The sequence below is a fragment of the Pseudomonas sp. 11/12A genome (genome assembly GCF_000800055.1).
Classification (GTDB): Bacteria; Pseudomonadota; Gammaproteobacteria; order Pseudomonadales; family Pseudomonadaceae; genus Aquipseudomonas; species Aquipseudomonas mohnii.
Genome location: NZ_JUGV01000001.1, coordinates 5597501 through 5655171, shown reverse-complemented (window position 1 = coordinate 5655171; position 57671 = coordinate 5597501). Strand labels below are relative to the sequence as shown.

46 protein-coding genes, 1 tRNA gene, 3 rRNA genes and 2 pseudogenes (2 of these 52 running past the window's edge) are annotated in these 57671 nt (G+C 59.3%); 24 read left to right on the top strand and 28 right to left on the bottom strand.

The features are described 5' to 3' along the window. Positions 1-123, top strand: partial view of a delta-9 fatty acid desaturase DesA gene (gene desA, locus GQ39_RS25995; RefSeq protein ID WP_047536069.1) — the final stretch only. It extends 1062 nt beyond the left edge of the window; the window shows 123 of its 1185 coding nt (coding positions 1063-1185); its start codon lies off the left edge, out of view; the stop codon is at positions 121-123. 216 nt (positions 124-339) lie between these two features. After that, on the top strand, positions 340-1329 hold the full coding sequence (locus GQ39_RS25990) for a GGDEF domain-containing protein (RefSeq protein WP_047536067.1): 990 nt from the start codon (positions 340-342) through the stop codon (positions 1327-1329). Between the two features lie 51 nt (positions 1330-1380). Here GQ39_RS25990 and GQ39_RS25985 read toward each other — a convergent pair whose 3' ends face one another. From GQ39_RS25985 to gabD, 3 genes are all read right to left on the bottom strand, one after another. Further along, positions 1381-2595 (bottom strand): response regulator, encoded by a 1215-nt coding sequence (locus GQ39_RS25985; RefSeq protein WP_047536064.1) that lies wholly within the window; start codon positions 2593-2595, stop codon positions 1381-1383. Positions 2596-2731: 136 nt separating this feature from the next. After that, entirely contained in the window at positions 2732-4012 is a 1281-nt protein-coding gene (gene gabT / locus GQ39_RS25980; protein ID WP_047536061.1) for a 4-aminobutyrate--2-oxoglutarate transaminase, read from the bottom strand. 197 nt (positions 4013-4209) lie between these two features. Further along, on the bottom strand, positions 4210-5652 hold the full coding sequence (gene gabD / locus GQ39_RS25975) for an NADP-dependent succinate-semialdehyde dehydrogenase (protein ID WP_047536058.1): 1443 nt from the start codon (positions 5650-5652) through the stop codon (positions 4210-4212). Between the two features lie 350 nt (positions 5653-6002). On the opposite strand from gabD, the gene GQ39_RS25970 reads away from it, so the two are divergent. Beyond that, positions 6003-6079, top strand: a tRNA-Arg gene (locus GQ39_RS25970). An 82-nt stretch (positions 6080-6161) separates the two neighbouring features. On the opposite strand, the gene GQ39_RS25965 is transcribed toward GQ39_RS25970, so the two are convergent. From GQ39_RS25965 to GQ39_RS25925, 9 genes are all read right to left on the bottom strand, one after another. Next, a complete protein-coding gene (locus tag GQ39_RS25965) occupies positions 6162-6446 on the bottom strand; it encodes a hypothetical protein (protein WP_081997981.1) in 285 nt (94 codons plus the stop codon). Between the two features lie 58 nt (positions 6447-6504). Beyond that, on the bottom strand, positions 6505-7086 hold the full coding sequence (locus tag GQ39_RS25960; RefSeq protein ID WP_047536052.1) for a YbhB/YbcL family Raf kinase inhibitor-like protein: 582 nt from the start codon (positions 7084-7086) through the stop codon (positions 6505-6507). Positions 7087-7344: 258 nt separating this feature from the next. Continuing rightward, the gene (locus GQ39_RS25955; protein WP_047536049.1) at positions 7345-8850 is read right to left on the bottom strand and encodes a YdgA family protein; all 1506 of its coding nucleotides are present in this window, start codon (positions 8848-8850) and stop codon (positions 7345-7347) included. A gap of 260 nt (positions 8851-9110) precedes the next feature. Further along, positions 9111-9746 (bottom strand): hypothetical protein, encoded by a 636-nt coding sequence (locus GQ39_RS25950; RefSeq protein ID WP_047536045.1) that lies wholly within the window; start codon positions 9744-9746, stop codon positions 9111-9113. 90 nt (positions 9747-9836) lie between these two features. Continuing rightward, entirely contained in the window at positions 9837-11285 is a 1449-nt protein-coding gene (locus GQ39_RS25945) for an efflux transporter outer membrane subunit (protein WP_047536042.1), read from the bottom strand. After that, positions 11282-12169 carry an efflux RND transporter periplasmic adaptor subunit gene (locus GQ39_RS25940; RefSeq protein ID WP_047536037.1) on the bottom strand — a complete coding sequence of 296 codons (888 nt, stop codon included), beginning with the start codon at positions 12167-12169 and terminating at the stop codon, positions 11282-11284. Before GQ39_RS25940 ends, GQ39_RS25945 begins: the two co-directional genes overlap by 4 nt. Then, a complete protein-coding gene (locus tag GQ39_RS25935; RefSeq protein WP_047536034.1) occupies positions 12166-12375 on the bottom strand; it encodes a DUF1656 domain-containing protein in 210 nt (69 codons plus the stop codon). The genes GQ39_RS25940 and GQ39_RS25935 overlap by 4 nt, the downstream gene beginning before the upstream one ends. Beyond that, positions 12372-14444, bottom strand: a complete 2073-nt coding sequence (locus GQ39_RS25930) for an FUSC family protein (RefSeq protein ID WP_047536032.1) — start codon at positions 14442-14444, stop codon at positions 12372-12374. The genes GQ39_RS25935 and GQ39_RS25930 overlap by 4 nt, the downstream gene beginning before the upstream one ends. Continuing rightward, positions 14441-14869, bottom strand: a complete 429-nt coding sequence (locus tag GQ39_RS25925; protein ID WP_047536030.1) for a MarR family winged helix-turn-helix transcriptional regulator — start codon at positions 14867-14869, stop codon at positions 14441-14443. The genes GQ39_RS25930 and GQ39_RS25925 overlap by 4 nt, the downstream gene beginning before the upstream one ends. A gap of 197 nt (positions 14870-15066) precedes the next feature. On the opposite strand from GQ39_RS25925, the gene GQ39_RS25920 reads away from it, so the two are divergent. Then, on the top strand, positions 15067-15345 hold the full coding sequence (locus GQ39_RS25920) for a hypothetical protein (protein ID WP_047536028.1): 279 nt from the start codon (positions 15067-15069) through the stop codon (positions 15343-15345). Next, the gene (locus GQ39_RS25915; RefSeq protein ID WP_047536025.1) at positions 15342-15623 is read left to right on the top strand and encodes a type II toxin-antitoxin system RelE/ParE family toxin; all 282 of its coding nucleotides are present in this window, start codon (positions 15342-15344) and stop codon (positions 15621-15623) included. Before GQ39_RS25920 ends, GQ39_RS25915 begins: the two co-directional genes overlap by 4 nt. Before the next feature lie 4 nt (positions 15624-15627). On the opposite strand, the gene GQ39_RS25910 is transcribed toward GQ39_RS25915, so the two are convergent. Continuing rightward, positions 15628-15873 (bottom strand): DUF2789 domain-containing protein, encoded by a 246-nt coding sequence (locus GQ39_RS25910; protein WP_047536022.1) that lies wholly within the window; start codon positions 15871-15873, stop codon positions 15628-15630. A gap of 162 nt (positions 15874-16035) precedes the next feature. Continuing rightward, positions 16036-16497: an aminoacyl-tRNA deacylase gene (locus GQ39_RS25905; RefSeq protein ID WP_047536019.1), complete on the bottom strand. Its 462-nt coding sequence runs from the start codon at positions 16495-16497 to the stop codon at positions 16036-16038. Positions 16498-16693: 196 nt separating this feature from the next. Here GQ39_RS25905 and GQ39_RS25900 point away from each other — a divergent pair, with 196 nt between their 5' ends. Beyond that, positions 16694-17227: an NfeD family protein gene (locus tag GQ39_RS25900; RefSeq protein ID WP_047536016.1), complete on the top strand. Its 534-nt coding sequence runs from the start codon at positions 16694-16696 to the stop codon at positions 17225-17227. Between the two features lie 2 nt (positions 17228-17229). After that, positions 17230-17988: a slipin family protein gene (locus tag GQ39_RS25895; protein WP_047536013.1), complete on the top strand. Its 759-nt coding sequence runs from the start codon at positions 17230-17232 to the stop codon at positions 17986-17988. A gap of 6 nt (positions 17989-17994) precedes the next feature. On the opposite strand, the gene GQ39_RS25890 is transcribed toward GQ39_RS25895, so the two are convergent. Beyond that, positions 17995-19491, bottom strand: a complete 1497-nt coding sequence (locus GQ39_RS25890; RefSeq protein ID WP_081997980.1) for a glycosyltransferase family 39 protein — start codon at positions 19489-19491, stop codon at positions 17995-17997. A 378-nt stretch (positions 19492-19869) separates the two neighbouring features. Here GQ39_RS25890 and GQ39_RS31940 point away from each other — a divergent pair, with 378 nt between their 5' ends. Further along, positions 19870-20853 carry an RHS repeat-associated core domain-containing protein gene (locus GQ39_RS31940; RefSeq protein WP_081997979.1) on the top strand — a complete coding sequence of 328 codons (984 nt, stop codon included), beginning with the start codon at positions 19870-19872 and terminating at the stop codon, positions 20851-20853. 25 nt (positions 20854-20878) lie between these two features. Here GQ39_RS31940 and GQ39_RS25885 read toward each other — a convergent pair. From GQ39_RS25885 to GQ39_RS25855, 7 genes and pseudogenes are all read right to left on the bottom strand, one after another. Further along, positions 20879-21277, bottom strand: a pseudogene (locus GQ39_RS25885) (ABC transporter permease); the annotation flags it as partial. Positions 21278-21417: 140 nt separating this feature from the next. After that, positions 21418-22962 (bottom strand): efflux transporter outer membrane subunit, encoded by a 1545-nt coding sequence (locus tag GQ39_RS25880; protein WP_047536008.1) that lies wholly within the window; start codon positions 22960-22962, stop codon positions 21418-21420. Continuing rightward, positions 22959-24023: an HlyD family secretion protein gene (locus GQ39_RS25875; protein WP_047536006.1), complete on the bottom strand. Its 1065-nt coding sequence runs from the start codon at positions 24021-24023 to the stop codon at positions 22959-22961. Before GQ39_RS25875 ends, GQ39_RS25880 begins: the two co-directional genes overlap by 4 nt. A 26-nt stretch (positions 24024-24049) precedes the next feature. Beyond that, a complete protein-coding gene (locus tag GQ39_RS25870; protein ID WP_047536002.1) occupies positions 24050-25585 on the bottom strand; it encodes an MFS transporter in 1536 nt (511 codons plus the stop codon). A gap of 125 nt (positions 25586-25710) precedes the next feature. After that, positions 25711-26631, bottom strand: a complete 921-nt coding sequence (locus GQ39_RS25865; protein ID WP_047536000.1) for a LysR family transcriptional regulator — start codon at positions 26629-26631, stop codon at positions 25711-25713. 73 nt (positions 26632-26704) lie between these two features. Continuing rightward, positions 26705-29254 carry an EAL domain-containing protein gene (locus GQ39_RS25860; RefSeq protein WP_047535998.1) on the bottom strand — a complete coding sequence of 850 codons (2550 nt, stop codon included), beginning with the start codon at positions 29252-29254 and terminating at the stop codon, positions 26705-26707. 95 nt (positions 29255-29349) lie between these two features. Continuing rightward, on the bottom strand, positions 29350-30978 hold the full coding sequence (locus tag GQ39_RS25855; RefSeq protein WP_047535996.1) for a methyl-accepting chemotaxis protein: 1629 nt from the start codon (positions 30976-30978) through the stop codon (positions 29350-29352). Positions 30979-31184: 206 nt separating this feature from the next. On the opposite strand from GQ39_RS25855, the gene GQ39_RS25850 reads away from it, so the two are divergent. After that, a complete protein-coding gene (locus GQ39_RS25850) occupies positions 31185-31541 on the top strand; it encodes a helix-turn-helix domain-containing protein (protein ID WP_047535994.1) in 357 nt (118 codons plus the stop codon). 43 nt (positions 31542-31584) lie between these two features. Here GQ39_RS25850 and GQ39_RS32685 read toward each other — a convergent pair. Then, positions 31585-31680: pseudogene (locus GQ39_RS32685) on the bottom strand (ABC transporter permease); the annotation flags it as partial. Between the two features lie 375 nt (positions 31681-32055). Between GQ39_RS32685 and bcsE the strand changes: the two are divergent. The 10 genes from bcsE (at position 32056) to GQ39_RS25800 (ending at position 46524) form a co-directional block, all read left to right on the top strand. After that, positions 32056-33600, top strand: a complete 1545-nt coding sequence (gene bcsE / locus GQ39_RS25845) for a cellulose biosynthesis protein BcsE (RefSeq protein ID WP_047535993.1) — start codon at positions 32056-32058, stop codon at positions 33598-33600. Further along, positions 33597-33791 (top strand): cellulose biosynthesis protein BcsF, encoded by a 195-nt coding sequence (gene bcsF / locus GQ39_RS25840; protein ID WP_047535991.1) that lies wholly within the window; start codon positions 33597-33599, stop codon positions 33789-33791. The genes bcsE and bcsF overlap by 4 nt, the downstream gene beginning before the upstream one ends. Then, positions 33784-35427, top strand: coding sequence for a cellulose biosynthesis protein BcsG (gene bcsG / locus GQ39_RS25835; protein ID WP_047535989.1), 1644 nt, complete (start codon positions 33784-33786; stop codon positions 35425-35427). The genes bcsF and bcsG overlap by 8 nt, the downstream gene beginning before the upstream one ends. After that, positions 35397-35651: a cellulose biosynthesis protein BcsR gene (bcsR, locus tag GQ39_RS25830; RefSeq protein WP_047535986.1), complete on the top strand. Its 255-nt coding sequence runs from the start codon at positions 35397-35399 to the stop codon at positions 35649-35651. Before bcsG ends, bcsR begins: the two co-directional genes overlap by 31 nt. After that, positions 35648-36367: a cellulose biosynthesis protein BcsQ gene (gene bcsQ, locus GQ39_RS25825; RefSeq protein ID WP_047535984.1), complete on the top strand. Its 720-nt coding sequence runs from the start codon at positions 35648-35650 to the stop codon at positions 36365-36367. The genes bcsR and bcsQ overlap by 4 nt, the downstream gene beginning before the upstream one ends. Further along, entirely contained in the window at positions 36364-38958 is a 2595-nt protein-coding gene (gene bcsA, locus GQ39_RS25820; protein WP_047535982.1) for a UDP-forming cellulose synthase catalytic subunit, read from the top strand. The genes bcsQ and bcsA overlap by 4 nt, the downstream gene beginning before the upstream one ends. Beyond that, entirely contained in the window at positions 38955-41261 is a 2307-nt protein-coding gene (gene bcsB, locus GQ39_RS25815; RefSeq protein WP_047535979.1) for a cellulose biosynthesis cyclic di-GMP-binding regulatory protein BcsB, read from the top strand. Before bcsA ends, bcsB begins: the two co-directional genes overlap by 4 nt. Next, on the top strand, positions 41251-42384 hold the full coding sequence (bcsZ, locus tag GQ39_RS25810; RefSeq protein WP_081997978.1) for a cellulose synthase complex periplasmic endoglucanase BcsZ: 1134 nt from the start codon (positions 41251-41253) through the stop codon (positions 42382-42384). The genes bcsB and bcsZ overlap by 11 nt, the downstream gene beginning before the upstream one ends. 38 nt (positions 42385-42422) lie before the next feature. Next, complete coding sequence (bcsC, locus tag GQ39_RS25805; RefSeq protein ID WP_330218072.1) at positions 42423-45974, top strand: cellulose synthase complex outer membrane protein BcsC; 3552 nt, start codon at positions 42423-42425, stop codon at positions 45972-45974. 184 nt (positions 45975-46158) lie between these two features. Next, positions 46159-46524: a hypothetical protein gene (locus GQ39_RS25800; protein WP_047535976.1), complete on the top strand. Its 366-nt coding sequence runs from the start codon at positions 46159-46161 to the stop codon at positions 46522-46524. 141 nt (positions 46525-46665) lie between these two features. Here the strand turns inward: GQ39_RS25800 and lapD are convergent, their stop codons facing one another. Next, positions 46666-48612, bottom strand: coding sequence for a cyclic di-GMP receptor LapD (gene lapD, locus GQ39_RS25795; protein WP_047535974.1), 1947 nt, complete (start codon positions 48610-48612; stop codon positions 46666-46668). Positions 48613-48626: 14 nt separating this feature from the next. Then, entirely contained in the window at positions 48627-49319 is a 693-nt protein-coding gene (gene lapG / locus GQ39_RS25790; protein ID WP_047535970.1) for a cysteine protease LapG, read from the bottom strand. 196 nt (positions 49320-49515) lie between these two features. On the opposite strand from lapG, the gene GQ39_RS25785 reads away from it, so the two are divergent. The 5 genes from GQ39_RS25785 (at position 49516) to GQ39_RS25765 (ending at position 56536) form a co-directional block, all read left to right on the top strand. Next, the gene (locus GQ39_RS25785; protein WP_047535967.1) at positions 49516-50226 is read left to right on the top strand and encodes a GntR family transcriptional regulator; all 711 of its coding nucleotides are present in this window, start codon (positions 49516-49518) and stop codon (positions 50224-50226) included. 681 nt (positions 50227-50907) lie between these two features. Next, a complete protein-coding gene (locus tag GQ39_RS25780; RefSeq protein WP_047535964.1) occupies positions 50908-51684 on the top strand; it encodes a DUF3050 domain-containing protein in 777 nt (258 codons plus the stop codon). Then, positions 51681-52610, top strand: coding sequence for a diiron oxygenase (locus GQ39_RS25775; RefSeq protein ID WP_047535961.1), 930 nt, complete (start codon positions 51681-51683; stop codon positions 52608-52610). The genes GQ39_RS25780 and GQ39_RS25775 overlap by 4 nt, the downstream gene beginning before the upstream one ends. 12 nt (positions 52611-52622) lie before the next feature. Next, complete coding sequence (locus tag GQ39_RS25770) at positions 52623-56039, top strand: non-ribosomal peptide synthetase (protein WP_047535959.1); 3417 nt, start codon at positions 52623-52625, stop codon at positions 56037-56039. Positions 56040-56068: 29 nt separating this feature from the next. Further along, positions 56069-56536: an SRPBCC family protein gene (locus GQ39_RS25765; protein WP_047535957.1), complete on the top strand. Its 468-nt coding sequence runs from the start codon at positions 56069-56071 to the stop codon at positions 56534-56536. Between the two features lie 157 nt (positions 56537-56693). Here GQ39_RS25765 and rrf (GQ39_RS25760) read toward each other — a convergent pair. The 3 genes from rrf (GQ39_RS25760) to GQ39_RS25750 form a co-directional block, all read right to left on the bottom strand. Next, positions 56694-56809 (bottom strand): 5S ribosomal RNA (gene rrf / locus GQ39_RS25760). A 111-nt stretch (positions 56810-56920) separates the two neighbouring features. After that, a 5S ribosomal RNA gene (rrf, locus tag GQ39_RS25755) occupies positions 56921-57036 on the bottom strand. Positions 57037-57191: 155 nt separating this feature from the next. Further along, a 23S ribosomal RNA gene (locus GQ39_RS25750) occupies positions 57192-57671 on the bottom strand (it continues 2412 nt past the right edge of the window).

Sequence of the window (57671 nt, the reverse complement as noted above, 5' to 3'; positions counted from 1 at the left end):
GGTCACGACATGCTGGCCGCCATCAAGGATTGGGTACACGAAGCCGAAGCCAGCGGGATTCAATCCCTGCGTGACTTCGCCGGCCAACTCAAAACCTACTCCCTGCGCCCGACCGCTGCCTGACGGTGGCGGCGGCGCAGCAGACGCAAAATCGGCGACGCGTTTTAATCGAATAAAAAGCGTCGCCAATACCGCCCAGCGGGAGCAAGCTCCCTCGCCACAAAAATGTGGGAACTTCGCTTCAAATCGTCCCTCTCAAAGACACTTCGCCACCCAGGCGGGCTTCGTTGTGGCCGCTTTCGAATCCAAAGCGGCGCACGCCCTTTGAGATGTGTACCCATGGTCATTAAAAACCAAGAAGACCCATCCCCTTCGCAATGGCCCGAGGCCGCGCAAACCCTGCTGGCGCTGATGCATGCCCAAGGTGAAGTGGCGCGACTGAGCGAACGCGAACAGCTGTTCAGCACCCTGCTGGTGAGTGTCAATGCCGTGCTCTGGGCATTCAACTGGGAAACCCGCCAGGTGCTGTATGTCAGCCCGGCCTATGAGCGGATTTTCGGGCGCTCCGCCGACCTGCTGCTGTCCGACTACAACCAGTGGCGTGACAGCATCTACCCCGACGATCTGGAATATGCCGAGCGCAGCCTGGCGGACGTGCTGGAAAAAGGCGCGATCGAAGACCGCGAATACCGGATCATTGCCGCCGACGGCCAAGTGCGCTGGCTCAGCGACAAATGCTTCATGAACCGCCAGGCCGAGCCAGGGCAGCCGGTCATCATCGTTGGCATCGCTGAAGACATCACCGACAAGAAGCAAATGGAAACCGAGCTGCAACGCCTGGCCACCACCGACGCCCTGACCCAGAGCAGCAATCGTCGCCACTTCTTCGAAGGCGCTCATCAGGAATTCGAAATGGCACGTCAACAAGAGACGCCGTTGTCCTTCCTGATGCTGGACATCGATGACTTCAAAATGATCAACGACACCTATGGTCACCAGGAAGGCGATAACGTCCTGCAGCGTATCGCCGAGAGCGGTCGAGCGGCGTTGCGCCGTGGCGATCTGTTCGGGCGCATTGGTGGTGAGGAGTTCGCGGCGGTGTTCCCGGGCTGCACGCCGGACATGGCCCTGCAAGTGGCTGAACGACTGCAGAGGGAGATCCAGCGTTTGAGCTTCAAGCATGACGGCCAGACGTTTGGCATCACCGTCAGTCAGGGGCTGACCAGCCTTGTCGCCGGGGACGAAAATGTGGATAGCCTGTTTGCCCGCGCGGACGCAGCGATGTATCAGGCCAAGCGTGAGGGCAAGAACCGGATAGTGACGGCCTGAATGCCCTTCCAGGAACTGCCTTGCCAGCTCCTGCAGGGTTTGGGTGAAGCCTTATTTTTTGCGCAGGCGCACCAACTCCGGCAAACCGATCTTGAGCAGGCGCGCCGTACGGCTCTTGGCCAGGTCCTCAAGCCCCTCATACTCGCTCAAGCGCGCCAGCTGCGCCGCCATGTTCATCACCAGCGCTTCACGGGAGTAGACCCCGCCACCGAGCTGGTAGGTCGCCGCAATCAGCTCTCGTAGCTCCAGCGGCAATCGCCAGCGTGTACGCAGCGCCGAACCGTAGGCCGCGCTGAATTCGGCCAACGCCTCGCCAACCGCCTCTTGCTCGTCCAGCTCGCCACCGGCCTGCTTCCATTCCTGCAAACAACGCAACAACGCCAGATCGCCGAGCCGATGCAACATGCCCGCGCAATAGCATCGGGCCTGATCCAGATCGAGCAAGCGCGCCAGCGTTCGCGCGTATTCGGCGGTGTGCAGCGACAAGTCCCAATAGCGCTCGGCGTAGTCCGACAGAGACGGATCACTGAGCCGTGCACTGCGCTTGAGGGCCAGGCCGAGAATCAGGTTCATGCTTTGCCCGGTACCCAGTCGGTGCAGCGCCTGCGACAGGGTTTGTACAGGTGCGCCGTGATGCTGGGCCGCGCTGTTGGCGGCGGCGATCAGAACCGCCGTGACCTGCGGGTCTGTGCGGATCTCGTCTTCCAGCGCCGTCAAGTCCAGACCGTCAGGATTGAGGCTACGCTTGACCGCCAACTGCACGTCGGTCATGAGCGGCGCGCCCTCAGACAGTTCGCGACGACGCTCCAGGAATACAGACAGGGTCATGCCCGGCGCCAGCGCCGGCACTTCGCACGACACCTCTTCCCCCGCATCGAGCAGCAAACCCTGCAAGCGCTGAGTCAGGCTTTCCATGTTCAACGGTTTGGTCAGGTAGGCGGCAGGCGCCAGCGGCAAGACCTCGCGTACGCTGGCGCTGTCGTTGCGACTGCTCATCAGGATGAAGGGCAACGGTGGGTTGCGTTTGCGCTGGCGAACACTGCGCAACACACTCAGGCCGTCGACACCGGGCAATTCCCAGTCGACGATCACCAGATCGTAAGGGTGGGCCGCCAGCAGCTCCAACGCCTGCTGGCCGTCGGCGCACAGATCCAGTCGTGCGTCACAGCGAACGTTCAACAACACTTCCTTGAGCAGATCACGGGACCAAGGGTCAGCCTCAGCGATCAGTACTCTCGGAACCGCGGGTAAAATGACAGCTGTCATACAGCTCTCCCTGACAATGCTCGAACCTTATCCAATGCCGCTCCTTCGAAATAGTATCAATACGGGGTATCTGTTCTGGCAGATATAAAAAAACCCGCCGAAGCGGGTTTTTTGTCGATCAAGTCACACTTGGCGATCAGAGCTCAGCGAAGCATTCTTCGATGATCGCCAGACCTTTGTCCAGTTGTTCGTCCGGAGCAGTCAGCGGTACCAGGACGCGCAGAACGTTGCCGTAGGTGCCGCAGGACAGCAGGATCAGGCCTTTGTCGCGAGCCTTGGCCACAACGGATGCCACAGCGGCAGCATTCGGCTTGTGGCTGTCGCCGTTTTCGAACAGTTCAACAGCGATCATTGCGCCCAGGGCACGGACTTCACCGATCACCGACGGGTATTTGGCCTGGATGGCTTTGAGGCCAGTGACCAGACGCTCGCCGACGGACTTGCAGCGGTCCAGCAGGTGCTCTTCTTCGAACACTTCCATCACGGCCAGGGCCGCGGCGCAAGCGATCGGGCTACCGGCGTAGGTGCCGCCCAGGCCGCCTGGAGCGATAGCGTCCATGTATTCGGCCTTGCCGCACACACCGGCCAGCGGGAAGCCGCCAGCGATGGATTTGGCGAAAGTGGTCAGGTCGGCAGCAACGCCCATCTGTTCCATGGCGAAGAACGTACCGGTACGGCCCGCGCCGGTCTGTACTTCGTCAGCGATCATCAGGATGCCGTGCTGGTCGCACAGGGCACGCAGACGCTTCATGAATTCTTTCGGCGCGACGTAGAAACCACCTTCACCCTGTACAGGCTCGATGATGATCGCGGCGATGTCTTTCGGCTCGGCGTCGTTCTTGAAGATGCGCTCGATGGAAGCGATCGAATCGTCGATGCTCACGCCATGCAGTTCGTTCGGGTACAGCGCGCGGAAGATACCGCCTGGCATCAGACCCATGCCAGCCGAGTAAGGCACGACTTTACCGGTCAGGCCCAGGGTCATCATGGTGCGACCGTGGTAGGCGCCGGTGAAGGCGATCACGCCGGCACGGCCAGTGGCGGCACGAGCGATTTTCACGGCGTTTTCCACGGCTTCGGAACCGGTGGTGACCAGCAGGGTTTTCTTGGCGAAATCACCTGGCACCTTGGCGTTGATTTTTTCGCACACTTCCACGTACGGCTCGTAGGCCAGTACCTGGAAGCAGGTGTGGGTCAGCTTGTTCAGTTGCTCGGTCACGGCGGCGATGACTTTCGGGTGCACGTGACCGGTGTTCAGCACAGCGATACCGCCGGCGAAGTCGATGAACTCGCGACCTTCAACGTCAGTCACGGTAGCGTTCTTCGCGGACTCGGCGAAGATCGGGTGAATCTGGCCTACGCCACGTGGAACAGCAGCGGTACGGCGGGCCATCAAAGAAGCGTTAGTCTTGCTCATACATTCCTCATTCGCCGCTCATCGGTCGGCGTGGTTCAAGGATTAGGCAGCGAGGAGGCAACTTCGGCAGCATGCGATGATCGACTGCCACAGCTTTCCCCGCCACAGAGAAAATTCCGTTTGAAGCACGCAAAGGAACAGCGCTCTCGTGCCCTTTGCGTTTGAAGCAATGCCTTGCCGGGCTTATGCCCTCGAGCTTAGATGCCCAGGCAGAGGTATTTGATTTCCAGGTAATCTTCGATGCCGTACTTGGAGCCTTCACGGCCCAGGCCCGAGGCCTTGATGCCGCCGAATGGCGCGACTTCGTTGGAGATCAGCCCGGTGTTGACGCCGACCATGCCGTATTCCAGGGCTTCAGCCACACGGAACACACGACCCAGGTCACGCGCATAGAAGTACGAGGCCAGACCGAACTCGGTGTCGTTGGACATCGCGATGACATCGGCTTCGTCTTTGAAGCGGAACAGTGGAGCCAATGGACCGAAGGTTTCTTCCTTGGCCACGGCCGCGTTGTTCGGCACGTTGGTCAGGATGGTCGGCTCGAAGAAGTTGCCTTCGATAGACTTGCCGCCGGACAGCACGGTAGCGCCTTTGGCAACGGCGTCAGCGATGTGCTCTTGCACCTTGGCCACGGCTTTTTCATCGATCAGCGGGCCAGTGGTGGTGCCTGCTTCCAGACCGTTGCCGATCTTCAGCTTGGCCACGGCCACTTTCAGCTTCTCGGCGAAGGCGTCGTAGACCGAATCCTGGATGTACAGGCGGTTGGCACAGACGCAGGTCTGACCGTTGTTACGGTACTTGGAAATGATCGCGCCTTCGACGGCCTTATCCAGGTCCGCGTCGTCGAACACGATGAACGGTGCGTTGCCGCCCAGTTCCAGGGACACTTTCTTGATGTCCTTGGCGCATTCGGCCATCAGTTGACGACCGATTTCGGTCGAACCGGTGAAGGACAGTTTGCGCACGATCGGGTTGCTGGTCAGCTCGGTGCCGATGTCGCCGGCGCTGCCGGAAACCACGCTGAACACACCAGCCGGGATGCCGGCACGCTGGGCCAATTCAGCCAGGGCGAACGCGGAGAACGGCGTTTGCGAAGCAGGCTTGAGCACCATGGTGCAACCGGCGGCCAGGGCCGGGCCGGCTTTACGGGTGATCATCGCGGCCGGGAAGTTCCACGGGGTGATGGCAGCGGTCACGCCGATTGGCTGCTTGATCACGATCAGGCGCTTGTCTGGCTGGTGGCCCGGAATCACATCACCGTAGATGCGCTTGGCTTCTTCGGCGAACCACTCGATAAAGGAAGCGGCGTAAACGATTTCGCCCTTGGCTTCGGCCAGTGGCTTGCCTTGTTCCAGGGTCATCAGGCGAGCCAGGTCGTCCTGGTTCTCGATGATCAGCTCGAACCAGCGACGCAACTTGTTCGCACGCTCTTTGGCGGTCAGTGCACGCCAGGCCGGCAGCGCTTTGTCAGCAGCTTCGATTGCACGGCGGGTTTCGGCAGCGCCCATTTTCGGCACAGTACCCAGAATTTCGCCCGTTGCCGGGTTGTTGACCTTGATCGTCTGACCATTGTCCGCATCAACCCAAGCGCCATCGATGAAGGCTTGCTGGCGGAACAACTGGGTGTCTTTAAGCTGCATGTCGGCTTTCCTTAACAGCACCGCGCGATACGCGGAGCAAATTATGATTGTAGAAAGGCGCCTCAGTAGGCTGCCGTCAGGGAAATCATTCACCGGGCTGAAGCACATAAATAGCGCACGTATTGAATTCGTGCGGTTCAGCACCCAGACAAGAGCGTTTGAAATCTCAAACGAATCCTAGGATCAAAGGGGTTAAAGGACAATAGGGCGTTCGAAAAAAAGAACGAAAACGTCTTTTTTGCTGTGATTTTCTGATCAACGTAACAAAGACAGGTTACGCTTTGGAAAAACGCAGGCGATTCAGCAGCATGGACGCCCGCAGTGCATATGAGTATCATGGCGCCCGCGCTGCACCAGTAGCTCAGCTGGATAGAGTACTGCCCTCCGAAGGCAGGGGTCGTGGGTTCGAATCCCGCCTGGTGCACCATCTATAGAAACGAGAAAGCCTCAGGCCGTAAGGTCTGGGGCTTTTTTGTGGGCGCACAAAAAAACCGCCTGAGCGGTTTTTTTCATTCCGTCGTCCAATCAAACTCGTCGTATTCATCATCGTCCTCGTCATCCTCGAAGACGTCATCTTCGAGCACGTCGTCTTCGAGCACGTCGTCTTCAACGATGTCTTCGTCCGGCTGATTCAGCAGAAAATCCTTACGACTTTCGGTAATCGCTCGCCGTAGTTCCTCACCCTTTTCCGGGCAGTTGAGCATTTGGGCGATGCGGTCGATTTTTTTTGTCACGGCATCCTCCAACGCATCGACTACAGGCTGATAGTGCGCGCTTTCGGGGAGGGATGCCAAATCCCCGGAAGGCCGCGCACTTCAGTTTTTTCTGCAAAGCCGCTGAAGTGATCAGGCTTCAGCGGTGGTAACGCCGGACCACGCTGCTGTTTTTCAGCACATGACCGTTGATTCGTTCCAGCAGCTGCGCACGGGTCAGGCCTGCCGGCAACACATCCGGTGCGAGGTCCAGGGCGTAGATCTGGATGATGTAATGGTGCGCACTGTCGCCAGCCGGCGGGCAGGGGCCGACGTAACCGGCGGTGCCTTTGCTGTTGATGCCGGACACGCCTTCAAGTGTGGACTTTGCGCCGACACCGGACGCGATCTGGTGGGTGCTGGCTTTGATGCCGTAATGAACCCAGTGATCGACACCCTGTCCTTTCTGGCCGTCAGGGTCGTGCATGACGATGGCGTAACTGAGCGTTCCGGCCGGGCCGGCGCTCCAGCTCAGCGCCGGTGAAACATTATGCCCGCCGCAGCCCGGCGCATCGCTGGCAGCGGCAGAAGTGAACAACCGGTCATCCGACACGCCTGGGATGTTCAGGGTGAAACGCTCCTGGGTCGCTTGTGCCGCCTGCGCCGCATGCGCCGGCAATTGCACGCAAAGGGCGACCGCTATGGCCGCTAGCCAAGGGTTCAGAGAGGTCAATCGGGTCATGCCGGAGTACCTTGTGCGGGTGGGGCCGTCGTCGGCGTGCAAACTATAGCTGGAGCTTTCATTTGGTGGCACCAGGATTTGGCGCAACCTCCAACAATTGCGCCGTTTTTTTCAATGAAGCACCGCGCCTCAGAACCGTCCTACACCCGTTACTGAAGACGGTGACGAGGATAGGTCGACGCATTTCAACCGCCGGACAGCAAAACGCCCGGCGCCTGCATTGCGCAGAGGCCGGGCGTTGTCTGGAGGGTGGCGGTTTTATTGAACCTCGCCTGCGCCAGCAAATTTGCTCATGACGAAGCCGACAAATTCTTCGACTGTCATTTTCTGGCCGTTGAACTCGACCTGATTGTTGGCGTAATGCAGTTTGCTGACGATGTTGCTTCCGTCCAGTTTCGCCAGTTGCGAGCCGACGGCCATGCTGCCAAACATGTCGGCGGTGGCGGTGGCCTGATCAGCGATCAGCTTGGCGTCGGTCTGGCCGTCGATTTGCGATTGCACGGTGAACACGTCAACGAGCATTGGCTTGGACACTTGCAAATTGATGTCCAGCAGCGCAATCAACTGCCTGATCAGTTGGTCGGTCGGCAATTCGATCGATTGCGGCTTGGTCAGGTCCAGCACCAGGTTGGCGCGGCTTTCGCCGTTGGTGGTTTTGAACGAGAGGTTTTCCAGGGCCACCTGCGGGCCGGCCGCCAGCAATTGCTCCAGACCGGTTTTCAGTTGCGCCTCTTCGGCTTCGGTCAGCTTCAGTTCCGGCACCGGTTGACCCGCCTCGGCTGCCTCGGCGGCAAGTTGCTCGTACGGCTGCAGTTTGCTCTGGTAAATCTGCATCAGCGACATCGTCGCCGGTATGTCGAGGTTCTTCAGGCTCATCGCCAACTGTGCCGAACCGAACGCCTTGCCGTTCAAGGACACTTCACCCACCTTGTAGTCGGCACGCCCGGATGCGCTGGTGCCCGATTCCTCGGTCTGGTTCTTCATCTCGAAATTCTTGAAGCCCAGCACGGACTGTTTGGCACCGAACGTGGTTTGGCTGTTGGTCAGCACAACGGTGTTTTCGCCGGTGTAGTAGCCGTAGGTACTTTTGCTCAGGTTGCTGGCCAGAGTCAGGCCGTTCAATTCGACCTGCACCGGTGCCTGATCTTCGGAAACGGTGGTCAGCTTCAGACTGTCCATGTAGCCGTCGGCCTTGACCTTCTGCGCCTGGGCGCTAGCCGAAACATCGAGTTTCAGGCCGGAAAACTTCAAGCTGGACTTGTCATCCAGCGCGGTTTCCAGCGGCAGCATTTCCAGCGTGCCGTTGGTGGAGTTGTCGTAGCCGATATTGACCACGCCTTTGAGCGGGGAGACATCCTTGGCGGCGGCAAACCATTTTTCAGTGAGCGGCGTCTTTTCCAGTTCGTAATGACTGGTGGCCATGACCGGCAGCCACTTCAGCGACACCAGGCGCGAGAACGGCAGCGGACCGTGTTCGATGTGATCGACAAACAGCAACTCGACCGGCTCCTCGCCGAACATTTCACCTTCGCCCTTGAGGCGATAGTGCGCGGTGCTGCTGAACACATGGCGCTCCAGCGACACCAGCTCCAGCGATGCCGTGCCTTTATGACCGACCAGCGCCGCTTGCAGTTGCTGGTTGGCATCAGCCAGGGAAGTGTTCAGCACGCTTTCGATTTTGGTGCCGGTGTACCAGGCACCGCCGGCGCTGATTGCACCAATGGCGACGACAATTCCCAGTAACACGCCTGCTGATTTATTCATGAATGACCCAATCAATGTCCGTTGTTGAAGGTGTAGTCGTCTTCCCTGAACCCATGACGGGTTGCGGTCGCGACAGCGCTGAAAGTGGGATGCAGATTAGCATCAGGCGCGGTCGACGGCCCAAGGATTAAAGGTGAAAGAGTGTCTATAAGAGGCAGTATGGAAGATTGTCTTCGCTGGCAAGCCAGCTCCCACAGGTTGCGCACATTCCCCGTAGGAGCTGGTCTGTCAGCGAAGGCGTCAGATCTGCCAACGCAGCATCAGGAATACTGAACCTCGATCTCATCGAGCTGATGATCAAAGGTTTTAAGCCGCGCGGTCCAGGTGTACACCAGCACTTCAAAGTCGCGATTGATCACAGCCCCGCCCGTCACTTCCCCCTGCGGGTCGCAGAAATCCAGCTGATAGCGTTCGCGGGCCATGGCGGCGGCGACATCGGCCAGTTCCCGCGCATTGTTGAGCCAGTGCCAGCCGTCGTCGGCCACTTGCTTGTCGAGCGCCAGGCATTGTTTTTTCAGGGTTTCCAGGCTCTTTTCCAGCGGTGTGCCGGTGAGTTCGCCCATGACCTCCTGGAACGTGCGCCCTGGCTGCCAGTAACTGCCCCAGAAATAACGGTCGAACACCGTTTCGACACGACGCAGCGCGACCTTGGTGTCCCAGATCAGTACCAGGGTCTTGCCTTGTTCGAGTTGTCTTTTTTTGATTCGCTGGTTCTGGATCGAGGCCCAGGCCACCACCGCGATGGACATCACGGCAATCAGCGCCGTGGCGCTGTCGAGGAACACCAGAGCCTTGTCGATCTGGTGGGTCAGCATGACGCCGTAGAAATAGGTGGCCGAAAGCAGCACTAACGCTACGACGGCGCACCAGAAGCCGAGAGCATAAGGGTTTTTCATTATTGGTTTCCCCATGACCTGCGCGAGCTTTGCGAAGCAAGGGCGCCTGACTCCAGCGCCCCTCCAACACTTCAAAGCATAGCAACGGCCTCAGGGTTTGCCGGAGTTCGACGCTTGCGTTCGTCCGCTTTCCCACCCTCCGCCCAGGGCGAGGAACAAATCGATCTGGCTCATGGCAACTTGCGTGTTCGCCGTGGCCAGTTGCGCCGTGACGTCGGTGTAAGTGCGGGTCGCTTGCAGGTCCGCCAGGAACGACTCGCGGCCGGCCTGGAAGAAGCGGTGCGTCTGGTCGGCCGCCAGTTTCGCCGATTGCTCGGCATCCGCCAGGGCATCACGGCGTTGCAGCAGCGCGGAGTACTGGGCCAGGGCGGTCTGGGTTTCACGAATGGCGTTGAGCACAACGCCGTCGAAGTGTGCCAACACACCCTGGGTCGTGGCTTCGGCTTCACGGATGCGGGCGCGGGTGCCGTTGGACGGTACGGTCCAGGTCAGCGACGGTCCGAACCCCCAACGGTTGGTGGATGGGTCGCCGAGATCACCCAGGATGCCGACGGTACCGATGGTCGCGCCGATGCTGATGTTCGGGTACAGCTCGCCCGTAGCGATACCGATACCGGCCGTCGCGGCCGCCAGTCGGCGCTCGGCCTGCCGCACGTCGGGACGACGCTTGAGCAATGCGGCACCATCGCCCACAGGCACCAACTGCGCGATTTTCGGCAGTTCAGCGCAAGTCGCAGTGCCGGCCGGCAATTGATCCACAGGCTTGGCCAGCAGCATCGACAAACGGAACAACCCGGCCTGACGCGCCGCCTCATAACGGGGCATGTCGGCACGCAACGACTTGAATTGGGTTTGCGAACGCGTGACCTGGGTCTCGTCGCCACGTCCGGCGTCGCGCAAGCGCTGGATCAGCGTGGTGCTCTGGGATTGCAGATCAAGGGAATGCTGGGCGATCTCCCGTTCTTCGTTGGCCGCGCAGACCTGGGTGTAGGCCCGAACCACATCCGCCACCAGGGTAATGCGCGCGGTGTCGGCGGCAGCCTGGGTGGCATCGGCATTGGCCTTGGCCGCTTCGATGCCACGCTGCAACGTACCGAACAGGTCGAACTGGTACGACGCAGAAATACCGATATCGCCGATGTTGGCCACCGGCACCTTTTCCGGCAACAGGAAGGCTTGGCCGGACTCCTGCAAACGCTCGGCGCCCATTTTCACGCCACCGCTCCAGCCACCGGCCGCCTCGGCCTCATCGACTTGCGCACGAGCGCGCAACAGACTGGCCGCCGCCACGCGCAGATCGGTGTTGGATGCCATGGCTTGCTGCACCAGTTGATCGAGACGCGGGTCCCGATACAGGCGCCACCAATCGGCAGGCACCGGCGCCGAGACCACGGGCTTGCCAGCCACCGCCAGTTCGCCCTGCAAGTCATCACGGTGGATGGCCGCCTCCTCTGGCAAGTGATAGTCCGGCCCGACCACCTGACACGCCGACAGCAACAAGCCTAATCCGGCAACCGCCAAACCCGTGGCTTTGCTCATTGCGCAGGCTCCCGGACCTGATCGTCGATGATCGACACAGTCGCGGTGCGCCCGGCGATCATGCGGAAATCCGCCGGTACGTCATCGAAAGCAATCCGCACTGGAATCCGCTGGGCCAGGCGCACCCAGCTGAACGCCGGGTTGACGTTGGGCAACAGGTTGTTGCCGCTGGTGCGGTCGCGGTCTTCGATACCGGCGACGATGCTGACCACATGGCCACGCAGGCGCGCGCGGTCACCAATCACCCGGATGTCGACGCTCTGGCCGATATGGATGCCGTCCAGCTTGGTTTCTTCAAAATAGCCGTCGATGTGAAACGAATTGCTGTCGACGATAGACAGCACCGGCCGCCCGGCACTGACGAATTCCTGGGCACGCGGTGCGCGGTCGTTGACATAACCGTCCACCGGGCTGCGAATCACCGAGCGGTCGAGGTTGAGCTGAGCACTGTCCACCGCTACCTGGGCTTCCATCAACGCCACTTGGGCACGGGCGACCTTCGACTGGCTTTCTTCCAGCTGTTCGGCGGGCACCAGATTGCCCAGGCCTTTGTTGCGCTTGGCTTCGCGCTGGGCCTGGGCCAGGGTTTCTTCACGGTCGGCGACCGCGGCTTTCGCCTGGCGCAGGGCCAGCTTGAATCGGTCCTGATCGATGCTGAACAGCACCTGACCGCGCTTGACCGGCTGGTTGTCGCGCACGTCCACCTGCTGGATCAGCCCGGAAACGTCCGGGGCGATCTGCACAATGTCGGCACGGATGTGACCGTCGCGGGTCCAGGGGGCAAACATGTAATACAGCACCATCCGCCAGACCACGACCACGGCGAAGCTCACGATCAACAGGGTCAGGGCCACGCGGCCGATGGTCAATAAAGGCTTTTTCATGTCATCAGGTATCGACTGAGTGAGTCCACGACGCCAAGCAGCAAGGCGTAGAGAGCCACGTTAAACAATGCCCGGTGCCAGACCAGACGATAAAAGTGCAGACGCGTGAGCACCCCGTGCACCAACAGGAACAACACATAGGTAATGCCCATCAGCACCAGCAGTGTGGGCAGGAATACCCCGCTGAGATCCAGGTCACCAATCATAAAGGCGCTCCATCGATGCCATGGGGAAGCGGTTCTTCAAGCTCGGCGGAACCGACAAATTCGATGCCAGGCAACAACGCCAGGCGCAAGCCACTCAAGGCGTGCAACAGTTGCAGGCGGGTCTCGTCATCGCCCGCACCGCCAAGCGCTCGACGGGCTCGGTCCATGGTCATCAGCAGCGGGCTCGGTGCGGGCAAGCGCCTGCCAGCCTTGAGGCACGCCTTGAAGTATTCGCCGACCTCGGCCACCACCTGGCGCAACAGCGCGTTCGGCACCCCGTCAATACGCGGCGCGTAGGCGAGAAGATCGAGCATATTCAGCGCCACGCGGACTTCCCGCAGGGCGATCCCCGTGTCCTGCCCGGTCAAGGCCAGACGCGGCAAATGCTGCATCAGGCGGTCAAGCATTTGCACGCCAAGATGCCGGTGCTCGGCCAGACTGGCCGGCTCGGACAGGCCGACAATGTCACGCCAACTGAATCGGGTCAGACGCTTGGCCGCCAGTTCGGCGCCGAATGGCCGGGCGATCAGGGTCCAGACAAACGCAAACAGCAAGCCCACGGGGCCGGCCAGGTTGGCGTTGGCAAAGCTGAGGAAGTCCGCGTCGTACGCACCCTGAATGCTAATGAAGGACGAGGTGTTGACCAGTGTCAGCAACATGCCCAGGTAAAACTGCGGCTTGACGGTCAAGGTGCCGACGATGATGAACGGCACGGCGAACGCCAGCACCAGCATCGGGAAATCGTGCAGGTTGGGCAGCACCAGAAACAGGTAAAGACTGGCGAACAACACCGACATCGCCGTCCAGAAAAAGAACCGGTAAATCTGTGGTGCAGGGTCGTCCATCGAGGCAAAGAAGCTGCACGCCACGGCCGCCAGAATCACGGCGGAGCCCCCGTCGGTCCAGCCCAGCAGAATCCACAGCACCGATGCAACGATGATCGCCGTGACGGTGGACGCCGCTGAATAAAGCATCAGGCCGCGATCCAGAAATGGCGACAGTCGGCCGAGCCGCCAATGCCGATACACCGCGTGCCAACTGTCCTGGTTTTCGCATTGGATGGCGATTTGCAGACTGCGGCAGTCCTGCCACAGATCGATCCATTCGCCGAGGCGGTACAGCGCGTTGGAGAACAACAGCTGCTTGCGGTCCTCCAGCGCTTCGACATTGGGTTGAAGGGCTTCGACCTGGTCTTTGAGCGCCTGCCAGCGATCGACATCCGCGTCCTTGTGTTGCAGCCATTCGCCAGCGGCGCTGAGGAGCGGCGCGAACTTATCCACAAGCTCGGGCGTGCGCCGCTCCAGGGCGCAAAGCGCATCGTCCAGGGCATCGACCACGGTCAGCAGGTGGATCATCCTTCCGCGCAGCTCCTTGGTGTTGCGCACCGTTTGCGGCCGCGCGCCTTCGTGGGGCAACTGACCGATCATCAGCTCCAGGCTATTGAAGGTCGCCACCATCGACGCACGCAACGCACTGGCTTCGGCCGGTTGCACATGGCGACCGAGGAATTGCAGGCTATAGGTCGAGGCATCGGCGAACCATTTGCTCACCGAATCGTTGAACACCGGGGCCAGCCGCCGAGGCCAGAACATCGCGCCGACGACCGCCGCAACGGCGATGCCGAGGAAGATCTCCTCCGTGCGTGCCTCGGCGACGTCCCACACCGACAACGGGTTATTCATCACCGGCAACGCGATCAGGGGCAAGGTGTAACCGGCGAGCATCAACGCGTAGTTGTTGGCGGTGCGCAGGTGCAGGGACAGAAACAGCAGAATCCCGGTCCACAGTGCCACCACCAGCACCAGCACATAGGGGCTCTGGACAAACATCGGCACGAAAAACACCGCCGCGGCAGCACCGAGAAAGGTGCCCACTGCGCGGTACAGCGCCTTGGAACTGGTCGGGCCGACAAACGGGCTGGAAACGATATACACCGTGGCCATCGCCCAGTAAGGCCGCGGCATTTGCATGAGCAAGGCGATGTAGAGCGCAATCATCGAGGCGGCGAACGTGCGCACACCAAAGAACCAGTCCCGCGCCGGGGGCACGCCGGTAAAAAAGCCGCTCAAGGGTAGAGCACCGGTGCTTGTCCGGCCGACTCGAAGGCCTTCAATACACGCAAGGTGGCTTCGAGGTCGCGCGCATCGATGCCTTCGAGCACCTCACTGCGCAAGCGCACCAGCTCAACTTCGACGGCTTGCACCAGTGTCCGACCGCTGTCGGTGAGGCTCAGGCATTTGGCGCGGCGATCCTGCGCATCCTCGGTGCGACAGACGTACCCGGCGTGACACAACTGATCGAGCAACCGCACCAGGGACGGACTCTCCATCCCCGCCGCCTGCGCAACCGTCACCTGACGCACCCCCTCGCCCAACCGTCCGATCATCAACAACGGCACGGCACAGGCTTCGGAAATTCCGTAATTGAGCAGCGTGCTCTGGCAAATTTTCCGCCAATGCCTGGCGGCCACCACCATGGAGCTGCTGATGTTCATCTGCAGAGCGTCGAGATTATCCGGCACGGGCGAAAACACACTGTTAGTTTGCTAACTATCAATATGGCATTGGAGAGGTTTTTCCGTCAAGTTTTGAAACAAATTGGTTTCCACCCGTCGCAAGCAGAATGCGATGGACCTGACAGAGTACTGATGATGTATATACTTTCTTGGTACCCGATCCAGGAACACTCACCATGTCAAAACAAGCCGTTTTTACAATGAAACTCGAATCAGATTTGCGCGAACAATTCATGGCCGAAGCAGAAGCCGCTCACCGCCCTGCCTCACAAATCGTCCGGGAAATGATGCGCCAGTTTGTCCAAACGCAACGAGAATCTCGTGAATACGAGGCCTTCCTGCAACGCAAAGTGGACATCGCCCGCACCTCAATGCACAGCGGCAACGGCCTGACGAATGAGGAAGTGGAAGCAGAGTTCGCCGCCAGGCGTGGGAAGGCAGCCACAGAACAATGAGGATAATCTGGACGCGAGAAGCCGCACAGGATCGTGCAGATATTTGGGACTACCTGTATGCCATCAACCCGAAAGCGGCCATCGACATGGACAATCGCTTCAGCGATGCGATATCCAGGCTTGCGCAACACCCTGACAGTGGCCCTGCCGGAATCATTGCCGGCACTCGCGAGCTGATTCCACATCAGAGTTATCGAATTGTTTATGAACAGGCAGTGAACGCAATCTGGATACTTGCTCTGGTTCATACGTCCCGTCAGTGGCCGCCAGAGAATTGAACGTCTATACCCCCCGCCCTTTCCTCAACATCACATCCAGCTGATCAACCACCTCCGCCCAGTCGGCATCCTCCAGAATATCGTCGCGCAGAAAATCCGCCTGGCTCTGGGTCCAGAAGAACGCATCCGCCAGGTGCAGTTCCGGTTTGAGCGGTGAATGGGTGGAAATGAATTTATCGATGCTTTCGGCGTCGTCGGGCAGGCCGAGTTGTTTGAACAGCGATGGGAGGCTGTGGGTCGGGTTTTCCATGGCTGACTCCTTGGGGAAGGGTTGAATGGGTGACCGCTGCGCGGTCAATCGCGGGCAAGCCCGCTCCCACAGGTTCAGTGTTGATCACAAATCTGCGGCTCAACTCAATCACTGTGGGAGCGAGGCTTGCCCGCGATGACGGCGGCACTGGCGTCGCGAAACTCAATGACTCAACTCCCGCACCTCGGCATGCGGCACCATTTTCAGGAACTGTGGCATGTCCATGTGCAGCAGGTTGATGTGGTTGCCGGCTTCCAGATAAATGTCCTTTTGCCGGGTCAGCAGCGGGTCGATGACCACGTCCAGCCCATAGGCCTCACCCAGGGCCGGTACGGCGCCGCGCTCGCAATCATCGAACAGGTGCGGCAGATTGCTTTCGCGCGAGACTTGCCATTCGCCGCTGCTGCGCACTTTGCTCAGGTCCAGGTGGCGACTGGCGGGCAACACGGCCATCAGATAATGACCATGGTGGTCGTCGAGGATGACCGACTTGGCCACCCGCTCGGCTGGAATGCCCGCGACTCGCGCCGTTTCCAGGCTACTGGCCGAGTGAGGGTGGGTGACGATGTCATATTCGCATTGAGCCTTTTCCAGGCTTCGCTGCACGGTTCTTGCCATACGCATGATGCACCTCGGTGTCCGCAGCAACGTCTGGCGGACGATGATTGACGCTTTTCCACGTAGTGAAAGTCTAGGCCCGCCGGGCCAAACCGGTGGGAAATCTGCCCATTGGACACGTCGACACCTGAACAAAATTCATACAACCGAACGGTCAACTAAACTGTATACAGAACCGTCCACGACGCTCCCGGAGGGTGACGTGAATACGCGCTGTTGTACCGCTGCACTGCTAATGGCGTTGAGCGCATCAGCCTTCGCCGCAGACACTGTCGGGCTACCGGCGACCAGTCCCGCCGGAATCTGGTTGATCACCTTCGGCCTCGCGTTCCTGATCGCCGAGGCGGCCCTGCCCAATTACGGCGTGATTGGCCTGGGCGGAATCGTGATGTTCGTGATCGGCGCGCTGATCCTGACCAATGCCGAACTCCCCGCTCCGTTAATGATCGTTTTGGGCTTGATCAGTGCTTTGCTGCTGGCGTTCCTGCTGATCCGCGCCCTGAAGACCCGCCCGCGCCATACTGTCAGCGGTGATGCCGTGCTGGTCGGCAGCGTGACCCCGATCACGTCATTGCTGGCCGACGATGCCTGCCACGGCTGGGTGCATTTGCAGGGCGAATACTGGCAAGTGTCGAGCGCCAAACCCCTGCAGATCGGGCAGAAAGTACGCGTGGTGTCGCGCAAGGGATTAATGCTGAAAGTGGCCGCGACTGACGCGGTGCCAGCGGGAGAATAGTCATGGGCCTGCAAGTGGGTTTTGTCGCGCTGCTGTTACTGCTGATCGCGCTGGCAGGTTCGACCTTCCGCATCCTGCGTGAATACGAACGCGGGGTGGTGTTCCAGCTCGGACGCTTTTGGCAGGTCAAGGGCCCGGGCCTGATTCTATTGATTCCGGTGGTTCAGCAAATGGTTCGCGTCGACTTGCGCACCGTGGTGCTCGACGTCCCGGCGCAAGACGTGATCACCCGCGATAACGTCTCGGTCAAGGTCAACGCCGTGCTGTACTTCCGCGTGCTCGATCCACAGAAGGCGATTATCCAGGTCGAGGACTTCCTGATGGCCACCAGCCAGTTGGCGCAAACCACCTTGCGCGCGGTGCTGGGCAAACACGAACTCGATGAGCTGCTGGCCGAGCGTGAACGGCTGAACATCGATATCCAGCAAGTGCTCGACGCCCAGACCGATGCATGGGGCATCAAGGTGGCCAATGTCGAGATCAAGCACGTGGACCTCAACGAATCGATGATTCGCGCCATTGCCAAACAGGCTGAAGCGGAGCGTGAGCGGCGGGCCAAGGTGATCCACGCCGAAGGCGAATTGCAGGCCTCGGAAAAACTCATGCAGGCCGCCGAGATGCTGGGCCGCCAGCCCGGGGCCATGCAGTTGCGTTACATGCAGACACTCAGCTCGATCGCCGGCGACAAGAGTTCGACCATCGTCTTCCCACTGCCGATCGAGCTGCTCAAGGGCATGGCAGACCTGTCGTCGAAACCTTGAGCGCCGTCACTCAGCCCCCATGACGAACAAGCGTGCCCGAGTGTTACCCGCAGCGGTTTCGGCGGCTTTCTGCCAACCGCCGGGCAGCGGGGCAAATTCGTCGGGTTGATCCGCCGTGCTGATCAACCAAACGCGCCCCGTTGCCTTGGGCAATTGACTCAGATGGTCGAGGTAGATCCTTGGCGCATCACCATTGACCAGCGTGCCAAAGCCATAATCGTTCGGACGGCTGGATGTCCCGTTGGCCAAGGGCGGGGTGTACAGCAGCGGATCCGTGTCGGTGCGGTTGTAATAGACGTAACTCATGTACCAGAGCATGTCACTGATGACGATTCGGTCGCCCGCCACGTAGTGCTGATTGACGAAATCGACCATCACATTGATCTGGTCATTCACATCCACGGTGGCATTGTTTTTCAGCCCGACCAGCTCGGTGCCGACAAACAGCACCAACAACCCCAGCGCCAATACCCGAAAGCCGCTCAGCAAGCGGTCGATGGCCAGTGCCATGATCAGCGGCAGGCCCATCGCATAGGCATTCAGATAGCGCTCGATAAACACGGGTGAAATAAACGAAACCCCGTAAACCAGCAACAACGGCAGCAGGGTGTAGAGTGCCAGCAATGCACTCCAGCGAAAGGGGCTGCGATCACGCAGCACCGTCAGCACGATCACGGCTAGCAATAGGATGGGCAGCGCAACGAACAAGAGCCGGGGCAACTGATCCCCATCGTCCTGGATCAGAAAGTCCCACACCATCGACGGCAGGGAACTGAGCGTGACCGGCAATTCCCAACCCACATCGCCATTGGCCTTGAGCTCACCCATGTGCCGGGTCAGATCGACCAGGCCAGGGATCCAGGGAGCAAACAGCACCACAATGGCCACGTTGCTCAGCCACCAGGCCGGGCGAGTGATGTGTTTCAAGGGTGGGTCCGGCTGCAGGCGCAACACCAGCAAGTACGCCCAATGGACGAGCACACAGAGCGCAGTGAAATAGTGGGTGTAGAACGCGGTGGCCATCAGTAGCGAGTAGATCACCAGTGCATGGGTGTGGCGAGGCTGTTTGACCCAATACACCAGTGCGATGGTAGCGCCGAGCAACCACAACCCCAGCCACGAATACATCCGCACTTCCTGGCTGTAGCGCACCGCCGTAGGCAACAGCGCCAGCATCAACCCGGCCAGCAACGCCGCCCGCGGATTGGCGATCAACCGGACCAGCCACATCCCCAACATGACCGACGCGACACCCGGCAGTGCACTCAAACTGCGTATCGAAAAAATCCCATCGCCAAACAGCCCGATCCAGCCATGCAGCATCATGAAATACATCGGTGGATGGACGTCATGGGCGGCATGAGCCCAGATACCATCCAGGGTGTACCGACTCATCAACAGGCTGGAACCTTCATCGCCCCAAATTGCGGCAGCGGTCAGGCCGTATAACCGGGTCACGACGGCCAGCACCAGAATAAGCAACCCGCCGCCGTACCAAAGCATTCGCTGCCTTGAGTCGGACACAGCCAAGTTCGCGGGCACTGGCCGGGATCTGGCCAACCGCTCTTTTCTTTGCGCCTCCACTACCACTCTTTTCACCTGCACTACCGAAACGTTCCGCTCACTTTAGGCTAATGTCAGTCGCCACTGCCAGCGGATACACCGGCGCCACCTGCCCTCCCTTCCACGTACCGCTGTTGCGCTGTCCGCAGGGCGATCTGATTCTGACGAACGGCTTCGGCCAGGCCGTCGCCAGCGGGTTTGCGCCAGCCAGGAAGGGGCTCCTGCGCAAAGACCTAGCAGTTCTGATAGTTCTCAATTGTGAGCCAGGCGAGTAGAACTGATGGCCTGCATTCTCTTCGGCCCCGCGGAGTTCGCTGGATGACCAGAGCCAACGATGTGAAACAACGCGTGATACTGCTGGCGACCAACAGCAGCCAATCGATCATTGGCGAAAGCGTCGAAGGCAAGGTCAACACCATCGGTTATTCCGCCTATGGCGAGCAGTCAGCGCAGCAGGAAGTCGCATCGGCGCTGGGGTTCAACGGTCAATTGCGCGAAGCCAAACTCGGCTGGTATTTGCTGGGCAACGGCTACCGCGCCTACAACACGCGACTGATGCGGTTTCATAGCCCGGACAGCTGGAGTCCGTTTGGTGGGGGTGGGTTGAATGCGTATATGTATTGCGTGGGGGATCCGGTGAATCGGGTGGATCCGACGGGGCATAACCCGTGGTTGGCATTTGCGCTCGCAGTGGACGACGCCAAGGCATTATTTCGCTTACCTAATTCTCGGAGCGGGGCGACACTTCCAAAAATCGATACGACAGTTGCCGCCAATGCTGCGCGCGCCCTGCAAGCATCCCGGACGTTTGAGAAAACACGTGACCTATCAGGCCTTACTGCAGCAGCTGAGTATATTGGGGGCACGAAACCCAAGATTTATTGGAGAAACAATGGGGGCGAAATTCATGGAGTTGCCGCCGCTAGACCGGGACCCAGCACTCTTGGCGCTGCCTATGTCACTTCGAGGAGCCGGACTCCATCGAGGGCGAGACCGGGCGCCCCTCATCAGAATGGTGGCCTCACAACTGGAAGCCAAACCTACTTTGGACCACCACCAAGCTATCAACAGGCAACGTTTTCAAAAAACCCTGACAAATGGTGGAACACCAACACTATTGCCAATGGGATTCCGCCCTCCGAATTCACCGTGTTTCTCGAGGCATCGCCTCGCGTGGACTATTGGGCAAAACCTCCTAAGTACCCTTTACTAACCCCCCCAGTGAATCCATTTGATGATCCTGAGTTGGACAATCTGAGAGGAGCATTAGCAGCGGCGCAAGCAACGGTGCGAGGAGGCTGACAGTACTGAGCGCAGAGATCCTGCTTCACCGCACCATCCCCCACCGCTTCACCGTCACCCTTTCCAGCGAATCAAACACCAGGTTCTCCACCAGCAGCCCAATCAGAATCACCACCGCCAAGCCGGCAAACACCTTGTCGGTGCACAGCTCATTGCGATTCTGAAAGATGTACCAGCCCAACCCGCCCTTGCCGCTGGTGGCACCAAACACCGGTTCAGCGGCGATCAGCGTACGCCAGGCAAACGCCCAGCCGATTTTCAGCCCGGCGAGGATCGACGGCAGTGCGGCCGGAATCAGGATGAACAGCACGAAGCGCATGCCCTTGAGGCCATAGTTGCGCCCGGCCATGCGCAGGGTTTCCGACACACCGAGAAACCCGGCGTAGGTGTTCAGCGCCAGAGCCCAGAGCACCGAATGCACCAAATTCGTCGGGTTGACCCGCCGTGCTGATCAACCATACGCGACCGGTTCCCCTGGGCAATTGACTGAGGTGGTCGAGGTCGATCCTTGGCGCATCACCATTGACCAGCGTGCCAAAGCCATGCGCTGCCGAAACGTTGCGCTCACTTTAGGCCAATGTCAGCCGCCACGGCCAGCGGATACACCGACTCCCACCCCCCGCCCAGCGCTTTGTACAACCCGACCATTGCCAGCGACACACCGGTCGAACTTTCCACCCACTGCTCCTGAGTGGCCAGCAAGGCACCCTGTACAGTGAGCACGTTGACGAAGTCCACGACCCCTTGCACGTACTGCTGTTGTGCCGTGCGCAGGGCGATCCGGTTCTGACGCACGGCTTCGGCCAGGCTGTCGCGGCGCAGTTGACTGGCGTTATAGGCGCTCAGTTGATCGTCGATTTCATGCCAGGCGCGCAATACCGTTTGCTGATAGGCGATGGCGGCCTCCTGTTGCTGGGCTTCGCGCAGATCCAGCACCCCGCGCAAGCGTCCACCGTCAAATAGCGGCAGGCTCAATTGCGGGCCGATGCCGAACGCGCGCGAGCCCCATGAACCGAAATCGCTCAACTGCAGGGCTTGCGAGCCGACGTTGCCCGACAGGGTGATGCGCGGATAAAAATCGCCCTTGGCCACCCCAATACTCGCGGTAGCGGCATGCAAACGCGCTTCGGCCTGGCGAATGTCCGGACGCCGTTCGGCCAGTTGCGACGGCAGGCCGATGGCGATCTGAGGTGGGGTCTGCGGCACCGGCGCATCTGTGGATAACTCGGCGATGAGTGCCTGCGGCGGCTCGCCCATCAACAGGCTCAGCGCGTTGATCAGTTGCGTCTGACGTTGCGCCAGGGCGGGCAGTCGCGATTCGATGGCCGCGACTTGGGCGGCGGCTTCGGCGACATCCAGATCCGTCGCGACACCGTCGGCCAGCCGTAGCTGCGACAGTTTCAAACTGTTGCGTGCGACTTCAAGGTTCTGCTCGGTGACCGCGCGGGTGTTTTGCACGCCACGCAGCTGAATGTAGTCCTGGGCGGTTTCAGCGAGTACCGACAACAACACCGCGCGACGGTCGTTTTCGGCGACTTCCAGGGTCGCGTCGGCGGCTTCGGTTTCGCGGCGCACTCGCCCCCACAAGTCCAACTCCCAAGCAGCGGAAAAACCCGCATTCCACAGGTTGAACGCCGAATGGCCGTTGTGCCCCGACGGATCGCTCAGGCCATTGCCACTGTTGCGCTCACGGGAATAGCTGGCCGTGGCGGCGGTGGTGGGATAGCGGTCGGCGGTGATCACCTGACGCACGGCACGACTTTGCTGCAAGCGGCTGCTGGCGAGTTTCAGATCGAGGTTGTCGGTCAGGGCACGCTGGGTCAGGGCCGAAAGCTCCGGATCGTTGAAGACTTCCCACCAGCGCTCGCCCAGGGTTTCGGTAATGGCTTGGCTGGGGGCGGCCTTTGATGGTTTTGACCATTCGGTGATGGGCGGGGCCTGGGGCCTTTGGAAGTCCGGGCCGACGGTGCAGGCACTCAACGAAGTAAGACTTAACCCAATGGCCAGCGACTGCATGCAAAACCTGAGGCGAGGTTGCTTGCGTGCACTCGTCGATTTTGGGGACGCTTCGCGGCCCTGCCACAAGGATGAACAGTTGCTGAAGTTCATCGTTGCGCAACCCCATGGTCACCGACGCCAGCCGTATCGATCCTCGCTTCCACCGACATCCCCACGCGCAATCGTTCGGCCAGTGGCTGACCCGGTTCCAGCACGATCTTCACCGGAATCCGCTGCACGACCTTGGTGAAGTTGCCGGTCGCGTTATCCGGTTTCACCGAGGCAAAGGTCACGCCGGTGGCCGGTGCGATGCTCTCGACACGCCCGTTCAGCGTCGCACCGTCAAAGGTATCGACACGTACCTGCACGTCCTGCCCCGGATGCACATGGGTCAGTTGGGTTTCCTGAAAGTTCGCCATCACGTAGGCCTGCGCCAGCGGCACCACCGCGAGCAGTTTGCTGCCTGGCGTGACATAGGCACCGACCCGCACCGCCCGCTCACCGACCATGCCGTCCTGCGGCGCGACGATGCGTGTGTAGGACAGCTCATAACTGGCGATTTCCAACTTCGCCTGCGCCCGTTTCAGGCCACCCTCGGCGGCGTCGCGCTGCGCCGTGAGGATGTCCACTTGCTTGCGTTCCGCCGCCAGCACTGCCGTGACGTTGGCCAATCGTGCGCTGGCCTGATCGATGCGGGTGCGCGCTTGTTGAGCGTTCTGCACCGTGCCGGCGCCGACGCCGGCGAGGTGGTCGTAGCGGTTCAGTTCATGTTCGGCGAAGGCCATTTCCGCCTTGGCCGACACGACTGTCGCTTGTGCCTGAGCAATCATCGAAGCCTGGCGTTCAAGGGTCGCCCGGGCATTCTGCAATTGCGCCTGGGCCACGAGGGTTTCGGCGGACGCCGCTTCGGCAGCGGCCCGCAGATCGCGGTCATCGATCAGCGCCAGCAACTGGCCGGCCTTGACCTGCTGGTTGTCTTCGACCAGCACCTCCTTGATGAACCCGGCCACCCGCGGCACCACCAGGGTGTAGTCCGCCGAGACAAACGCATCATTGGTGCTTTGTTGTGTGCGCTGGCCGAATGCCCCCGGCGCCAGCAGATACACCAGCACGCCCACCGCGATCACAACGGCAACGCCCATGGCCACTTTTTGCTTTGATTGATTCGTCATAAAAACCTTCTGTTTCAGTGAGGCGTTCAAGTCGCCGCCCGTGGCGGAAAGACCCGAGTCGGTAACCAGAAAATCAGCAGGATCAGCGCCACGGCGATACCGGCCATGCACAGGTACAGATCCGCGGCGGTCAACACCACGGCCTGCTCGTGCAACCGGTGCGCAAGGCCTGCGCTGTCAGCGTCGACCAGGGGGGAATTGCCCAGGTGATCCACCAGCATCGTCGAGTGAAAGTGCAGACGCGCGGTGGTCAAGGTTTCCAACACGCCGGTGGCAATCACCGCCGAAAGCCCTTTCACGGTGTTGAACCAGGACGACGCGAACGGTCCGTCCATCGGATTGATACTGCCGGTCGCCAGCATCAGCAGCGGCAGCACCGCCATCGGCTGACCGAAGATTTGCAGCCATTGCAGCGCATAGAAATCGTCGCGAATCCACGCCGACGTCAGCTGTGAGCCCCCGAGGCAGGACAGCATCAACATGCTCAGGCCGATCCCCAACACCCAGCGACAATCGACCCAGCGCAGGTTGCACAGTGCCGCCACCAATGGCAGCGCGATCAACTGCGGCAGTGCCGCAACCAAGGTGACCGGCGCCGTCTGCACCGGGCGATAACCCTGGACTTGAGCCAGGTAGCTGGAAGGAATAATGATCACCGCCAGCAGCACGACCAGCACCCCGGCCAGGGTCATCAGGGCGAATGAGAGGTTGCGGATGCCGAGCATCTGCATCTTGAAAAACGGAATCGGCTGCGACCATTCGTTGATCAGAAACGCCACCAACAGCAGCGCCCCACCCATGAGCAGTCCGCTGATCAGGTTCGACTCGAACCAGTCCAGGCGATTGCCCTGCAGGATACCGACCACCAGCATGCAGATCGCCGCAAACCCCAGCAGCAAACCACGCCAGTTGAACTGTTTGAAACGCTCCAGCCGCAGCGGGTCCTGGGGAATGCCATAGGCCACGGCGGCCATGGCAATCAGGCAGGGCACGACGACCTGCCAGAAGGTCCATTGCCAGCCGACATACTCGGTCCAGAGCCCGGCCAGCGGTGTACCCAGCCCCGGGCCGAAGGTCGCCGTCAGTGCATAACCGGCCAGACCATACAGCTTGACGTTGGGGGGCAAAAATCGCAGCGCGACGGTCATCAACATCGGTGGCAATGCACCACCAGCCAGGCCTTGCAAGGTGCGCAGGATCAGCAGGCTTTCGTAGTTCGGCGCCAGTGGGCAGAGCACGCCCAGCAGAGTAAACGCGCCAATGGCGCAGAGGGTGAAGCGACGCAGCGAGTACGTGACCGCGCACCACGGCGCGAAGGCCGCCGCGGCCACCGAGGTCGCGGCATAACTGGCGACCAGCCAGGTGCCCTCGTCGTAGCCTATGGCCAAGGCACCGCGAATATCCGCCAGGGCCACCTTGGTCACCATCTCGTTCAGGCCCGACACCAGCACCGCCAGCAACACGCCCACCAGGCCGATGATGATTCGCAGGCCGAAAACTGGCGGCGTGGCAATTGCGGGTTGGGTCGCAGCGAGAGGTGCCGTGGCCGTGAGGGATGTCATTACTGCGAGCTCCGGAATTAACCTGCGGAGCATTCTATGAAGCGCATGACCTGACGAAAATTGACTTATTGGCAGCTTATAAGTGCGTTTTATGCAGCAATGCGTCTGGGCGGAGCGGGCTCGTCTCAGGCCTGGTTTGCGGCCTGCCACGTTTCTTCGCAACAGGTTTTCAGGGTTTCACGCAGCCAGCGGTGAGCCGGGTCCTTGTCGAATCGCGGATGCCAGGCCTGGGTCAGCATCAAGGTCGGTAGCGGGATCGGCAAGGTGAACGAGCGCAGCTTTAAGCCCAGGCGCTGCACGCTTAACAAGGCTTCCTTGGGCACGGGCAAAATGAGATCCGAATCCGGCAGCGCAAACATCGCCGCATGAAAACTCGGCGCAATCACGGCCACCCGCCGTTCCAGCCCCAGGGCATTGAGCGCCGCGTCGATAGGCCCGCGGGCGATCCCCCGACGGGACATGCTGATGTGAGAGAACCCGGCGTAACGCTCGGGGGTGATTTCCGCGTCGAACAACGGATGATCCTCACGCACCAACCCGACAAAGTGAGTGGAGAACAGGTTCTGCACCTTCACTTCCGGGGTTAGCGGCCGGGTATTGCTGACGTTCAGATCGATGCGTCCTTCACGCAGCGCTTCATCGTCGCCATCGCCCTCGGGGACGAAACGCAATTCGCAGTGGGGTGCCTGACGATCCAGCGTGTCGAATAACCGGCCACCGTAAACGCCCACGAAGAAGTCGTTGGCGCGAATGTTGAAACGCCGCCGCAAAGAGCCCAGTTCCACCCCATCGGCCGAGCGAAACAGCAACGCCGCCTGGTCCACCACGTCACGCACCTGCCCGCGCAATTCCAGCGCCTTGGGTGTCGGCACCAGACCACGACCGGCGCGCACCAGGATCGGGTCGCCCATGGCTTCACGCACCCGGGTCAATGTACGGCTCATGGCCGCGGGACTGAGGTTCATCCGCCGCGCCGCGCCGACCACACTGCCCTCGTCGAGCAGGGCGTCAAGGGCGACCAGCAGGTTCATGTCGGGTAGTTGCATGGCAAGCACTCATGTCTGGTCAGAACTGACTCAAACACAATGCTAGCAGTTCTCTACCAGACGGCGCCGTTCATCACGCCTCACAGTACGAACGATCTTCCAGCCACAGCCCCAATCCACGAGCCGAGAGTGGCCTGGAAATCAGATAACCCTGGGCGACCTCATAACCTTGTTCCTTCAGAATGCGCTGCTGGCCCAAGGTTTCGATACCTTCGGCGACCACACTCAGCTTGAGGCTCTCGCCAATGCGAATCACCGCTTCGCTCAGCGCCTGGCTGGTGGTGTCATTCTCCAGATCGTGCACGAAGCTACGGTCGAGCTTGAGCTCCTGGAGCGGTATGCGACGCAGGTAACTGAGGCTCGAATAACCTGTACCGAAATCATCCATGGCCAAGCGTATTCCCAGGGCATGGACCTCGTTGATCGTGGTCAAGGTGTCTGGATTGCTGTCCATCAAGACGTTTTCGGTTATTTCCAGCGTCAGGTCGTTAACCGTCAACCGCTGTTCGGAAAGGATTCGGGTCAGAATGTCGGGCAATTGGCGATTATGAAAATTGGTCGGCGACAGGTTGACCGAAATGGCTGGAACGCACAGCCCTTCGCGCCGCCAGGCAGCCAATTGACCGCAAGCTTCACGCAGTGCCCACTGCCCGAACTCAACAATCAGCCCACACTCTTCGGCCAACGGTATAAAGCACCCGGGTGAGATGTCGCCTAGCTGCGGATGTTTCCAACGCGCCAGCGCTTCTACCCCATAAAGTTCGTTGTCTTGCAGATTGATCTGGGGCTGGTAGACCAGATGCAACAGTTGCTGATCAATGGCTTCGCGCAACGCCGTTTCAAGCCTCAATCGCCCGCGCGCCAACTGGTCCAGGCCTTGACTGAAGAAGCTGACACAACCCCGCCCACTTGTCTTTGCCTGATACATGGCCATGTCGGCGCGATGCAGCAGGGTTTCCATGGAGCGGCCATCGTCGGGAAAAAGGCTGACACCGATACTGGCCGACGGTTTGAGCGTCACGCCCGAAATCTGGCAGGGTGCGCTCAGTTCTTCTCTCAAGTACTCGATCACCACCTGTGCCTGACTCAATGCGCACTGGGGCAACACGACGACAAACTCATCACCCGACAACCTGCTGACGATGTCGACTTTGCGACGATACTTGGTCAGGCGCCGGGCGATCACTCGAAGAAACTCGTCACCCGCAGGATGCCCCAATGAATCATTGACCTGCTTGAAGCGATCCAGATCGATAAAGAGGACCGTGAGCGACGTGCCGTTGCGGGAGGCATCGGCAATGGCTTGATTGGCACGGACATGAAGCTGATTGCGATTTGGCAAACCGGTCAAGTCGTCATAAAACGCCAGCTGTTGGATGTGAGCGCGGGACTGCTCGCGCTCAAGCGCCAGTGCACACAGGTAAATACTGGCATTGACCAAATGCTCATGCAGCAGTGACGGCTCGCGGGGCGAGCGATAGTAGAACGCAAAAGTACCCAAAACCCTGCCTGAACTGGACTTTATAGGCGTCGACCAGCAAGCCCTGAGCCCGAGAGGCAATGCGAGGTCGCGAAAACCGACCCAGAACGGATGAGAGGCAATATCGCGGACCATCACCGCTTGGCCGCTGAACGCTGCCGCGCCGCAAGAACCTACCCCAGACCCGATAGCCACTGCATCCAGCGCCGCACTGTAGCTTTCTGGCAGATCAGGAGACGCCAGGGTGCGCAGCAATCCGTCGTCATCCACGCTCAAGATCGAGGCAACCACCTCCGGCGCGATCCTTTGGACCTCTTTACAAACAAGGGCCATCAAGGACTCTATGGACTCCTCCCGCACCATGGCTTCGAGCATTTTATTGCGCAAAATCTCCGGCATCCGAGAGTGGGTCACGTCAATCATTACGCTGACGGTATTGATCAAATGACCCTGCGCATCACAGACAGGGTAAATCGTGACATTGCACCACACCCGGCGGCCTTCAAGGGGGTAGGCGACCGCCTGCGAATGATAAATCTCCCCCGACATCACCTGCTCTTGCATGGCGACTTTGACTTGCTGATCGAAGTCCGGCGCAATCACGCTGTCGAGTGGTTGTCCGTAGACCTCATCGGTGGCGTGCCCGAACATGCGGGAAAACCCACCGTTGGTGTACACAATGCGCCATTGGGCATCGGTGATGATGATGGCATTTTCCGAAGTGTCGACGACGAGCGACAACAGTTGCAGGCGTTCGTGTTCCTTATGATGTCGGGTAATGTCCCTGATGATCGCGGCATAAAACTGTTGCCCTGAAGCGCTGACTCTGGAGATGGACATGGCCCCCCAGCGGTAGTCGCCGTCCTGGCGCTCGATCAGCACGTCACGGCTGGTGCCGACAATTTTGTTGATACCGCTGCGACGATTGGCTTCGATGTAACTATCGTGGCTAGCCTGGATCAGTTGTGGCACCAAGAAGTTGACGTTCTTGCCCATGACTTGATCGCGGGTATAGCCCCATAGGCTTTCAGCGGCATCGTTGAACACAATGACCCGATTCTGGCTGTCGATAACCACAACGCTATCGATACTTTGCTCAAGTGCCTGGGTAAAGACCTGCGAAAATTCCTGAACATCCGACATATGGCAGTGATCCGCTAACTACGATTTAACATTCCAGGCTAAATTCGCTGTACTAACAATGCTCGACGCGGCCTGCTTTTCCATTCCCCCAGGCATCAGGTCTTGAAGTGGCGGACCATCGCACTCAGCTCGGAGGCCAGACGGGACAATTCGCCACTGGCTGAACTCGTCTGATGCGCACCGTCGGCCGCACGTGTAGACAACTCACGAATATTCAACAGATTGCGATCCACTTCATGGGCGACTTTGGCCTGCTCTTCAGTCGCGCTGGCAATGACCAGATTGCGTTCGGTGATCTGGTGGACAGCAACAAAAATCTCTTCCAGCGCCTTGCCCGCCGCTTCCGTCGCCTGCAACGAGCTACTGGCTCTCAACGTGCTGGCGCCCATGGCATCAACCGCCTGGTGCGTGCCGGCCTGGATTCCGGCAATCATCTGTTCGATTTCCCGGGTCGACTCCTGGGTGCGATAAGCCAGCGTTCGAACCTCGTCTGCCACCACGGCAAATCCACGCCCCGCTTCACCGGCCCGCGCAGCTTCAATGGCCGCGTTGAGCGCCAGCAGATTGGTCTGGTCGGAAATACTGCGAATGACCTCCAGCACCTTGCCGATATCACGAGTCTGAGTGGCCAGATCCTGGACCAGCGCGGAACTGGTGCTGATCTCCCGACTCATGGCGTCCACTTCTTCGACGGTCGCCTGCACTTGGCGCCGACTCTGGCCCGCCAACTCGTTGGTGGCGCTGGAAGCCTCTGACGTGGACACCGCGTTTCTCGCAACCTCTTCCACCGCCGCAGTCATTTCAGTCACGGCGGTGGCCGCTTGCTCAAGCTCATTGTGTTGTTGTTGCAGGCCGTGATTACTTTCCACCGTCACCTGTCTCAACTGCTCGGCGGAGCTGGCCAATTGATGGGCGTATTGACTGATCTGCTCAATGGTCTGGCGCTGGCTGACCTGCATTTTCTGCAAGCCCGAGAACAACTGACCGATTTCGTTGCTCGATTGCACAGTGATCGAACGACGCAGATCCCCGGAGGCGATTTCATCGAAATGCTCCCCGGCTTCGCGCAGTGGACGCAACAAGCGGCTGGCGATAAACCACCAGCAACCGGCCACCAGCAAGGCGGCAATCATCAACAGAATCAATGCTTGAACCTGGGCCAGGTTGTAGCGTGAATGTGCCTGGACCATGATCGAAGCGATCTGAGTGTCGAGCTGTTGTTCGAAGCCTTGCAGAGCCTGGTCAAACCGGTCGTTGGCCGCTCTCGCCTTGAGATTGACTTCAACGTAGCGAGCCTCTGTCCCTTCATTCAGCGCCTGCGTCTGCTCCTCCAGCGTGCTGCGATAGGCTGCGAAAGCCTGCTGTAACTCATCGCTCTGAAGGGTCGAACCGCTGCTTTTTTCTTGCGCCGCAAACGCTTCGAAGAAATCAATGGCCTCCTTGAACAGGATCGTAGACCGTTGCAGGCTGGTTTGGGCTTTGACCGTGTCGCCCATGCGCGCTTCAAGGAAAGCGCCCGCCATCCCGACCCGTGCACGCAACAGGCGCAGATAAGCGAGGTGAACCCGACTGTTCTGGGTCACCCCCACCTCATTCAAAGTCTGGATCTGTTCATCACTACTCGATGCACTGCGCCAGCTCGTCAACGACGAAATCAGCAGTGCACAGACGAAAAGCGCAAGCACCCAGAACATTCCTGTTCGGATCTTCAAATGAGTCAGCATCTTGGACAGTTCCCAGTTGCATCAGCAGTAACCGGCCAAAGCCGACGATTAGATTACTCCCATGCTATCGGCCGATTTTGACCTGAATCAAACAAACAATGACGTAATCCATCAATACCTTAGTCTTATAACATCATTCGCTTGAACGTAGTAACGCCGGAAAATGTCGCATAACGACGAGGGTGTTGACGCAAGAGGTTAAGAACATGAAGGAACGTAAAGTCGCGGGCCAAGTGGGTGCCGCTATCGCCGCGCGCCGCAAGGCGAAGGGTCTGACTCAAGCCCAAATCGCCGAGGCCATAGGCGTGGAAAAGGAGACCGTCAGCCGGATGGAAAATGGCGTGATCTCACTGACCCTGCAACGACTGCAGCAAATGTCCGAGGTGCTTGATTGCTCGCTCAGCGATCTGGTGCGCACAAATGCCACGGACGCCCATAGCCACTCCCAGAACATCAATGAGCTGATTGCAAGCTTGCCGGTCGGTGAGCGAGTGATGGTTGTCAATTTCGTGGCTGAAATCGTCAAAGTTTTGAAAGCCAGAGGGTCCGTTCAACAGCTGTGATTGCCCCCCGACTGATGACAAAACCTCGCCCGAGGTTGTGACTTCACCGCTGCCCCCCCCACCGCTTCTCTGTCACACGCTCAAGCGAATCAAACACCAGGCTCTCCACCCGTGACCCGATCAGAATCACCACCGCCATGGTCATTGGCTCATAAATGTCGCTTGCCGCCAGCCACCCATTTTCACCAACCGATTAAAGGCGCCAATAAAATGACTTAGCATCACCTCCCATCTGAAACTCAAGCACTCTGTTACGAAATATTGACACCGTCAGTTTGATATCACATTATTCGCCCGCTTCAAAACGGCTATATGTGCATGGCGCGGTGGTAGATTTCTCTGGCTTAGTTGATTGATGAGCGTTTTTTCATGATCTTATTAAGACGAGCATCGCCGCCAACAGCGATGCCTGGATACTCTTTGTCTCTTCGTTAGCAGCCGTCAAATTTTCCCGATACTTAACCACTCGAGTTGAGTGTTTTTCGTGCATTTCGGATGATTGGAGTAGAAGGCTGTGGGTCATGTCACGTTAGCCATCCGGCATCTACAGGATGAGGAGATGTTGCTTCGCAAGGGCGGGTTATATTGGATCGCCCTGGACCGTACGAGCGATGCGGAAATTCTTGCTCAACAGTTTCTATCAGCCTTATCCGAAGAACATATCGCCACGCTGATATGCAGCGGCACCGACCCCGAGACAATCGTCAAGACCTTGGCTGCAGACAGCGGCCCATCTGCGCTGCGCATGTTTTCCATGCCTCACGATGCCTCTGCTCGCAAAGCCTTCACGACCCTGACCTCGGACTTGAAACGAATCAAGATCGCACGCGGCAGTTATCTGCTGTTGATGGTCAATTCGGACTATCTGGACAATCTCGGCACTCAACAGTTACAGCATTGGTGTGAGAATACCCGACAATGGTTGTTAAGTATTAACTGCACACTTTTAGTTCTTTGCAGCGGTCAAGCGCCCTTATTGCATGAATGCTTGTCGCGTCTTAACGAACAACTTTCCGGTTTGGCGCAACTGTATCGCCAAGATGGCGCGATTCACTACCAACTGAACTTTTGGCACAGTGACTTGGGTGTTTGCGCCGCGCAAACATTTGACCTGGAAGTGACCGACAGCGGTTTTTCCTTGAGCGATTCGCAGCTATCCAGCCCCTCGAAAATCCGTACCGACGACCAGCGTATCTACCTGACCCAGCGATCCGCCCTTGAGGGATCGGCCCCGTTGTCTGAGCAATGGCGCCTTTTTGAACATCGTGCCGATCTCCTGCAGCAGGCTGCCCGCGCGCGCGCCGCCTGCGTGATCGTGACGCTGGAAAGCAACCAGGATGTGGAGCCGCTGGCTCGGCAATTACACGGATTACGCGAGCAATGTGGTGCCGCGCTGAAGATCATCGTGCGGGAAATGGAGTCTTGCCTGCGCTACCGCGACGAGCGTCTATTGCTGACTTGCGGGGCTAACCTGATCGTGCCTGCCAAAACCACACTGGCGAACTTCCTTAGCATGGTGGAAAGCGCCCAGGGACAGATCTGGCGTTATCGTCAGACCGCCGATATCCAGTCACTGTTTGCACGACTGCGTCCTCCGGCGCGACGCGGATTGTTGCCACCACGTGAGTTTATCGACCTGCTGGATGAGGTCTACGGTGGCACTTCGGGCGAGCTTGCTCATCAATTGCTGCGGTTGCGCCCCAGAGGCGACCTGAACATCGACCAATACTTGAGTCAGATCACCTTGCGCCGCTTCGGCGATGTCGCCTGCTCACTCGACGGAATGTTTTATCTGTTTCTGTTCGCTTGCCGTGGCGACGGACTGGAGCCGGCACTGGGCAATATCTGCCGCCTGCCATGGAGGGACATTTTCAGCGAGTGCAAGGTCCTGTCCGGCGTGGACGCGTTGCCGCGTCAGGATTTTGTCGATGCTCCCAAGATGCCTGAAGCATCACGCCTGGCCACCGGACAGGTAACCACTGATTTGACTCACGCCATCACCCAGAGCGGTTACGCGCCGCAACGCATTACGCTGCCGTTGTCGGAGCCGTGCCCATGAATTACGCCCAACTGCTCCAGGTTATCGCGGCAAGCTGCCTGATGACCGTCGCGTTTATGCTGGCGCTACGCAGTCTTTTGCAGCGCTTCAATCGCCTGCTTCAGCAGTATTTGTCACCGCGCTATCTGCAGCCGCGCGGGGTGCGTCGGCGCAAGTCCGTGTCGCCGGTTGAGCGTGACGCACATGAATAGTCCCGAGCGATTCGAAGTGGACAAGACAGCCGTACAAAGCGACTGGACCTGGCCGGGCCTGGGGCTGTGGAACCTGTATTTTCTGATTAAGCTGGCGATGTTCTGGGGCGGCTACCTGAACCTGCAGATTCTGCCGAACCTGGTCTTCGCCGCTGTATTGCTGGTGCCGCTGCGCAATCGATACCTGGCGCTGCTGCGCACGTTGATTGCCATACCCCCCGCTGTAGCGTTGTTCTATCAGGACACCTGGCTGCCACCCTTCAGCAGGTTACTGGACCAGCCAGGCGTGCTGAATTTCAGCGGCGATTATCTGCTCGACCTGGCCGGCCGTTTCATTGACCCGAACCTGTGCGGCGCATTGCTGCTGTTGGTGGTGGCATATTTCTTCGTGCGCCAGTGGCTGCGCCTGACCACCTTGACCCTGGCCGGTTTCGCCTGGCTGGGCGGAGCAGGGTTGATGGCAATGCATGCGCCGGTACAGCAGAGCACTACGCAAGCGCCGAGTACCGGTGGCGCACCGATTGTCAGCGCCGAGCCGGACAACGCGACACTCGACACTTATTTGCAAAATTTCTATAACACCGAGGCCGGTCGGCAGGTTGTATTCCAGCCATCACAGTCGGCTGCTCAGCCATTCGATCTGCTGCTCATCAATATATGTTCAATGGCCTGGGATGATCTGGACGCTGTGGGTTTGCGTAACAACAGCTTGCTGCAGCAGATGGACATTGTGTTCGAGAACTTCAACTCGGCCACTTCCTACAGCGGGCCGGCCGCCATTCGGCTGCTGCGCGCCAGTTGCGGCCAGCAGCCGCACAGCAAGCTTTATGACGTGGCACCCGAGCAATGCCTGTTGATGGATGACCTGCGCAAGCTGGGCTTCAACAGCGAAGTCATGCTCAACCACACCGGCCAGTTCGAAGGTTTTATCGACGAAGTGCGTGCCCAAGGCTCATTGCCAGCGCCGGAAGTCAGTGTCTCCAGTCTGCAACGTGCCCTGGTGGGTTTCGATGGTTCGTCAATCTGGCGTGATCGTGACGTACTGAACAAATGGTGGCAGCACCGAGAGGGGCAGAGTGATTCCAGGGTGGCGCTCTTCTATAACACCACGACGCTGCATGACGGCAACCGCAGCCTGACCCTCGATGGCGGCACGAAGAGCGCCGAGTACAAGCCCCGCGCCCAGGCATTGATCGATGACCTGAGCACTTTCCTTAAAGACCTGGAGAAAAGCGGACGCCGGGTGGCGGTGGTGATCGTGCCTGAGCATGGTGCGGCCTTGCACGGTGACCGCATGCAGATATCCGGAATGCGGGAAATCCCGAGCTCGTCGATTACCCACGTGCCGGTCGGCATCAAGTTAGTCGGCATGGGCAAGAACACGCGATCGGAGCCGATTCTCGTCACCGCACCGAGCAGTTATCTGGCGCTGTCGGAAATTATCTCGCGCCTGTACGCCGCGCCTCCCCAAGGCGATGGCCTGGGCCCGGACTGGCAGGCATTGCTGGCCGATCTGCCGCAAACCCCGGTGGTCTCGGAAAACGCTGGTACCGTTGTCCTCGACTACGCGGGCAAGCCTTACGTTCGGATCAAGGAGAATGGAGCTTGGCTTCCTTACCCGCAAAATCTCAAGTAAAGAACCAAACGCTCTCGCGCTACGAGCGAGCCGATGATATTGCCCGGCTTAAAGCCGAGCTGCACTTGCCGAGCCTGGAATACGTCGATGTCTCGGCATTGCTGGAATTAAGCCGCGCGCTCAAGCGCTGGCCGTTGCTGGCTGATTTCGCGATCACTGGCAATCAGCCGCCATTACCGGTTGCCCAGCCCGTACAACCGGGCAAGGTCGGAGCGCTTAAGTGACAGCACTGAGTATCTGCGGGGTACGTGGAGGCGTCGGTACCACTTCGTTGGTAGCCGCACTCGGTTATGCCCTGGAAAGCCTCGGTGAGCGGGTACTGATGATCGACATGTGCCCGGAAAACCTGCTGCGACTGCATTTCAATCTGCTGGATAGCGGGGAGTCGGGTTGGGCGCGGGCGATGCTCGATGGTCAGCAATGGCACAAGCAGGCCTGGAGCCTGACGCCGACCCTGCAGCTTTTGCCTTATGGTCGCCTGAGTGCCGATGAGTCCATGAGCATTGAGCAGCAACTGATCCATGACCCGCAGATCTGGTCCCGGCGCCAGGCGAGTCTGGCGGCCCACTTTGACTGGCTGCTATTCGACATACCGCAACGCTTGCCAGGGCACGGCACCATCGGCCCCTGCCTGCTCCCGATCCAGATAGCCGAGGCCGATGCCGCCTGCCATGTGCTGCTGTTGCAGCAGGCGGGCAGCAATCCCGTACTGGTGAACCGCTTTGATCCGGGCAGCCAGCTGCAACGCGATCTGTTACTCATCTGGCGTAAATTCTATGCAGCTCGTCTCTTGCCCCTGACAGTGCATGCTGATGAAGCCATGCGTGAAGCGCTCGCGTTCAAGCAGCCAGTGGGGCGATACGCACCGGAAAGCCTTGCTGCGCTAGATGCGCTGAGCCTGGCGACCTGGTGTCTGGCAAGACGCCGAGAGATGACATGATCACGCATTGGTTTCCTTACCTGTACCTGCGCCGGCGCTACGACTGCCACCCGTTGACGGCTTTGCTGCTGGCGTCGTGCACCGCGCTGGCCTGGCTGTTCCTGCGCCTGGAGTCGCCGGCCTGGCAGCGTCTGATCGAGCAGCGCCAGCGCTGGTATCCGCATCTGGCCAGCAAAGTCCCAAGTGTCGGTGACCCTTTGCGCATTGCCCTGCAAAGCCTGTGGTTACTGGTGTTCCGTCCCTGGCCGCAAGCCCGGCGGCGCACTGCACCGCAATGGATGCATCGCGTTGGCGATTCCAACCACCGCCTCTGGAGTCGTATCGGTGTTTTTCTCAGTGGCCTGCCGGAGCACGCCAGGGAGAGCAAAGCCGTACAGGATGGTGCCCAGTGGTGGCGCAACCTTCGTCCTCGCCAGCAACATTGGCTGAATTACAGCTGCGCCGCGGTCGCGTTGATCCTCTTGGTGGTGTGTATCACCGAGCCCTTCAACTACTTATCGCAATCGGTTTTCGTGATTTTGCTGTGGGTGGTCGCCATGGTGATCCGTCGCGTGCCGGGCCGGTTTCCGACGCTGCTGCTGATCATGCTGTCGCTCATCGTCTCTTGTCGTTACCTGTGGTGGCGCTACACCGCGACCCTGAACTGGGACAGTCCGCTGGATCTGGCCTGCGGCGTGTTATTGCTGATTGCCGAAACGTACTCCTGGCTGGTACTGGTGTTCGGTTACATACAGACCTGCTGGCCGTTGAACCGCCCACCGGCACAACTGCCTCGTGATACAGAGCTATGGCCTACGGTCGATCTGTTGATCGCGACGTACAACGAAGACCTGTCCATCGTACGCGGCACCGTGTATGCCGCCCTCGGTATCGACTGGCCCCGCGAAAAGCTGCGTATTTCGATACTCGACGATGGCAACCGCGAAGAATTCCGCTTGTTCGCTGAACAGGCCGGGGTGAATTACATCACTCGTAGCGACAACAGGCATGCCAAAGCGGGCAACCTCAATCAAGCCTTGAAGCAGCTCGATGGAGAGCTGGTGGCCATTTTCGACTGCGATCACGTGCCAGTGCGTTCATTCCTGCAACTTACGGTGGGCTGGTTCCTGCGCGACCCCAAGCTGGCGTTGGTGCAGACGCCGCATCACTTCCTGTCGCCAGACCCTTTCGAGCGCAACCTCGATACCTTTCGGCACCAGCCCAATGAAGGCGAGCTGTTTTACGGCCTGGTACAGGACGGCAACGACATGTGGAACGCCGCATTTTTCTGTGGCTCCTGTGCCGTGCTCCGACGTTCGGCGCTCGATGACATCGGTGGCTTTGCCGTGGAAACCGTTACCGAAGATGCCCATACCGCACTGCGCCTGCACCGAAAGGGCTGGAACTCGGCTTATGTGCGCATTCCCCAGGCGGCGGGGCTGGCCACTGAAAGCCTGTCCGCACATATCGGTCAGCGGATTCGCTGGGCTCGGGGCATGGCGCAGATTTTCCGCACGGACAACCCGTTGCTGGGCAAAGGCCTGACGTTCTTTCAACGCATTTGCTACGCCAACGCCATGCTGCACTTCCTCGCGGGCCTGCCGCGCCTGGTGTTCCTGACCGCGCCTTTGGCGTTCCTGCTGTTGCACGCCTACATCATCTATGCGCCTGCCTTGATGATCATTCTGTATGTGATCCCGCACATGGTTCATGCGAGCCTGACCAACTCACGCATGCAGGGAGAATACCGTTTGACGTTCTGGGGAGAGGTCTATGAAACCGTGCTCGCCTGGTACATCGCTCGGCCGACCACCGTTGCGCTGTTTAACCCCAAGAAAGGCAAGTTCAACGTGACCGCCAAAGGCGGCTTGATGGCTGAGGACCAGTTCGATTGGGGGATCGCCAAGCCGTATCTGGTGTTGGCGCTGCTGAATATCGTTGGCCTGGGTTTTGCGGTATGGCGTCTGATTCACGGGCCGGCCACTGAAATCGGGACCACGCTGGTCAGCAGTCTGTGGGTCATTTACAACTTGCTGATCGTGGGCGCTGCGGTGGCCGTTGCCGCAGAGGTTCACCAGGTGCGCAAGTCCCATCGTGTGCAGGCCAAATTGCCGGCGGCGGTGCGTCTGCAAAACGGGCGATTCTATCCCTGCATGCTGGTGGATTACTCCGAAAGTGGTACCGGCGTCGAGCTGGACGTTGAGCTTTCCCTGCCAATCGGTGAGCGGGTTTTCCTGATGATGCAGCGCGGCGAGCGCGAGTTTCTGTTCTCCGGCATCATCAGCCGCAGCCACAAGAACTTCATTGCCATCGCCCTGAACGAGCTGTCGTCGCAACAGAAAATCGATTACGTGCAATGCACGTTTTCCCGTGCCGATGCCTGGTTGAACTGGAACGAAAACTTCGAACCAGACCGGCCGCTGCATAGTTTCATCGACGTCCTGCGTCTGGGTGCCAGTGGCTACTACCGCCTGTATCAATATTTGCCTGCCTGGACACGGTACCTAGCCCGCCCGGTCATGCGTCTGCTCGCTTGGCTGATCAGCTATGTACCGCGCTTCGCCAAAGCCGCCCCCTTTTCTTCTACATCTCGATCGGTATGCGCCCCATGAGTCGCTATTTCAATTTCACGCTGGTAAGCCTGCTGTCGCTGGCAATGAGTTGTGCCCAGGCGCAGCCCATCAAGGAGCAAACCGCCAAGGTGCAGCCACCGGTTACGACGCCAGCGTCAGATTCGGCTGCAGTGAGCAACGTGCCAGGCTGGGACGTTTCGCGTAGTTTCGAAGAACTGGGGCGATTGACGGACAGTCTGTTGCTGGGCACGCATAACACCGATCAGTTTGAATTCACCATGCGTCGCGACCGCATCGCCAGCGATGCGAAGCTGCAGCTTGAATACACACCCTCACCGGGACTGCTGCCAACGCTGTCGCATCTGCGGGTCTACCTCAATGACGAGTTGATGAGCGTCATCACCATCGACAAGGAGCAATTGGGGAAAAAGACCGTCCGCCAAGTCGATCTCGATCCGCGCCTGATCAGCGACTTCAACCGGGTGAGGCTGGAGTTTGTCGGCCATTACACCGACATTTGCGAAGAGCCTTCCAATAGCGCGCTGTGGGTCAACATCAGCCGGGCCAGCCTGGTTTCCCTGAAAGAGCAGGCGTTGATCGTCCAGAACGATCTGGCTTATTTTCCGATGCCATTTTTCGATGCTCGCGACTATGACAAGCCTGTCCTGAATATGGTATTCGCGGCTTCGCCGACGCTTGGCGAGCAACGTGCGGCAGGCATTCTTGCCTCGTACTTCGGCAGCCAGGCCGCGTGGCGCGGCACGAAACTCCCGGTGTTGTTCGATCACCTGCCCGCAGCGACACCCGCCAAGCCGATAACCGCGTCCATCGTATTTGCCACCAACACTCACCGCCCCGCATTCCTGAGTGACCTGAAGCAGTTCCCGCCGGTCGAGGCGCCGGTGGTGCAGATGATCGACAACCCGACCGACCGCTACGGCAAGGTGTTGCTGGTGCTGGGCCGTGACGAGGCCGACCTGGCCGTGGCCGCGCAAGCGCTGGTGCTGGGTGGCGATCTGTTTCGGGGTGATCGGGTTGTTATCGACAAGGTGCAGCAGATCCAGCCACGCCAACCTTATGACGCTCCGAACTGGATGCGTACCGACCGGGCCGTTCGTTTTGCCGAGCTGATCAAGTACCCCGAACAATTGCGGGCCAGCGGCCTGCAGCCATTGCCTATCAGCCTGGACATTAACCTGCCGCCGGATCTGTTTGTGTGGCGCAACCAGGGCATTCCGCTGCAAACGAAATACCGCTATACGCCACCAGCGTCCAATGACGGTTCGCGTCTGAACATCAGCCTCAATAATCAGTTCATCACCAGCCTGCCGTTAGTGGCCAGCAGTAAGGACCGGCTCGAAGAATTGCGCCTTGCCGTGTTATCCAGCGAGTCAGCGAACATCAATGAAAAACTGTCGGTCCCGGCACTGAAAATCGGCGACCGCAACAACCTGCGGTTCAATTTCAGCTTCGCCACGACGACCAGCAGTTCCCAGCGGGATCGTTGCCAGACCTCGTTACCGGTGGACACTCAAGCGGTCATCGACGATCAGTCGACGATCGATTTGTCGGGTTATCACCATTACATCGCCATGCCTGATCTGGCAGCGTTTGCCCGCAGTGGCTTCCCCTTCAGCCGCATGGCGGATCTTTCCGAAACCGTGGTGATGGTGCCGCCGCAGTCCAGCGCTGTGCAGTTGAGCACGTACCTGGAAGCAATCGCCGGAATTTCGGCACGCTCGGGCCTGCCCGCGATCAATCTGACGTTGAGCGATAACTGGGAAGAGGCGTCGAAGCGCGATGCAGACGTGCTGATCCTCGGTTCTCTCCCTCCTGACCTTCGCGATAACCAGGATATGAATGTTTTGCTGGACCGCTCCCGGGACTGGCTGCTGAAAGCAAACCACCAGGGACCGGGTTCGTCGCAAACCACTAACGCAGGCAGTCCTGTTGCCAGTCGCGTCGAGGTCTCAGCCAAAGGCCCGATTGCTGCAATCGTCGGCATGCAGTCACCGTCCCACGAACAACGCAGCATTGTGGCCCTGTTGGCCAATGAAGATGCGGGCTTCCAGTTATTGCGCGAGACGCTCAATGACAGCGGCAAGATGGACGCGGTCGCGGGCTCGGTGGTGTTGATCCGTAGCAGTGGCGTTCAGGGCCAGATGGTCGGCGACCACTATTACGTCGGCAGTCTGCCCTGGTGGCTGATGCTCTGGTTCAAGTTGTCCGAGCACCCGATCCTGATCGCATTTCTCGCGGTGTCTGGCGTACTGCTCAGCGCATTCATGACCTGGCGTATCCTGAAATGGGCCGCTCGTCGTCGTCTGGCTTATGAAGAGTAAGTCGGTGAGAAATGCCCGGTCGCGACTTCTTGCGGCGGTTCTCCCCATCCTGGCATGGCCTGCGCAGGGTGCGAGCCAATGTGTTTGGCCGGCCTGGGAAAACTACAAGCAGCACATGATCAGCGCTGATGGGCGGGTTATAGACACGTCCTCTGCGCAGCAAATCACCACGTCTGAAGGGCAGAGCTACGGGCTGTTTTTTGCGTTGGTGGCCAACGATGGGGAAAGCTTTGACCGGCTGTTGACCTGGACCCGCAACAACCTGGCGGACGGCGATCTCAGCCGTCATCTTCCTGCCTGGGAATGGGGACTCAACAAGGACGGTCGATGGGGCGTGCTCGACAACAACAACGCCAGCGACGCTGATCTGTGGATTGCCTACAGCTTGCTGGAAGCCGGTCGCCTGTGGCGCAGGCCTGATTATCTGACGTTGGGCAATCACATGCTGTGGCGAAGCGCCGCACAAACCCTGCGCAAGCTGCCGGGGCTTGGCCTTATGTTGCTGCCAGGGGACGTCGGTTTCGAATCCAGCAAGGGCTGGCGCCTGAACCCCAGCTATCTGCCGCCACAATTGTTGTCCCGATTCGCGCTCATCGCACCGGTTTGGGCCGAAGTGGCGCAAAACTCCCGGCGCCTGTTGATCGAAGGCGCTCCCAAGGGCTTCGCACCGGACTGGTTGGTGTGGCAGGCCGGAAAAGTTGTTTCAGTCGATGGGAAAGGCGCACAGGGTAGCTACGACGCGATTCGTGTCTATCTGTGGCTCGGCATGTTAGCGGCCGATGCCCCCGGGCGCACCGACTTGCTCGATCACTTCAAACCCATGCTTGAGGCCACTGCCCGCCTGGGGTATGTGCCAGAACACGTCGACTCCGGCTCCGGCAAGTACAAGGGCTCCGGGCCGGTCGGGTTTTCGGCGGCACTACTACCGTTGTTGGCCACCGATGCATCGTCGGCGGCAGCACTGTCTGCCCAGCGTGAACGCCTGCGCCAATCGCCGCCATTGGCCGATGCCTATTACAACCAGTCGCTGCTGATGTTTGGCCAGGGCTGGGACGAACAGCGCTATCGGTTCGACAAGGATGGGCGACTTCAACCGAACTGGACGAGTACATGCACGCAGTGAACAGCGCCCCCCGAACCAGCGCACTTAAGGTTTTAATCTTGCGCTGCACACTGTTGCTGCCCTGTTTGAGCGGTGCCGCGCTGGCAGCGACGGCTCCTGTTACGCAACAAGAGCAACAGCAATGGCTGCTTCAACAGATGCGTATCGGTGAAGCGTTGCAGCGCGAAGACTTGGTTCGCGACTCTTTGGCGCGGTTGAAATTGATTGCCCCGGACAATCTTCAGGTTCTGGTGGGCGAAATACGCCAGGCGTTGGCTGACAAGTCTCAAACGCCGAACAGCGCCTGGATCGAGCAGCGATTGGCTCGCCTGCGCCAGCTGGCCCCGGACTCCGCGCAACTGCGCCAGGCTCAAGCACTGATCAAACTGCAGAGCCAGGACGGTCTGCGCCAGCTGCAGCAGGCTCGGCTATTGGCGGCTGCCGGGCGCTTCGAAGAAGCCAGCCAGGCCTTTGAGCAGCTGTTCGCAAAGGAGCCGCCGGACCTCGCATCGGCGCTTGAATACTGGAGCGCACGCAGCCGCATCAGCGGCGAGCGTGCGGCCGTGATCGGTCATGTGCAGGCGCTGGACCGGGAATACCCAGGCAATACCGCCGTACGACAGATGCTCGTCGGGCTATTGTTCGCCGAGGGTCGCAACGACGATGCCCTGGCCGTGTTGCATCAATTGGCAGCTGATCCCAAGGCCAGTGCCAATGCGGCCGAACGGGAATACAACTACCTGATCAAATTGCCGGTTGGCCCGCAAACGGCGCAGGCATGGCAAGCATTCATTCACTATTACCCGGACTCATCGTTCGCTAAAGACGCCAAGAAGCAGCTGGCGCAGCAACAAGGCTTGTTGGCCGATCCTGCCTGGCAGGCCGGCGTCAAAGCCAAGAGCCTGCTTGAGCAAGACAACGCCCCAGACGCTGCGGCCAAGGCGGCGACAGCCGAAGGACTGTTGCGCCGTGCCTTGAAGGCGTATCCGCAAGACTCAAGCCTTTATGGCGCACTGGGTATCGCGTTGATGCGCCAAAGCAAATACTCGGCGGCACACGAGGCGTTCTCCACGGCGCTGAGCAAGGAGCAGGACACCGATTACATCAGCAAATGGCAGGATCTACAGACTGTCACGCGCAACTGGATGATCCTGCAGAAAGGCGACGACGCCCTGCAACGCAAGGACTATGCGGCGGCGCGTAGCGCGTATCAACAATCGCGAAGCCTCAAGGCTGATTCCGCCGACCCATTGATCGGCCTCGCCAATGTGGCTATGGCCGAGTCCAATGAAATCGAAGCCGAAGCGTTACTGTTACAGGCGCGCAAGATCGAACCGGGCAATGGCAGCGTCGTGCGTGCCCTGGTCCGACTGTATCGTGGCCAGTCAAACGAGCGGGCCGAAGCCTTCCTCAACACCTTGCCCGCCAGCAACCAGCTTGAGTTTTCCAGCCTGCGTCGGAGCATTGAACTTGAGCGGCTGAATTTGCAAGCTGACCTCGCCAGTCAGCATTCGGACTGGGCTCAGTTGGCGTCCCTGCTGAAGAAAATCCGCGTGCTGGAGCCTGACAATCCCTGGACGACCTATCGCCTGGCCGCCGCCGAGATTGCCATGGGGCAACCGCGGGAGGCTGATAAAGCGTTCAGTGAATTACTGGCGCTCCAAAGCCGCAATCCTGAGGCTCGTTACGCCCACGGTCTGTACCTGGCCAACGAGAGCCGCGACAGCGAAGTGCTGGCCACCCTCAGGCAAATCCCGGCCGCCGCCTGGACCGATAACATGCGTGAACTGGAAACCCGGATCAAACGTCGGATGTTGATGGCTCAGGTCGAGCAGCTACGCAACGCCGGGCATGAGCCTCAGGCCATTGCATTATTGTTGCGTGACCCAACCGTGGATGATCTTGGCACCCTCGCCGACTGGGCGGCACAGCGTGAAGACTACGCCGAAACCGAACGTTACTACCGCAAAGTGCTCAAGCTCCAGCCGCAAAATGACGAGGCGCAGTTGGGCTTGATCGAAACGCAGATTGCCACCGGGCACATCCCACAAGCGCGTGCCGGCCTGGAAAAAATCGTCGTGCCGCCGTCGGCACCTGCCCCCTGGCAACGACGTCTATCCAACGCCTGGTCCGCGGTGGGTGAAAAGGACAAAGCCGCCGCGATGTTCGCCAATCTGCTGAAAACACCACAGACCGATCCGCTGATCTACCGCGATGCGGCGCGTCTGATGGCCAAGGATCAGCCGCAACAGGCACTGGATAATTACGCCCGCAGCATGGCAGCAGCAGGTTTGATTTCACCTGCCCAAGCCATCCCCCGCGACAACATAGCCATGACCGAGGCCAGTCGCGCCAAGGACAGCGATGAGTGGCTGGCGCGAAGCCTGCGCAGTGATGTCGACGAGCTTTACAAACAGCAGAACCCGACCGTCAATCTTTACCATGACTTCGCTTGGCGCACCGACAACACTGCACCGGGCATCTCCGACCTGACGACGCAGATAACCATTTTGCGTATCGATTCGCCGTTCGCTCAGGGCAAGGGTTTCGTTCAGGCCGAACAGGTGGACCTTGACGCCAGCGCCTTCGACACCGATGCCGATGGTTTACACCGGGAACAGTTCGGCACCTGCGCCGTGCAGTACCGGGTTAAGGCGACGGGTACGCCGGTGCCCAATGGCTGCCCCAGCACTTCACTGAGCACCAGCGGGCCAAGCCTCGCTGCGGGCTGGAAAAACGATCAATGGGCGCTCGATCTTGGCCATTCGCCGCAAGGTTTCGAAGTGGGCAACTGGCTGGGTGGTGTCGCGTACAGCAGTGACTGGAGGTCCATTGGCTGGACGTTGACCGCCTCACGCCGGCCCATGAGCAACTCGGTGGTGTCCTACGCCGGAGCCGTCGATCCGGTGACCGGTACGCGCTGGGGTGGCGTGACCAGCAATGGTGTGACCTTGAGTCTGAGCCATGATGAAGGGGGTGTTGACGGTGTTTGGGCCAGTTTCGGCAGCCATTGGCTGCGCGGCAAGAACGTGGTCGACAATCAGCGTCTTTCAGCCATGACCGGATACTATTACCGACTGGTCGACAGTGCCGACGAGCGCATGCGTACGGGTTTGACCCTTATGTATTGGGGTTACGACAAAGACTTGAGCGAGTACACCCTGGGTCAGGGCGGCTATTACAGTCCACAACAGTATTACTCCATCGGCATACCCTTCAGCTATGCCTGGCGTAATGCCAACTGGTCGACTCTGCTGGAAAGTTCGGTGGGCTGGTCCATCTCAAAAACCGATGGAAGCGATTTGTATCCTCTGGACGGTCCGGCGGGCAAGGTATTCAGCCAGGCCGCCGCCGCTGGATTGGAAATCGATCCAGACACGACCATGACCAAGGCCGGAAGCAGCAGCAGCGGCGTGAGTATCCGTGTGCAAGGTTTGGTCGAGCGCCGCCTGACCGATCACATGGTCTTGGGCTCGGGGATCTCCTTGCAACACAGCGAAGGCTACGCCCCAAGCCGGGTGATGCTGTACCTGCGTTACACCTTCGATGAATGGCAGGGCAACCTCCCGATGCCGATCGAACCCATAACGCCGTATTCGGACATGCGGTGATGAAGGGAGGTCTCACGGCAGCAACCCCTGGGCTCTAGAAGCGAACGCGTTCACGGTTAAGCTCACCGGGAGCCGTGAGTGACGAGGTCACGAGTATTCGGGGATGTGCGGTGAGCCCTCCATCGGCGCGATGTTGGCTATGCTGCTGACAGCATGATGCTGTTCACTATTGGGGGGATGATTGATGTTCTACGTGCAACGCAATGCAGAAGGCCACCTGATGCGCGTGGAAGCCGAAGCTTACGCCGAATCCACGGAAACGCTTCCGGCCGACCACCCTGACCTCCAGGCCTGGTTCGCCAGTGAAGTCATGGCCACCAGCCACAAACAACTGCTGCAAATTAAACAGCTCAAGCAACTGAGGCAGAGTGACCTGGAAATGATCCGGGTACTCGATGACTTGATCGAGGTGCTGATCAGCAAAGGCGTGATCCTGGTCACCGATCTGCCAGCGCCGGCGCAGGCCAAATTCATGGACCGCAGCCAGGCCCGTGAGGCCTTGGGTGGGCTGAGTCTTCTGGTTGAGGATGATGAGGAAGGGTTTATCTGACGCTTCGCTGACGTTACTGACGCCATCGCGAGCAAGCTCGCGCCCATCACTGGGCCGTCGCAGGATGCATGAGCAATACAAAAACCTGTGGGAGCGCGCTTGCTCGCGATGGCGGCATCAAAGACGACACAACCCCACGCCCTAAGCCCAAGGCTTGGGCTCTCCGACCAACCGCCCCTGAACCCCATACACACCCATCTCGCGAATCACCGCCAACTCCCCTTCGGTTTCGACACGCTCGGCAATCAACGGCAGATCAATACTGTGGGCGGCACGTTGAACGGCTTCGATAAACAGGCGTTTGTCGCTCTCCTGATCGATCGCGCGGATGTAGCTGCCGTCGATTTTCAGATAGGCCAATCCGAGTCTCGCCAGGTTGCCGATCATGCTGAAGCGCCCACCGAAATGTTGCAGGCTCAACGAGAACCCCAGTTCGCGCAAACGCCGCGTCAGGTCTTCGAGATCGGCTTGCTCCGGCAATTGCTCTTCGCCGATTTCCAGGGTCAGTCGTGGCCCCAGACGGGAATGCGAACGTAGCGTCTCGAACAGCGCATTCAACGCTTGCGGATCTTGCAGAGTCGCCAACGACAGGTTCAACGCCAGTGAATGTTCGTGATCGTCCATCTGTTCAAGCACCAGCTCCAACATCAGCCGGTCCAGTCGTGCGGCCCAACCGAACCGTTCAAGCCATGGCAGGAAACGTCCCGCCGGGATGCTCTGACCCTCATCGCCGATCAAGCGTGAAAGCACTTTGTAATTGAGCACCAACTGTGTGTCCTGACTGGCTACGACCGGTTGGAAATACAGTTTGAATCGCCGCTGATTCAGCGCCTGATCCAGCATCTTATGCCAGGCATGGTGGTCGTCACCGCCCCCGGCCAACGCACTGTGATCGAGGCAGACCCAGTTCGAGTCAGTCTGGCCCTCGGCCTGCGCCAACGCCTGGTCCGCCAGCCCGAGCACGGCTTGCGGGGTATCGCCATGAATAAAGGGTGCCAGGCCGATGGCGGCCACCGAGACCACGTCCGTGGCGCCGGTCGCATGCAGGCTGGCCAGGGCGCTGTCGAGGTGCTGCGCCAGTTGCAGGGCTTCCTCACGCACCAGCCCTGGCGCCAGCACGGCAAATTCGCCGCCTCGGATCCGCGTGACCAGATTTTGCGTTTCCGGGTATCTGGCGCACTCGCGGGACAACTGCTGGCCGACCGCTTGAAGCAACTGATCGGTGCGCTGCCCGCCCAGCCGTTGGTTCAAACCCGCCAGGTCCTGAACCCGCAACAGCAGTAAATAACCGGAACTGGCCTGTTCGGGATTGCTCACCCGTGCGTTCAATTGCATCTCAAAATAACGTCGATTGGCCAGCCCGGTCAGGCTGTCCTGATAGGACTCGATTCGCAGTTTTTCACTGCGTTCGGCCTGTTCCTGAAACAACGCCTTGAGCTTCTCGACCATCTGGTTCATGGCCAATACCACTCGACGCAATTCCGGCGTGCGCGGTAATTCCGGCAGGCTGAGAAACTCGCGACGGGCAATGGCGTGGGACTGCTGGACCATGTAATCCAGCGGCTTCAATTGCCGACGCAGCAACAGCGCGCCCAATACCGCGCTGACCACGCCACAACCCAGCAACCACCCCAGGCTGCCCAATGCGCTCTGCCACAGTTTGGCCAGTGCGAACATCGGGTGACTGATCACCTCGACCCGCGCGGCCTGCTCCCACCCACGACTGACAATCGCATCGCCGCCAGCGGGTTCCAGGCCAATGAGTTTGACGAACCAGTCCGGCACATGGGTATCGGCCGGAATGCCGCTGCGTTCGACCAGGGTTTTATCGCTGGATATATCGACCACTCGGATGCTCGCGTAATAACCGCTGTCGAAGATCGAGCTGACCAGTAACTCGGTCATCGCCGGGTCGTCGATGTTCGGCGTCAGGGACAGCGCCAGCGCCGTCGCCGCGTCCTGCGCGTGGGAGCGCAGTTGATTGACGTATTGGGTGCGCGAGCTCTCCAGGCTGACCACGAAGTTGCCGGTGAAGGCGACGACCAGAAACAGACAGATAGCGATCAACAGCTGTTTGAACAAAGACATCTGTGGGCGTGCTCCTAGTGGGTCGTCTCGACCGGGAATCCTTCGGCCTGCATTTTTTTCAGCACATCCTGCCATCGGGACAGACGTTTGGTGTCACCAACCATCTGATTACCCTTGGCACCCGGTAACCACAACCCTTCGGCATTGAAAGAGTAGACCGGCAGCAAGTCCTTTCGTTGGCTGGCCGGCCTGATCACGTCGATCAGGCTGTCGAGCACCAGCGGCTCGGCGTCCGGGCTGGAGTAGTAGGTCAGCACCATGTGCGCGCGATTCAGGCTCAACGCCTTTACGTAGGTGATGCGCAGCTTGTCACTGGAGACGCCGAGGTGGCGCAGGCTGAAATATTTGGCGATCGCGTAATCTTCGCAATCGCCAGCGCCTTTCCACAGGGCTTCGATGGGCGTTTCCCAGTAATCGACCTGGCGCCACAGGTCGATGTCCTCGACGTAGCGCACTTGTTTGTTGAAAAAGCGGTTGACCACATTGAGCTTGTCCAGCTCGCCGACCTGCTTCTGGGTGGCCAACAAGTGTTGCCAATCATCAATGCGCTGCTGACCTTCGCCCAAAGGGCCGTACAATGCCCGCGCCCGACCGCTGATCAGGGAAAAATCCCAATCGGCATGCACCCCGCCCAGCAGCACGCCGGCCAGGAGCAAGGCGCCGCACAGGCAGCGCAATATCCGGGAGATCGGGAAACGTACCGCCAATGCAAGGCATCCAGGGTAGTCAGGTGAACGTCGGTTGATGGTGTCGGTTCGCCCGTTAAAAAACAATGGCACGCTGAGATCAACGACCACGCGCTAGACTATGACAAAGCCCCCTATGTTGGGCGTTTGACAACCTGTCCGGCAGTCACTAGTGTCAGTTGGATCCAAAAACCTCAATCAATCAGGGTGCGTAGTAGTGACACAAAAGCCCAACCCTCTCGGCAGTATCAAGGTCAACGGGCCGATTCCCGCTCATCTGGCACGCTCAGTGATAGAACAAACCCTGCGCTCAGCCATTCTCGACGGTCGTATTCCCTGCGGTACGGCCTTGCGCCAGCAAGACCTCGCCGACTTGTTTGGCGTCAGCCGCATGCCGGTTCGCGAAGCCCTGCGCCAACTCGAAGCCCAGGCACTGCTCAACGTGGTCGCCCATAAAGGCGCGGTCGTTGCGCCGCTGGTGCAGGGCGACGCCGCTGAAACCTATGCACTGCGTATCCTGCTGGAGTCCGAAGCGCTGCGCTTGTCGATTCCCTTGCTCGAAGACGAGGATCTCGCCCAGGCTTGCCGCTACATCGACGAGTTGGAAACGGAAACTGACTACACCGAAATCGGTCGACTCAATCGCTTGTTCCATATGTCGCTCTACAGCAAGGCCCCCAATCGCCGGCTGTTGACACTGGTCGAAGACGGCTTGAACGAAGAAGAGCGTTTCCTGCGCTTCAATCTGGAAGCCATGGGCCTGGGCCAGTTATCCCAGGAAGATCACCGGGCGCTGCTGCGGGCCGCCGAAGACCGGGACGTCGAAAGGTCGGTAACGTTGCTGGAAAACCACCTCAATCGTGGGGTCGAGGTCATTACTCGCTACCTGGGCAGCCTTGAAGCCCAGAACATAAAAACCTCCAAGTGACACCAATCGGCCTGTGACGAGGGAGCTTGCTCTCGCCGGGCTGCGCAGCGGCCACAAAACCTGCACACGGTTTCTTTAGTACCTGAAAGCGAACGATCCCCCTACAAATTTCCCGCCTCTACCTTCCTTTCCCATCCGCACACCTCGGTGATAGCGGCTGCCTTGAATTACGCTCACTCTTGGGTCGACAACGAACGATGACCGGGTCAAGCGCCGCAACCGCGGCGCGGTCCTCGCACCAGAAACCTACGGAAGGAGCCTTGCCACGGGAGCGGAAGAGTCGGTGTCACCCCCGACACATCTCCCTTAGTCAAATCACCTCAACCCTTCAAATCAGAAAGTTGCTTCGAGTGAGGCATTCACTCTTCATTTAAATTCTGACTTATATAAGACGGAAGGAGCAACGACATGCCAATAAAACTTATATAAGAAGTTTTATTGAAACTTCTCGCACTCGAGAAAGTTTAACTTTAAAAACCCAACAAAATAACTTGCCCAACACTTAATTTATGTACTAGTTTTTTCCACGCCGCCCATGCACACCGACGGCAGCACCATATAACGCTGGTCCAAATGCAACTAAACAGATCAATTCATTTGAGGTACGCCCTCGCCAACAGAAAAACAATATCAACAGTTAGTGCGCAACTACAGTCCATCTGACTATTTAGAGGTTCGCCCATGAAACCAACTAAAGACCGTCTCAACCAGAAGAAAGCCGAGCTTGGTTCACACCCGATTTTCTCGGAAATACATTCACTGTCCGTATTGCAACGCTTCATGGAAACCCATGTGTTTGCCGTGTGGGACTTCATGTCCCTGACCAAGCGTCTACAGCAGGAATTGACGTGCATCCAGCTGCCGTGGCTGCCGCCGCAAGATCCACAGGCCGCTCGGTTAATCAATGAGATCGTGTTGGGCGAAGAGTCCGACGACCGTCCGGTCCATGGTCACTACAGCCATTTCGAACTGTATCTGGATGCGATGCGTGAAGTCGGCGCCAGCACCTCCGCCATCGAGCACTTCGTCGCGCTGCAACAAGAAGGCGTGAGTTACGACGTGGCGTTGCAAAGCGTGAACGTCGATCCAGCGGCGGCTCGGTTTGTACGCCATACGCTGCACACCGCGCTACATGCGCCAGGCCATAGCGTGGCGGCAGCGTTTCTACACGGCCGCGAGAGCGTCATTCCGCAGATGTTCCAGCGCATTCTCGACGATTGGGGCATCGGCATCGAACAGGCGCCGACCTTCCGCTATTACCTCCAACGACACATTGAAGTCGACTCCGAAGACCACGGCCCGGCCGCGGAAAAACTCCTCGCCCGGCTGGTCGATGGTGATCCGCAACGGCAGGAAGACGTGTATGCCAGCGCCATCGCCGCGGTGGAAAGCCGCATCGCTCTGTGGGACGGCCTGCGCCTGAGCATGAGCGAACACCTCGCGCAGGTGAACGCATGAACGCCGCCGACTACCAGTCCTTCGCCGACGCGTGGGAAAGCCGCGCGACCATTCGCACCCGTCCGCGTCGCGTGCTGGAGAACGACGACAAACTGATCTACCCATTAAGCCGCCAACCGCTGGTGCTCAGTGATAGTTTCCAGCGTGCGTGCCCGGAACAGCGCGACTTCGCCCTGGTGCAGACGCTCTACAAATTCATCAACGACGTGGTGATTTTCGAAACCGAGATCGTCGACAAGACCGCCCGCAGCATCGCCAAGAATCGCTTCGACGTGGCCTTCCCGTTCGCCTGCCGTTATGACGCCATGACCGTCGTCGTGGACGAGGATTACCACGCGCTGGTGGCGATGGATTTCATGCAGCAGACGGTCGCCATGACCGGCATTGCCCCCATCGAACTGCCGGGCGAAATCGAGCTGAGCCGCGCAATCCCGACGGCCGTGGCACTCGCGCCGCAGCACCTGCGTGGCGCTGTGGAGCTGATCTGCGTGGCCATCGCCGAAAACACCGTGACCGGCGATGTGGCGGCCTTCGCCAAGGACGATACGGTCAAGCAGTCGATCAAGGGCTTGATGGCCGATCACTTGTTGGACGAAGGCCGGCACTCCGGTTTCTGGTCGCGGATGGTGCGCATCTACTGGCACACCGCGAGCGAAGAAGACCGCCAATGCATCGCACGGATCCTGCCGGTGTTCATCGGCCACTACCTGACCAACGACATCCAGAAGTCCTTCGACTTCCGGTTGATCGATGCCTTGCGAATCAGCGACACGGCGCGGCACGCCCTCAAGCGTGAAGTGTCGGGGCTGGCCTTCCCGATCAATCGCCATCACCCGTTGGTGACCAACATCGTGCGGTTCTTCCACAGCAGTTCGCTGCTGGATTCGCCGTGCGTGCAACGCGCCTTGAGTGACTACCTGATTTGAGGAGGAGCCAACATGAGACGTCTCGACATATTGCTCGTTGGACACAGCCAGGCCCTGACCGACCTGGCGCTGGAACTCGAACAACACGGTCATGTACTGACGCGGGTAAAGGACGGCGATGCGCTGATGCCAAAGCCCGTGGACTTGTTGATCGACGACGCCACATTGACGGTTCATCGCTTCGAGGATGTACCGCGACTGACGCTGCAACTGGGCATCGGTTTGCCGGGCGCTTCCGGGCTGCCGTCGCTGGACTTGCTGTGCCTGCACAATTGCACGCTGGTCAGCCGTGTCCCGATGGCCGATGAACCCTCGGGCAATGGCCAGTCCTTGCGCCTGCGCGCAGTAGCGGAACTGGTGGATCACGTGGCGCTGCTGGTCAGCCGCTTCTCCAGGGACGCCGACTGTTTTTTGCTGGCCGGTCCCCCCCCTTCGGCGTCATTCGAGCGCGTGGAAAGTCTGCTGTTTCTCGAGAGCCTGGCATTTGTGCATCGGCTCAATGCCACCGATGAACCGCGCCTGCTGCAATTGGCACAGACGCCAATGATCGAGCGGCTGGAGCAGCGATTGACTCGGTCTGCCGATTGCCCTGCGCTGAACATTGCCGGCACATCAATCGACTACGGCCAACTGCATAACCACAGCCGAGCCATCGCCCAGCGTTTGCAACCGCTGCTGGCCCGGCATCCAGGACCCATTGTGGTGGGCATCTGCCTGCCCAAATGCAGCGCGTTGTACGCGGGAATTCTGGCGATCCTCGGGTGCGGCGCAGTGTATCTGCCACTGGAGCCGAGCCATCCGTTACAGCGTCAGCAATACATCCTGTCGAACGCCGGCGCGGTCTTACTGCTGCATGACGGGCAACATCCGCTCTCATCAGAAATGCCGGGGCTGGACATTACCCTTATCGACGTCGATGACGCGGATCCCGATCAACCGCTGATGCACCAATGCCCCAATCTCGACGCACCGTGCATGGCGCTCTACACGTCGGGCACGACGGGTCACCCCAAGGGCGTGCTGCTCAGCCAGGCCAATCTCGCCCACTTCACGGCGTGGTACGCCGACTATGTGCAACTGACCGGGCAAAGTCGGGTGCTGCAGTTTTCGTCGCTGAGTTTCGACTCTTCGTTAATCGATATTTTCCCGACCCTGCTGCAAGGTGCCGAGTTGATCGTGCCCAGCGAGGACCAGCGTCGCGACACACTGCAATTGGTTGAGTTGATCCGCCATCAACGTCTGAGCCACGCCTTTTTGCCGCCGGCCTTGCTGAGCATCCTGCCGCTGGAGCAACTGCAAGGCCTCGATCACGTGATGACCGGCGGCGATGTCTGCGAGCCATGGGTCATCCAGCAACTGACCCGCCAAGGCACGCTCTACAACCTGTACGGCCCTACCGAAGCCACGGTGCTGATTACTGCGCGACGACTGCGGACCGGCGATAACAATCGGTCGCTGGGCGGCCCGATCGCCAACAGTCGGGTGCTGATTCTCGATGAAGACTTGCAGCCTGTTAGCGAACAGACCGTTGGCGAGTTGTTCATCGTCGGGCCGGGTGTTTGCCTGGGTTACCTGAATAATCCGCAGCAGACCGCCGAACGTTATCTGAGCTTGAGCCTGCCCGATGGCCAAAGCCTGCGTGCCTACCGAACCGGCGACATGGCGAAATGGACCCCTGAGGGGGTCGAGCTGTGCGGACGGCGTGATAATCAAGTGAAAATTCGCGGCTTCCGGGTCGAGCCGGAGGAAATCGAACGCTGCCTGCGCGACAGTCAGTTGTACCGGCAGGTGGCGGTGGTCATCGACGCCCAGCGACGGATTCTGGCCTTCCTCGCCCAGCCTCAGGAAGATCGAATCGGTGCCGCTCGCCAAGCACTGAAGACCCATGCGGCGCAGCACTTGCCGGACTACATGCAACCCATCGCCTGGACCGAAATGGCGAGCATGCCGTACGCCAGCAACGGCAAAATCGATCGCAAGGCACTGCTGGAACTGCCGATCACCGTCAGCGAAAGCACCTCGCGACGCTTGCCTGTAAGTGCCGATGAAGCACTGTTGCTGCAGATCTGGGCCGAGCTGTTGGAGTTGCCGAGCAGCGATATTTCCACCGACGAAAGCTTCTTCAATCTGGGCGGTCACTCGATCCTGCTGTCGCGCATGCTCCTGCGTTTACGCGAGGAGTTCGGTCGCAGCATTTCGATCAACCGCTTCATCGAGCTGCCCACCATCACCAAGCTGGCGACGCTGGTTCGCGGCTCCGGTAGCGAAGAGGTGTTGAGCCCGCAAGCCATGGCCGATGTCCTGCGCGAACTGGAGGTGCAGCCATTGCCCGCCAACCGCCTGAGTGATGTGCATAAAGTCATCGTCACCGGTGCCAACAGTTTTGTCGGCGTCCATATTGTCGAAGCACTGCTGGCGTGGGGTGCCAGTGAAGTCGCATGCCTGGTGCGCGACAGCGATGGGCAACCGGCTTCCGAACGGTTTGCCCATGCGCTACGGGATAACCGTCTGGAGCATTTGGACCTGAGTCGGGTACGGGTATACGCAGCGGACATCACACGTCCCCAACTGGGGCTGGCCGCTGATGTATATGAGCGGCTGGATCGAGAGTTCGGTGCATTGGTGCACAACGCCGCCAACGTCAATCACGTGCTCGATTACGAGTCGTTGGCGCGGGATAACGTCGAGCCGATTTTCGAGTGCCTGCGACTGTGCGAAGGGCGTAGCAAAAAGATCTTCAACTTCGTCTCGACGCTTTCGGCCTCGAGCACCATCTCCGCCGAAGGTCGGGTGCTTGAGTTACCCGCGGCACATACCCCGCCGATCTACATCAAGAATGGCTACAACCTGTCCAAGTGGGTCGGCGAACGGATTCTTGAGCGCGCGCGGGAGCGCGGGGTATGGGTCAATCTCTATCGCCCCGGCAACATCAGTTTCAACAGCGCCACAGGCGTGTGCCAGCCGCACAAGAACCGTTTGATGCTGATGCTCAAGGGGTCGATCCAGCTCGGGCAGGTGCCGGCATTCGCGCTGAATTTCGACCTGATGCCGGTGGATTTTCTCGCCCGTTTTATCGCCTTTCATGCCAGCCGTTATCAGCCGCAAAGGCCGGTGTTCAACCTGCACAACCCCGAACCGCTGGAGTGGGGCACCTACGTTGCCTCCTTTCGCGAAGCGGGTCGCGAATTTTCCCTGGTCAGTGTCACCGATTGGCAGCAACAACTGGGTCGGGTCGACAGCGACAACGCGTTGTTCGGGGTGTTGGGTTTCTACCTCAATGGCTTCGAGGAAGACATCGGCGACATCTCCATGATCGGCCATGACAACGCCAAGGCTGGCGTTCGGCAAATGGGCGCGTGTTACCCGGAAAAGTCCCCTGCACTGCTGCGACGCGGTTGCGACTATCTCAAAGAGATCAATTTCATCTGATCCATCCCAACCAAGAACGGAGAAAAACCATGAGCACTCTGCAACCCGACACCCTGATCAAAAACCCGCAAGGCTGCCAGGTGGTGTCCTCGGTGGAAGTACCAGTCGATGCCGCAAAAGTCTGGGCCGTGGTCGGCAACTTCGCCGGCTTCGATCAATTCATCCCGGCGCTGTCGCACATCGAGATGACCGGCGAGGGCGTGTCGTCCCTACGCAAGAAGTTCTTCAAGGACGGCAACCTGGTGGTCGAGCAACTCAACTCCCGAGACGACCAGGCTCTGAGCATGACTTGGACCACGATTTACAACACCTTGGGCGTGGCCAATTTGTGGGCGGCCATGAACGTGGAATCACTGGGAGCAGGTCAATCGCGGGCCACTTGGACGATCATTGCCGAACCCGCCCAAGGTGGTGCTGATGCGCTACCTGGGTTCAAGGATTTCGTTCAGGGCTTTGCCGATGATGCGATGAATAATGTGTTGAAGGTGTTTGCATAAGGCTGGGCTTGCTTCTCTGCCAGCCGACCACTTCGGTTGCTGCTACAAAGCCAGCCTCTGAGTCCAGGGGCCGGCTTTTTTGTGGCTGATGATTTTTGACTGGTCCAGAACGACAAAACCCCTACCTGCATCTGCAGATAGGGGTTTCGGAATTTAATCTTGACGATGACCTACTCTCACATGGGGAAACCCCACACTACCATCGGCGATGCATCGTTTCACTGCTGAGTTCGGGATGGGATCAGGTGGTTCCAATGCTCTATGGTCGTCAAGAAATTCTGTGTGCCGGTCCGCCTGTAATGGCGTGCCAACGAATTCTTGATGCTTCTACTATTAAAGACAAAACCCCTACCTGCATGCGCAGATAGGGGTTTTGGAATTTAATCTTGACGATGACCTACTCTCACATGGGGAAACCCCACACTACCATCGGCGATGCATCGTTTCACTGCTGAGTTCGGGATGGGATCAGGTGGTTCCAATGCTCTATGGTCGTCAAGAAATTCGGGTACCGAACCGTCTTTCGACGCTTCAGCAAATTGGGTATGCGATAGTTTGTGCGGCTTTTGTGAATGGTTGCGAACTTTCGGTTCATTGCGTCTTCACACACCGCAATCTGGTGCCTTTTCAGGTCAGCAAATTGCTTGGGTGTTATATGGTCAAGCCTCACGGGCAATTAGTATTGGTTAGCTCAACGCCTCACAGCGCTTACACACCCAACCTATCAACGTCGTAGTCTTCGACGGCCCTTCAGGGGACTCAAGGTCCCAGTGAGATCTCATCTTGAGGCTAGTTTCCCGCTTAGATGCTTTCAGCGGTTATCTATTCCGAACATAGCTACCCGGCAATGCCACTGGCGTGACAACCGGAACACCAGAGGTTCGTCCACTCCGGTCCTCTCGTACTAGGAGCAGCCCCTCTCAAATCTCAAACGTCCACGGCAGATAGGGACCGAACTGTCTCACGACGTTCTAAACCCAGCTCGCGTACCACTTTAAATGGCGAACAGCCATACCCTTGGGACCGGCTTCAGCCCCAGGATGTGATGAGCCGACATCGAGGTGCCAAACACCGCCGTCGATATGAACTCTTGGGCGGTATCAGCCTGTTATCCCCGGAGTACCTTTTATCCGTT

Excerpts from the sequence above, each read along its gene's own strand:
- GQ39_RS25990 (WP_047536067.1), top strand. The coding sequence starts at position 340 with ATGGTCATTAAAAACCAAGAAGACCCATCCCCTTCGCAATGGCCCGAG.
- GQ39_RS25985 (WP_047536064.1), bottom strand. The coding sequence starts at position 2,595 with ATGACAGCTGTCATTTTACCCGCGGTTCCGAGAGTACTGATCGCTGAG.
- gabT (WP_047536061.1), bottom strand. The coding sequence starts at position 4,012 with ATGAGCAAGACTAACGCTTCTTTGATGGCCCGCCGTACCGCTGCTGTT.
- gabD (WP_047536058.1), bottom strand. The coding sequence starts at position 5,652 with ATGCAGCTTAAAGACACCCAGTTGTTCCGCCAGCAAGCCTTCATCGAT.
- GQ39_RS25960 (WP_047536052.1), bottom strand. The coding sequence starts at position 7,086 with ATGACCCGATTGACCTCTCTGAACCCTTGGCTAGCGGCCATAGCGGTC.
- GQ39_RS25955 (WP_047536049.1), bottom strand. The coding sequence starts at position 8,850 with ATGAATAAATCAGCAGGCGTGTTACTGGGAATTGTCGTCGCCATTGGT.
- GQ39_RS25950 (WP_047536045.1), bottom strand. The coding sequence starts at position 9,746 with ATGAAAAACCCTTATGCTCTCGGCTTCTGGTGCGCCGTCGTAGCGTTA.
- GQ39_RS25945 (WP_047536042.1), bottom strand. The coding sequence starts at position 11,285 with ATGAGCAAAGCCACGGGTTTGGCGGTTGCCGGATTAGGCTTGTTGCTG.
- GQ39_RS25940 (WP_047536037.1), bottom strand. The coding sequence starts at position 12,169 with ATGAAAAAGCCTTTATTGACCATCGGCCGCGTGGCCCTGACCCTGTTG.
- GQ39_RS25935 (WP_047536034.1), bottom strand. The coding sequence starts at position 12,375 with ATGATTGGTGACCTGGATCTCAGCGGGGTATTCCTGCCCACACTGCTG.
- GQ39_RS25925 (WP_047536030.1), bottom strand. The coding sequence starts at position 14,869 with ATGAACATCAGCAGCTCCATGGTGGTGGCCGCCAGGCATTGGCGGAAA.
- GQ39_RS25920 (WP_047536028.1), top strand. The coding sequence starts at position 15,067 with ATGTCAAAACAAGCCGTTTTTACAATGAAACTCGAATCAGATTTGCGC.
- GQ39_RS25915 (WP_047536025.1), top strand. The coding sequence starts at position 15,342 with ATGAGGATAATCTGGACGCGAGAAGCCGCACAGGATCGTGCAGATATT.
- GQ39_RS25910 (WP_047536022.1), bottom strand. The coding sequence starts at position 15,873 with ATGGAAAACCCGACCCACAGCCTCCCATCGCTGTTCAAACAACTCGGC.
- GQ39_RS25905 (WP_047536019.1), bottom strand. The coding sequence starts at position 16,497 with ATGCGTATGGCAAGAACCGTGCAGCGAAGCCTGGAAAAGGCTCAATGC.
- GQ39_RS25895 (WP_047536013.1), top strand. The coding sequence starts at position 17,230 with ATGGGCCTGCAAGTGGGTTTTGTCGCGCTGCTGTTACTGCTGATCGCG.
- GQ39_RS25890 (WP_081997980.1), bottom strand. The coding sequence starts at position 19,491 with ATGCTTTGGTACGGCGGCGGGTTGCTTATTCTGGTGCTGGCCGTCGTG.
- GQ39_RS31940 (WP_081997979.1), top strand. The coding sequence starts at position 19,870 with ATGACCAGAGCCAACGATGTGAAACAACGCGTGATACTGCTGGCGACC.
- GQ39_RS25880 (WP_047536008.1), bottom strand. The coding sequence starts at position 22,962 with ATGAACTTCAGCAACTGTTCATCCTTGTGGCAGGGCCGCGAAGCGTCC.
- GQ39_RS25875 (WP_047536006.1), bottom strand. The coding sequence starts at position 24,023 with ATGACGAATCAATCAAAGCAAAAAGTGGCCATGGGCGTTGCCGTTGTG.
- GQ39_RS25870 (WP_047536002.1), bottom strand. The coding sequence starts at position 25,585 with ATGACATCCCTCACGGCCACGGCACCTCTCGCTGCGACCCAACCCGCA.
- GQ39_RS25865 (WP_047536000.1), bottom strand. The coding sequence starts at position 26,631 with ATGCAACTACCCGACATGAACCTGCTGGTCGCCCTTGACGCCCTGCTC.
- GQ39_RS25860 (WP_047535998.1), bottom strand. The coding sequence starts at position 29,254 with ATGTCGGATGTTCAGGAATTTTCGCAGGTCTTTACCCAGGCACTTGAG.
- GQ39_RS25855 (WP_047535996.1), bottom strand. The coding sequence starts at position 30,978 with ATGCTGACTCATTTGAAGATCCGAACAGGAATGTTCTGGGTGCTTGCG.
- GQ39_RS25850 (WP_047535994.1), top strand. The coding sequence starts at position 31,185 with ATGAAGGAACGTAAAGTCGCGGGCCAAGTGGGTGCCGCTATCGCCGCG.
- bcsF (WP_047535991.1), top strand. The coding sequence starts at position 33,597 with ATGAATTACGCCCAACTGCTCCAGGTTATCGCGGCAAGCTGCCTGATG.
- bcsG (WP_047535989.1), top strand. The coding sequence starts at position 33,784 with ATGAATAGTCCCGAGCGATTCGAAGTGGACAAGACAGCCGTACAAAGC.
- bcsA (WP_047535982.1), top strand. The coding sequence starts at position 36,364 with ATGATCACGCATTGGTTTCCTTACCTGTACCTGCGCCGGCGCTACGAC.
- bcsB (WP_047535979.1), top strand. The coding sequence starts at position 38,955 with ATGAGTCGCTATTTCAATTTCACGCTGGTAAGCCTGCTGTCGCTGGCA.
- bcsZ (WP_081997978.1), top strand. The coding sequence starts at position 41,251 with ATGAAGAGTAAGTCGGTGAGAAATGCCCGGTCGCGACTTCTTGCGGCG.
- GQ39_RS25800 (WP_047535976.1), top strand. The coding sequence starts at position 46,159 with ATGTTCTACGTGCAACGCAATGCAGAAGGCCACCTGATGCGCGTGGAA.
- lapD (WP_047535974.1), bottom strand. The coding sequence starts at position 48,612 with ATGTCTTTGTTCAAACAGCTGTTGATCGCTATCTGTCTGTTTCTGGTC.
- GQ39_RS25780 (WP_047535964.1), top strand. The coding sequence starts at position 50,908 with ATGAAACCAACTAAAGACCGTCTCAACCAGAAGAAAGCCGAGCTTGGT.
- GQ39_RS25775 (WP_047535961.1), top strand. The coding sequence starts at position 51,681 with ATGAACGCCGCCGACTACCAGTCCTTCGCCGACGCGTGGGAAAGCCGC.
- GQ39_RS25770 (WP_047535959.1), top strand. The coding sequence starts at position 52,623 with ATGAGACGTCTCGACATATTGCTCGTTGGACACAGCCAGGCCCTGACC.
- GQ39_RS25765 (WP_047535957.1), top strand. The coding sequence starts at position 56,069 with ATGAGCACTCTGCAACCCGACACCCTGATCAAAAACCCGCAAGGCTGC.